At 29.4% G+C, this 50,205-nt stretch carries 57 protein-coding genes, 2 tRNA genes and 1 other annotated feature; of the genes, 8 read left to right on the forward strand and 51 right to left on the reverse strand.

Translation table 11 applies throughout. The annotated features are described in order from the left end of the window. The 39 genes from C4R78_RS09585 to aroC all read right to left on the reverse strand — a co-directional run. The coding region (locus C4R78_RS09585; RefSeq protein WP_146057657.1) for a transposase family protein at positions 1-198 on the reverse strand (198 nt) is incomplete at its 3' end. Positions 199-359: 161 nt separating this feature from the next. Continuing rightward, positions 360-746 carry a RidA family protein gene (locus C4R78_RS06160; protein WP_103896209.1) on the reverse strand — a complete coding sequence of 129 codons (387 nt, stop codon included), beginning with the start codon at positions 744-746 and terminating at the stop codon, positions 360-362. Positions 747-777: 31 nt separating this feature from the next. Continuing rightward, positions 778-3,243, reverse strand: coding sequence for a leucine--tRNA ligase (leuS, locus tag C4R78_RS06165; protein ID WP_103896210.1), 2,466 nt, complete (start codon positions 3,241-3,243; stop codon positions 778-780). A 45-nt stretch (positions 3,244-3,288) separates the two neighbouring features. After that, positions 3,289-3,461: a binding site (T-box leader), on the reverse strand. A gap of 55 nt (positions 3,462-3,516) precedes the next feature. Next, positions 3,517-3,858: a ribosome silencing factor gene (gene rsfS / locus C4R78_RS06170; RefSeq protein WP_103896211.1), complete on the reverse strand. Its 342-nt coding sequence runs from the start codon at positions 3,856-3,858 to the stop codon at positions 3,517-3,519. A 56-nt stretch (positions 3,859-3,914) separates the two neighbouring features. Beyond that, complete coding sequence (locus tag C4R78_RS06175; protein WP_103896212.1) at positions 3,915-5,054, reverse strand: LCP family protein; 1,140 nt, start codon at positions 5,052-5,054, stop codon at positions 3,915-3,917. Beyond that, positions 5,051-5,620 carry a bis(5'-nucleosyl)-tetraphosphatase (symmetrical) YqeK gene (gene yqeK / locus C4R78_RS06180; protein ID WP_103896213.1) on the reverse strand — a complete coding sequence of 190 codons (570 nt, stop codon included), beginning with the start codon at positions 5,618-5,620 and terminating at the stop codon, positions 5,051-5,053. Before yqeK ends, C4R78_RS06175 begins: the two co-directional genes overlap by 4 nt. 1 nt (position 5,621) lies before the next feature. Beyond that, positions 5,622-6,224, reverse strand: a complete 603-nt coding sequence (gene nadD / locus C4R78_RS06185; protein ID WP_103896214.1) for a nicotinate-nucleotide adenylyltransferase — start codon at positions 6,222-6,224, stop codon at positions 5,622-5,624. 76 nt (positions 6,225-6,300) lie between these two features. Beyond that, the gene (gene yhbY / locus C4R78_RS06190) at positions 6,301-6,594 is read right to left on the reverse strand and encodes a ribosome assembly RNA-binding protein YhbY (protein WP_103896215.1); all 294 of its coding nucleotides are present in this window, start codon (positions 6,592-6,594) and stop codon (positions 6,301-6,303) included. Positions 6,595-6,604: 10 nt separating this feature from the next. Further along, the gene (obgE, locus tag C4R78_RS06195; protein ID WP_103896216.1) at positions 6,605-7,873 is read right to left on the reverse strand and encodes a GTPase ObgE; all 1,269 of its coding nucleotides are present in this window, start codon (positions 7,871-7,873) and stop codon (positions 6,605-6,607) included. Positions 7,874-7,881: 8 nt separating this feature from the next. After that, a complete protein-coding gene (locus tag C4R78_RS06200; RefSeq protein WP_103896217.1) occupies positions 7,882-8,442 on the reverse strand; it encodes a Spo0B domain-containing protein in 561 nt (186 codons plus the stop codon). Positions 8,443-8,504: 62 nt separating this feature from the next. Continuing rightward, a complete protein-coding gene (gene rpmA, locus C4R78_RS06205; RefSeq protein ID WP_103896218.1) occupies positions 8,505-8,765 on the reverse strand; it encodes a 50S ribosomal protein L27 in 261 nt (86 codons plus the stop codon). Between the two features lie 34 nt (positions 8,766-8,799). Then, complete coding sequence (gene rplU / locus C4R78_RS06210) at positions 8,800-9,111, reverse strand: 50S ribosomal protein L21 (RefSeq protein WP_103896219.1); 312 nt, start codon at positions 9,109-9,111, stop codon at positions 8,800-8,802. Between the two features lie 123 nt (positions 9,112-9,234). Then, a complete protein-coding gene (locus C4R78_RS06215; protein WP_159945847.1) occupies positions 9,235-10,542 on the reverse strand; it encodes a ribonuclease E/G in 1,308 nt (435 codons plus the stop codon). A gap of 2 nt (positions 10,543-10,544) precedes the next feature. Next, entirely contained in the window at positions 10,545-11,234 is a 690-nt protein-coding gene (locus tag C4R78_RS06220; protein ID WP_103896221.1) for a TIGR03936 family radical SAM-associated protein, read from the reverse strand. Further along, positions 11,200-13,068 carry a TIGR03960 family B12-binding radical SAM protein gene (locus C4R78_RS06225; RefSeq protein ID WP_103896222.1) on the reverse strand — a complete coding sequence of 623 codons (1,869 nt, stop codon included), beginning with the start codon at positions 13,066-13,068 and terminating at the stop codon, positions 11,200-11,202. Before C4R78_RS06225 ends, C4R78_RS06220 begins: the two co-directional genes overlap by 35 nt. 100 nt (positions 13,069-13,168) lie before the next feature. After that, complete coding sequence (locus C4R78_RS06230) at positions 13,169-13,798, reverse strand: murein hydrolase activator EnvC family protein (protein WP_103896223.1); 630 nt, start codon at positions 13,796-13,798, stop codon at positions 13,169-13,171. 86 nt (positions 13,799-13,884) lie between these two features. Further along, on the reverse strand, positions 13,885-15,003 hold the full coding sequence (gene rodA, locus C4R78_RS06235; RefSeq protein ID WP_103896224.1) for a rod shape-determining protein RodA: 1,119 nt from the start codon (positions 15,001-15,003) through the stop codon (positions 13,885-13,887). 89 nt (positions 15,004-15,092) lie between these two features. Further along, complete coding sequence (minE, locus tag C4R78_RS06240) at positions 15,093-15,365, reverse strand: cell division topological specificity factor MinE (RefSeq protein ID WP_103896225.1); 273 nt, start codon at positions 15,363-15,365, stop codon at positions 15,093-15,095. A gap of 11 nt (positions 15,366-15,376) precedes the next feature. After that, positions 15,377-16,171 carry a septum site-determining protein MinD gene (gene minD / locus C4R78_RS06245; RefSeq protein WP_103896226.1) on the reverse strand — a complete coding sequence of 265 codons (795 nt, stop codon included), beginning with the start codon at positions 16,169-16,171 and terminating at the stop codon, positions 15,377-15,379. Positions 16,172-16,186: 15 nt separating this feature from the next. Continuing rightward, the gene (minC, locus tag C4R78_RS06250) at positions 16,187-16,801 is read right to left on the reverse strand and encodes a septum site-determining protein MinC (protein ID WP_103896227.1); all 615 of its coding nucleotides are present in this window, start codon (positions 16,799-16,801) and stop codon (positions 16,187-16,189) included. A 165-nt stretch (positions 16,802-16,966) separates the two neighbouring features. Next, positions 16,967-19,375 carry a penicillin-binding transpeptidase domain-containing protein gene (locus C4R78_RS06255; RefSeq protein ID WP_146057673.1) on the reverse strand — a complete coding sequence of 803 codons (2,409 nt, stop codon included), beginning with the start codon at positions 19,373-19,375 and terminating at the stop codon, positions 16,967-16,969. An 11-nt stretch (positions 19,376-19,386) separates the two neighbouring features. Continuing rightward, entirely contained in the window at positions 19,387-19,887 is a 501-nt protein-coding gene (gene mreD / locus C4R78_RS06260; RefSeq protein WP_103896229.1) for a rod shape-determining protein MreD, read from the reverse strand. Positions 19,888-19,901: 14 nt separating this feature from the next. Further along, complete coding sequence (gene mreC, locus C4R78_RS06265; RefSeq protein ID WP_103896230.1) at positions 19,902-20,735, reverse strand: rod shape-determining protein MreC; 834 nt, start codon at positions 20,733-20,735, stop codon at positions 19,902-19,904. A gap of 14 nt (positions 20,736-20,749) precedes the next feature. Next, positions 20,750-21,781: a rod shape-determining protein gene (locus tag C4R78_RS06270; protein WP_103896231.1), complete on the reverse strand. Its 1,032-nt coding sequence runs from the start codon at positions 21,779-21,781 to the stop codon at positions 20,750-20,752. 16 nt (positions 21,782-21,797) lie between these two features. Then, a complete protein-coding gene (gene radC / locus C4R78_RS06275; protein ID WP_173689749.1) occupies positions 21,798-22,484 on the reverse strand; it encodes a RadC family protein in 687 nt (228 codons plus the stop codon). Further along, positions 22,471-23,064, reverse strand: coding sequence for a Maf family protein (locus C4R78_RS06280; protein WP_103896232.1), 594 nt, complete (start codon positions 23,062-23,064; stop codon positions 22,471-22,473). Before C4R78_RS06280 ends, radC begins: the two co-directional genes overlap by 14 nt. Before the next feature lie 8 nt (positions 23,065-23,072). Continuing rightward, positions 23,073-23,288 carry a DUF4321 domain-containing protein gene (locus tag C4R78_RS06285; protein WP_242971208.1) on the reverse strand — a complete coding sequence of 72 codons (216 nt, stop codon included), beginning with the start codon at positions 23,286-23,288 and terminating at the stop codon, positions 23,073-23,075. A gap of 149 nt (positions 23,289-23,437) precedes the next feature. After that, complete coding sequence (locus tag C4R78_RS06290) at positions 23,438-24,055, reverse strand: SPOR domain-containing protein (protein WP_103896234.1); 618 nt, start codon at positions 24,053-24,055, stop codon at positions 23,438-23,440. 39 nt (positions 24,056-24,094) lie between these two features. Beyond that, positions 24,095-24,568, reverse strand: a complete 474-nt coding sequence (locus C4R78_RS06295; protein WP_103896235.1) for a C40 family peptidase — start codon at positions 24,566-24,568, stop codon at positions 24,095-24,097. A gap of 22 nt (positions 24,569-24,590) precedes the next feature. Further along, positions 24,591-25,232 (reverse strand): lactate utilization protein, encoded by a 642-nt coding sequence (locus tag C4R78_RS06300; protein ID WP_103896236.1) that lies wholly within the window; start codon positions 25,230-25,232, stop codon positions 24,591-24,593. Next, entirely contained in the window at positions 25,233-25,745 is a 513-nt protein-coding gene (locus tag C4R78_RS06305) for a GNAT family N-acetyltransferase (RefSeq protein WP_103896237.1), read from the reverse strand. A 141-nt stretch (positions 25,746-25,886) separates the two neighbouring features. Further along, a tRNA-Leu gene (locus C4R78_RS06310) sits at positions 25,887-25,970 on the reverse strand. Between the two features lie 46 nt (positions 25,971-26,016). Further along, positions 26,017-26,550, reverse strand: coding sequence for a lytic transglycosylase domain-containing protein (locus C4R78_RS06315; protein ID WP_103896238.1), 534 nt, complete (start codon positions 26,548-26,550; stop codon positions 26,017-26,019). Further along, positions 26,543-27,154 carry a dephospho-CoA kinase gene (gene coaE, locus C4R78_RS06320; protein WP_103896263.1) on the reverse strand — a complete coding sequence of 204 codons (612 nt, stop codon included), beginning with the start codon at positions 27,152-27,154 and terminating at the stop codon, positions 26,543-26,545. Before coaE ends, C4R78_RS06315 begins: the two co-directional genes overlap by 8 nt. Before the next feature lie 8 nt (positions 27,155-27,162). Further along, complete coding sequence (polA, locus tag C4R78_RS06325) at positions 27,163-29,718, reverse strand: DNA polymerase I (protein WP_103896239.1); 2,556 nt, start codon at positions 29,716-29,718, stop codon at positions 27,163-27,165. A 71-nt stretch (positions 29,719-29,789) separates the two neighbouring features. Beyond that, complete coding sequence (locus tag C4R78_RS06330; RefSeq protein WP_103896240.1) at positions 29,790-30,566, reverse strand: hypothetical protein; 777 nt, start codon at positions 30,564-30,566, stop codon at positions 29,790-29,792. 5 nt (positions 30,567-30,571) lie between these two features. After that, the gene (locus tag C4R78_RS09715; protein WP_103896264.1) at positions 30,572-30,832 is read right to left on the reverse strand and encodes a sigma-70 family RNA polymerase sigma factor; all 261 of its coding nucleotides are present in this window, start codon (positions 30,830-30,832) and stop codon (positions 30,572-30,574) included. An 8-nt stretch (positions 30,833-30,840) separates the two neighbouring features. Continuing rightward, positions 30,841-31,116: an RNA polymerase sigma factor gene (locus tag C4R78_RS09675; protein WP_103896241.1), complete on the reverse strand. Its 276-nt coding sequence runs from the start codon at positions 31,114-31,116 to the stop codon at positions 30,841-30,843. Continuing rightward, positions 31,085-32,269, reverse strand: a complete 1,185-nt coding sequence (aroC, locus tag C4R78_RS06345; protein WP_103896242.1) for a chorismate synthase — start codon at positions 32,267-32,269, stop codon at positions 31,085-31,087. Before aroC ends, C4R78_RS09675 begins: the two co-directional genes overlap by 32 nt. Before the next feature lie 150 nt (positions 32,270-32,419). Here aroC and C4R78_RS06350 point away from each other — a divergent pair, with 150 nt between their 5' ends. The 3 genes from C4R78_RS06350 (at position 32,420) to C4R78_RS06360 (ending at position 33,664) form a co-directional block, all read left to right on the forward strand. Further along, positions 32,420-32,737 carry a hypothetical protein gene (locus C4R78_RS06350; RefSeq protein ID WP_103896243.1) on the forward strand — a complete coding sequence of 106 codons (318 nt, stop codon included), beginning with the start codon at positions 32,420-32,422 and terminating at the stop codon, positions 32,735-32,737. A gap of 45 nt (positions 32,738-32,782) precedes the next feature. After that, a tRNA-Leu gene (locus C4R78_RS06355) sits at positions 32,783-32,869 on the forward strand. A gap of 90 nt (positions 32,870-32,959) precedes the next feature. After that, positions 32,960-33,664 (forward strand): hypothetical protein, encoded by a 705-nt coding sequence (locus C4R78_RS06360; RefSeq protein ID WP_103896244.1) that lies wholly within the window; start codon positions 32,960-32,962, stop codon positions 33,662-33,664. Between the two features lie 38 nt (positions 33,665-33,702). Here C4R78_RS06360 and C4R78_RS06365 read toward each other — a convergent pair whose 3' ends face one another. Genes C4R78_RS06365 through thpR form a run of 4 tightly spaced genes read right to left on the reverse strand, consistent with a single transcriptional unit; the run spans position 33,703 to position 36,546 of the window. Continuing rightward, positions 33,703-35,115: an aminopeptidase gene (locus tag C4R78_RS06365; protein ID WP_103896245.1), complete on the reverse strand. Its 1,413-nt coding sequence runs from the start codon at positions 35,113-35,115 to the stop codon at positions 33,703-33,705. A 47-nt stretch (positions 35,116-35,162) separates the two neighbouring features. Further along, positions 35,163-35,726: a 5-formyltetrahydrofolate cyclo-ligase gene (locus C4R78_RS06370; RefSeq protein ID WP_103896246.1), complete on the reverse strand. Its 564-nt coding sequence runs from the start codon at positions 35,724-35,726 to the stop codon at positions 35,163-35,165. A gap of 11 nt (positions 35,727-35,737) precedes the next feature. Then, positions 35,738-35,980 (reverse strand): DUF896 domain-containing protein, encoded by a 243-nt coding sequence (locus C4R78_RS06375; protein WP_103896247.1) that lies wholly within the window; start codon positions 35,978-35,980, stop codon positions 35,738-35,740. 17 nt (positions 35,981-35,997) lie between these two features. Continuing rightward, positions 35,998-36,546, reverse strand: coding sequence for an RNA 2',3'-cyclic phosphodiesterase (thpR, locus tag C4R78_RS06380; protein ID WP_159945849.1), 549 nt, complete (start codon positions 36,544-36,546; stop codon positions 35,998-36,000). Between the two features lie 100 nt (positions 36,547-36,646). Here thpR and mtnP point away from each other — a divergent pair, with 100 nt between their 5' ends. The 3 genes from mtnP to C4R78_RS06395 are packed head-to-tail and all read left to right on the forward strand — an operon-like array spanning position 36,647 to position 39,138. Further along, positions 36,647-37,435, forward strand: a complete 789-nt coding sequence (gene mtnP / locus C4R78_RS06385; RefSeq protein ID WP_103896249.1) for an S-methyl-5'-thioadenosine phosphorylase — start codon at positions 36,647-36,649, stop codon at positions 37,433-37,435. A gap of 13 nt (positions 37,436-37,448) precedes the next feature. Then, on the forward strand, positions 37,449-38,477 hold the full coding sequence (mtnA, locus tag C4R78_RS06390; protein WP_103896250.1) for an S-methyl-5-thioribose-1-phosphate isomerase: 1,029 nt from the start codon (positions 37,449-37,451) through the stop codon (positions 38,475-38,477). 4 nt (positions 38,478-38,481) lie between these two features. Continuing rightward, positions 38,482-39,138 carry a class II aldolase/adducin family protein gene (locus C4R78_RS06395; RefSeq protein WP_103896251.1) on the forward strand — a complete coding sequence of 219 codons (657 nt, stop codon included), beginning with the start codon at positions 38,482-38,484 and terminating at the stop codon, positions 39,136-39,138. A 21-nt stretch (positions 39,139-39,159) separates the two neighbouring features. On the opposite strand, the gene glpX is transcribed toward C4R78_RS06395, so the two are convergent. From glpX to rnhA, 5 genes are all read right to left on the reverse strand, one after another. Continuing rightward, positions 39,160-40,140: a class II fructose-bisphosphatase gene (gene glpX / locus C4R78_RS06400; protein WP_103896252.1), complete on the reverse strand. Its 981-nt coding sequence runs from the start codon at positions 40,138-40,140 to the stop codon at positions 39,160-39,162. A 144-nt stretch (positions 40,141-40,284) separates the two neighbouring features. Continuing rightward, a complete protein-coding gene (locus C4R78_RS06405; RefSeq protein WP_103896253.1) occupies positions 40,285-40,662 on the reverse strand; it encodes a phage holin family protein in 378 nt (125 codons plus the stop codon). A gap of 115 nt (positions 40,663-40,777) precedes the next feature. Further along, complete coding sequence (locus C4R78_RS06410) at positions 40,778-41,203, reverse strand: YaaR family protein (RefSeq protein ID WP_103896254.1); 426 nt, start codon at positions 41,201-41,203, stop codon at positions 40,778-40,780. Positions 41,204-41,314: 111 nt separating this feature from the next. Beyond that, positions 41,315-42,892: a phosphoenolpyruvate carboxykinase (ATP) gene (pckA, locus tag C4R78_RS06415; RefSeq protein ID WP_103896255.1), complete on the reverse strand. Its 1,578-nt coding sequence runs from the start codon at positions 42,890-42,892 to the stop codon at positions 41,315-41,317. A 100-nt stretch (positions 42,893-42,992) separates the two neighbouring features. After that, complete coding sequence (gene rnhA / locus C4R78_RS06420) at positions 42,993-43,448, reverse strand: ribonuclease HI (RefSeq protein ID WP_103896256.1); 456 nt, start codon at positions 43,446-43,448, stop codon at positions 42,993-42,995. Between the two features lie 114 nt (positions 43,449-43,562). On the opposite strand from rnhA, the gene C4R78_RS06425 reads away from it, so the two are divergent. Next, positions 43,563-45,308 carry an ATP-dependent metallopeptidase FtsH/Yme1/Tma family protein gene (locus C4R78_RS06425; protein WP_103896257.1) on the forward strand — a complete coding sequence of 582 codons (1,746 nt, stop codon included), beginning with the start codon at positions 43,563-43,565 and terminating at the stop codon, positions 45,306-45,308. Between the two features lie 17 nt (positions 45,309-45,325). Here the strand turns inward: C4R78_RS06425 and C4R78_RS06430 are convergent, their stop codons facing one another. Further along, entirely contained in the window at positions 45,326-46,270 is a 945-nt protein-coding gene (locus C4R78_RS06430) for an RsmB/NOP family class I SAM-dependent RNA methyltransferase (protein WP_103896258.1), read from the reverse strand. 96 nt (positions 46,271-46,366) lie between these two features. Here C4R78_RS06430 and C4R78_RS06435 point away from each other — a divergent pair, with 96 nt between their 5' ends. Beyond that, a complete protein-coding gene (locus C4R78_RS06435; RefSeq protein ID WP_103896259.1) occupies positions 46,367-47,818 on the forward strand; it encodes a nicotinate phosphoribosyltransferase in 1,452 nt (483 codons plus the stop codon). A 27-nt stretch (positions 47,819-47,845) separates the two neighbouring features. Here C4R78_RS06435 and C4R78_RS06440 read toward each other — a convergent pair whose 3' ends face one another. Together C4R78_RS06440 and C4R78_RS06445 are read right to left on the reverse strand one after the other, a co-directional pair. Continuing rightward, a complete protein-coding gene (locus C4R78_RS06440) occupies positions 47,846-48,754 on the reverse strand; it encodes a DUF362 domain-containing protein (protein WP_341456812.1) in 909 nt (302 codons plus the stop codon). 4 nt (positions 48,755-48,758) lie between these two features. Then, complete coding sequence (locus tag C4R78_RS06445; protein ID WP_103896261.1) at positions 48,759-50,024, reverse strand: hypothetical protein; 1,266 nt, start codon at positions 50,022-50,024, stop codon at positions 48,759-48,761. Positions 50,025-50,205: the final 181 nt, after the last annotated feature.

The following is a 50,205-nucleotide window of genomic DNA, read 5'->3' on the forward strand; positions in this document are numbered from 1 at the left end:
GTTCTGAATAGGAACGTCTTTAATTTTTTGGGTTCTGTAGTCATGGACTTTAGAAGTAGTAGAGCCACAAGAAGGGCAAACATGAGATTTTTTTTTAGTTTCAACATGAAATTCAACGAAATCATCACCATTTACAATATTTTTTACGAAAACATCTTTTAAATTAAGCAAATTATTGATAAAATTATTCCTAAGCACTTTATCAGATGCCTCCTTTCAAAATATTTTGTGGGTTAATTATATTTTAGCAAAGCTGGCATCTGAATAAAGTGCTTTTTTGTATTTAAAGAAAAAATGTTGAGGTTTATTTACCACCCCAACATTTATTATAGAACCAAAAATAAAGGGCCTTTGGCCCTTTATTTTTTTACTATTGCTATAGCTTCAATTTCAATTAATGCATCCTTTGGAAGTCTTGCAATTTGAACTGCTGATCTTGCTGGCATATTTTCTTTGAAGTATTCAGAATAAACCTCATTTACACTTGCAAAATCATTTAAATCCTTTAAGAAAGCTGTAGTCTTTACAACATTTTCAAGACTTGAACCTGCAGCTTCTAGTATAGCTTTAATGTTTTCTAAACATTGTCTTGTTGCTGCCTTTATATCATCACTTATCAATTCTCCAGTTTTTGGATTAAGAGGAATTTGACCTGATGTAAATATAAAATCTCCTACTTTTATTGCTTGAGAATATGGACCTATAGCTGCAGGTGCATTGTTTGTTGATATTACAATCTTTTCCATTAAAACCCCTCCTTTGTATGTATTGACATTATTATTTTATAACAATGTTAACCAATTTTCCAGGGACTATAATTTCTTTTACAATTTCTTTACCTTCTATTAAGGCCTTTATTTTTGGTTCATTTTTAGCCATATCAAGTATTTCTTCCTTTGAAGCATTAACCGGAACAACTAACTTGCCTCTTAACTTTCCATTTATCTGAACTACAATTTCAATTTCTTCAACCTGTAATGCCTTTTCATCATAATCCGGCCATTTTTGTTCATGGATACTTCCTTGTTTGCCCATTTTTTCCCACAACTCTTCTGTTATATGAGGAACAAAAGGTGCTAAAACAAGTAACATCTTTTCAATTGCTTCAGAAAGAACATCATAATTTGGATTTTCTAAATCTTTATATTGATACATAGCATTGACAAGTTCCATAATAGAGCTTATTGCTGTATTAAAATTAAATCTTTGTGATATATCCTCAGTAACTTTTTTAACTGTATAATGAGTTATTCTCCTCATTTCCTTATCTTGTTTTGATAAGTTATTTACATTCACTTTATTTGAATTTTTACACTTAGGTGCAAGTTCATCAACTAATCTCCAAACTCTATTTAAAAATCTAAAACATCCCTCAACCCCTTGATCGCTCCATTCAAGATCTCTTTCTGGTGGAGCCGCAAATAATATAAATAACCTTGCAGTATCTGCACCATAATTTTGTATTATTTCTTCTGGACTTACTATGTTTCCCTTTGACTTTGACATCTTTGCTCCATCTTTTAAAACCATACCTTGAGTTAATAAATTTGTAAACGGTTCATCAACTGGAGAAATCTTAAAATCATATAAAGCTTTTGCAAAAAATCTTGAGTATAAAAGATGCAATATAGCATGTTCAACTCCACCAACATATTGATCTACTGCCATCCAATATTTAGCCTTTTCAAAATTAAATGGTTCCTTATCATTATGAGGATCAGTATATCTTAAATAATACCACGATGAACATACAAATGTATCCATAGTATCTGTTTCTCTAATTGCTTTTCCGCCACATTTTGGACAAGTAGTGTTTATAAAGCTTTCTGAAGTTTTTAAGGGTGATTCTCCTTTTCCTGTAAACACAACATCTTCAGGTAACATAACTGGAAGATCTTCTTCTTTAACTGGAACTTCACCGCATTTTTCACAATAAACAATAGGAATTGGAGCTCCCCAATATCTTTGCCTTGAAATTAACCAATCTCTTAATCTGTAGTTTACTTTTCTCCTTCCTATATTGTTTTCTTCAAGATAATTTATTATATCTTCATAAGCTTCTTTATTGCTCTTACCATTAAATTTTCCTGAATTTATCATTATGCCTTCTTCTGTAAAGGCCCTTTCTAGTTTTATATTTTCATCACCATTTGGAGATATAACTATTTTAATTGGTAAATTATATTTTTTAGCAAATTCAAAATCCCTTTCATCATGAGCAGGAACAGCCATAACTGCACCTGTACCATAATCTAAAAGAACATAATTAGCAATCCAAATTGGAACCCTTTCATTGTTCACAGGATTTATAGCATAGGCTCCTGTAAACACTCCTTCTTTTTCTGTCTCATTAGAAGTTCTTGCAATTTCATTTAGATACTGCATTTTATCTACAAATTCTAATACGTCTTTTTCATATTCTGTTCCCTTTACAAGTTCTTTAACAAGAGGATGTTCCGGAGCTAAAACAATATATGTAACACCAAATATAGTATCTGGTCTTGTTGTAAAAATAGATATTTTTTCATCTCTTCCTTCTATTTTAAAGTCAATTTGAGCTCCTTCACTTTTTCCAATCCAATTTTCCTGCATCACCTTTACTTTTTCAGGCCATCCCTTTAACCTTTCTATATCCTTTAAAAGCCTTTCTGCATAATCAGTTATTTTAAAATACCACTGTTCTAGATTTTTCTTTCCAACCATCGTGCCACAACGTTCGCATTTTCCATTTACAACCTGCTCATTAGCAAGAACCGTTTGACAGGATGGACACCAATTTACAAAAGATTTTTTCTTATAAGCTAATCCATTTTTATACATTTGTAAAAACATCCATTGAGTCCATTTATAATAATCTGGCATACATGTTTTTACTTCTCTATCCCAATCATAACTTATTCCAAGGGCCTTTAATTGTTTTTCCATCTCTTCCATATTATTTACTGTCCATTCCTTTGGAGGAATACCATGCTTAATAGCTGCATTTTCCGCTGGTAATCCAAAAGCATCAAATCCTATCGGATGCAAAACATTATATCCCTGCATTCTTTTAAACCTTGCAATAACATCACCTATAGAATAATTTCTAACATGTCCCATATGTAATTTCCCTGATGGATAAGGGAACATAACTAACATATAGTATTTTTGTTTATCTGAAAAGTCCTCACCATGAAAATTATTTTTTTCTTCCCAAATTTTTTGCCATTTCTTTTCAATTTCTAAAAAATCATAAAATGCCACATTTTTCACCTCCTAAGATTTATAATAAAAGGTTCCTCATCCCTTTTTAGGGACGGGGAACCCCGCGGTACCACCCTAATTGGCCAAAGGCCCTCTCATTTTAGATAAAGGTCTCCCTGCATATTACAAAAAGGCGAGTTCAATAAGCCGTGCTTACTGGTTTGCACCACCCACCAGCTCTCTGAAAGCCGTGCTTATCTACTACTCCTTTTCATATGCTAGCTATATGCAGTTTTGTATTATATTATAAAACATAATTTTACCTTTGTAAAGTCACACATTTACTGCTATTGCATCTGCCCATAACCTTTCTATATCATAAAATTCCCTATCTTCATTGTGAAATACATGAACTATAACATCGCCATAATCTAAAAGTATCCATCTTGCAGTATGGTAGCCTTCTTTATGTCTTACTTTTATTCCTTTTTCAGCCATTCTATCTTCTATTTCATCGGCAATAGCTTTAACTTGAATTGTAGAAGAACCGCTACATATGACAAAATAATCTGTTATAGGACTTAAATTAGAAACATTAAGAATTCTAACATCCTTTGCCTTTTTATCTAAAGCAGCATTAGAAATAAAATACGCCAAACTTTGTGTGCTCTTCAAATTATACCCTCCTCATTTCCTCTTAGTATATTTTATGAAACAATTTTAAGAAGTTATCATTTAATTGCATCCTTGCCAAGTATTATTATAATTTCATCTTTAACATCTTTCAAATAATTTATTTTACCAATTTTTAAATTTTGTTTAATTTTTTTTGCTATTTCAATATTCGATGTGTTTATTTGTGTTTCATAAAGTAAAGAAGAATAATTTCCAACTTCTATGTCAAGCCCTAAGTCTTCAAGTTTTTCTTTATATTTTCTTGCTAAACCATTAACCTTTGTTGAATTTAAAATTACAATTCTTGTTTTTATATCGTCATCTTTGAATTTTGAAATAATTTCTCTATTTTTTTCCTCATCATAAATAAAGTATGAAATTCCTGAAATATACTTAGGTTCACCCTTTAAAGTATAATTTTCTATAGAATTTAAATCAACCTTTAATCCCTTATAAGCATAATAGGTCATTAAATCATATGGAATATTAGTTTTGGTATATTTTAAAAGAGTATTAATAAGCATAGGAACTCTTATCATACCTTGTGGTGTTTTCAATTTTGCAAATATTAATTTTAAAAATTCTTGTTGAGTTGAAATCCTACCTAAATCTCCCATAGGATAGCCTGTCCCATCGTTATTCTTTCTCCATCTTATAAATTTTTCAGCCAAATCCCCATTTAGATGAACCTTCTCACCTTTTTTAAAATTAATTTCAATATCATGGGATTTATAATGCATATCTCTTGGAACTATGACATCTACCCCACCTACAGCATCAACAGCTTTTTTAAAACCTTCATAATCAATTTCAATATAATAATCTATATTAACACCAAGAAGGCCCCTTATAACCTCAATTGTAAGATATGTTCCGCCTATGGAATGGGCAGCATTTATTTTTTCATATTCTCCATTTATTTTTACTCTAGTATCCCTTGGGATAGATAATAAAAAAACTTTGTTAATTTTAGGATTATAATTTACAAGCATAATAGTATCCGAACGTTTATGATTATTCTTATCATTCCCTGCGTCAACCCCTAAAACCAAAACATTTACTGGCTTATTAAACTTATCATTCTTGCCATAGGTTTTATTGGTAAAATAATAGCCATATCCAAAAACCAAACCTAAAAAAATTAAGAAAAAAGTTGAAAAAAATACCAAAAGTTTTCTTAATCCTTTTTTTTTCATGTGTTTTCACCTTCCAAAATAATCCAATTTCTGAATTCAATTGTTAAAGGATGAATTAAATTGTTTTTCTCAATTACGTAAGTTAATGTACTATTACATGATAAAAGTAACGCTTTTTTAAAATTTTCAAAAGCTTCTTTTCTAATTTTATCAACACCTTCAAAATTTCTATCTTCTGATATAAAATCTGCAAGGTAAATGATACTTTCAAAAATAGACATCCCTTTTCTTCCAGTTGTATGATAATATATTGCATTAAATATATCTTCATCCTTTATTTCAAACTCATATTTACAAATATATGCTCCCACAGGACCATGCAATAAAAAAGGACATCTTTTTTGAATTTCATCAACCATTATACCATAGTAGTTGGCTTTTTTTAACAATTCATCATCGGAAAAATTTTTAGCACAATCGTGGGCTATAGCAGCTATCTTTATCTTTTCAATATCTAAATCAAATTTATTTGCAAGGGCTACTGCAGCTTTAACAACATTTTTAGAGTGAATAAACCTTTTTTCATCAAGCATTTTTCTTACTTTTTCTTCTACAAGCTGATACATACTATCCTTCTCCTTTATAAATTTTATTTTTTTGTATAAAATCAATAACCTTATCAGGAAGTAAATACCTTATGCTTTTTCCTAACCTAATTCTTTTTCTTATTTCTGAAGAGGATATTTCTATATTAGGTATTCTTAAAAATTTAACCTCACCCTTATATTTTGTGGCCTTTTCTAAAATTATTTTCTTTACATTTTCTAAGTTTTCGTCCCTGTTTACAACTATAAATTCGGCCATTTTAAATACATCATAAACATTTTTCCAACTGTCTATCTCTAAAAAAGCATCTAAACCTATTATAAATTTAAACTTGTTTACAGAATAAATTTTTTGTAACTCAATTAATGTATCATACGTATAGGAGTAATTATCTTTTTTAACTTCTATGTCAATTACTTCAAAGAAAGGATTATCTTCAATTGCTAATTTAACCATTTCATATCTTAATCGTGCAGCAGCTATATCTTCTCTTTTATGTGGTGGTATTCCGCAGGGAATAAATATTATTTTTTCTAATTTAAAATTATCTAATACTTCATTAGCAACTATTAAATGGCCATAATGAATAGGATTAAAAGTTCCACCAAAAATTCCTACATTCATCTACTTCACCACTCCAAATTTTAAACTACACTTTATTATATCACAAAAAATCCCTTAAGGAATTATCCTCAAGGGATTAGCTTGGAAGGTTTATTTGAGGTTTTTTATTGTTTCTTCTATAAATTACAAACCTATGGCCTATAACCTGAACAGGTTCTGCTGAAAGTTTTTTACATACATATTGGCATGTGTCGTAAGGATCCAATAAACTATTTTTTAAAACTGTTATTTTAATAAGTTCTCTTGCTGTTAATGCCTCATCTATTTGTTTTAATAATGCTTCATCAACTCCATTTTTGCCTATTTGAATAATCGAATCAATGTTATTTGCAAGACTTCTTAAATAACTTCTTTGTTTTCCTGTAAGCATATATCCACCTCTATTCAATAAATTCAAATTCAAAATCATTCATTCTTACTATGTCACCATCTTTTATTCCCATCTGTTTTAATTCTTCTATTATTCCTTTTCTTTCTAAAACTTTATGGAAATATTTAAGAGATTCAGAATCATAAATATTTACGCTAAGAAGTAATCTATCAACAAAAGAACCTGTTATTTCAAAAGCTCCATCATCTGCCCTTTTGATAGTATAAGTGAACTTCTTTTCCTCAGGAATATAAAATTCTCCAATAGGCTCTTCATCAGGTGGAAGAGCTTCTAAAACTTGTGCAACATATTGCATAAGTTCCTTTAAACCTTGATTTGTGGCTGCTGAAATTTTAAATACTTTTATGTTATGCTTACTCATCTCTTCAACAAGCCTTTTATAATTTTCTTCCGCTCCTGGTATATCCATCTTATTTGCAGCTACTATCTGAGGTTTTTTAGCAAGCTTTTCGTTATATAACTTAAGCTCTTCATTTATTTGATAAAAGTCTTGAATGGGATCTCTTCCTTCAATCCCTGATGCATCAATTACATGTATTAAAACCCTTGTTCTTTCAATATGTCTTAAAAAATCAATTCCAAGCCCTGCTCCTTCATGGGCTCCTTCTATAATTCCTGGAATATCTGCCAAAACAAAACTTTTTACTCCTGGCAAGTCCACAACACCTAAATTAGGAGTAAGAGTAGTAAAGTGATAGTTCGCAATCTTAGGTTTTGCACCTGTCACCATTGATAAAATAGTAGATTTTCCTACATTAGGAAATCCAACAAGACCAACATCAGCTAATAATTTAAGTTCAAGTATTATCCATCTTTCTTCACCAGGCATACCAGGTTCTGCAAATTTAGGAGCTTGCCTTGTTGGAGTTGCAAATTTTGAATTACCTCTTCCTCCTCTTCCACCCTTTGCTACAACAACAGAATCGTTTTCATCCTTTAAATCAGCAATAATTTTGTTTGTTTCTGCATCTTTGATAACTGTTCCAGGTGGAACTTTAATTATAAGATCTTCACCGTCTTTACCAAATTTATTGTTGCTTCCTCCATTTTCCCCTGACATTGCAACATATTTTTTCTTATATCTAAAATCTAACAAAGTTCTAAGACCTTTATCTACAACGAAAATTACATCTCCACCTTTTCCACCGTCTCCACCATCAGGTCCTCCAAAAGGAACATATTTTTCTCTTCTAAAGGATATGGCTCCGTGTCCACCGTCTCCTGCCTTTACATATATTTTTGCTACATCAACAAACATACCATCACCTACTTTTGTTCAATGCTTAATTCCAACAAGAAACAATTCCCAAGTTTGTATAATTTTAGTATTGTCCCTTCCATTTTATATATCACTTCATAGGTTGTAGATTTAATTTCATCTTTAAGCTTTGTATTATAAAAAGATAAAACATACATATTTTCATCCAATCCAACTTCTATATATAATTTTTTACCTTCACCATTATTTCTTAAATTGTTAATCAGATATTGTTTTATTTTTTCAAACAAAGTAAATATCTTTTTATTATTTTTTGTAAACACGTCGCTTGGTATGTAATCAATGCTAGTAATTATTTCATAATCTACTCCTATCTTTTCAATCTCCATTATTATATATTGCATAAATAAGGATAACCAAGGATTTTCTAGATTATATATCAAACTTAACCCAGACATATTTTTATTTATTTCTTTTATGTATTCTATAGCCTTATCTGGCTTATTTATTTGAAGATAAGCATATATAACTTGTAATGAATTCATCACATTGTGTCTTAACAATCTTAATTGGTTTACAGTAAAATTAATTAATTTTTCTTCATCCATAAAATCCACCTCTAATTGATTATATCAAAAATGCACCCTAAAGGGTGCATTTTTAAACTAAATTATTGAGCAACTGGATATACACTAACCTTCTTTCTATCTCTTCCTAATCTTTCGTATCTTACTATTCCATTAACTAAAGCAAAAAGAGTATCGTCTTTTCCTCTACCAACATTTAAACCTGGATGTATCTTAGTTCCTCTTTGTCTTACAAGTATATTTCCAGCTAGAACATATTGTCCATCGTGTCTTTTAATCCCCAGTCTTTTGGATTCGCTATCTCTACCGTTCTTGGAACTTCCGACACCTTTTTTATGAGCCATAATTACACCTCCTTTATAAGGCTTCTATTTCAAATTACGCTTCGATTTTTTCAATCTTAATTTGAGTATATGGTTGACGGTGACCGTGCTTTCTTCTGTAATCCTTCTTTTTCTTAAACTTGAATACGATTATCTTCTTTGCCTTACCATGCTTTACTACTCTTGCAGTAACCTTTGCACCTTCTACATAAGGTGTTCCAACTATTAACTTTCCATCCTTTGATACTGCAAGAACTTCTTTAATTTCTACTGTTGAATCTACATCTGCATTTAACTTTTCTACAAATAACACGTCACCTTCTTGAACCCTATACTGCTTTCCACCTGTCATTATTAGTGCGTACATCCTTTACACCTCCTCAGTCAAGACTCGCCGCAATCTAGGCAGGTCAACCCTTTTAGCCCGTTGCGAGCGGTTTACAAAGCAATTCTAACACATAAGGCCTAGTTTGTCAATGGACAATCTAATTTAAACTTCATAATTCAAAATGTTGTTATTAACTTTAAAATTGAGTTCTAATCCCATATTTTCCTTTATTTTTTCTTTAAATTTAATCCTCTCTGCCAATTCAAAAGTTTTACATGAAACTTTAGCTTCTAAACTTTTTCTATTAAACCTTTCCTTTTGCACAAGACACTTATTCTCTATTATTTTTAAAATATAACTTGGATTTAGCAGTTCTTTGTAATAATCATCAAATATTAAGTCCTTTAGTTTTCTACCCTTTTTAGCCCTTGAAAGTTCAAGCACCCCTAATCTTGTCCAGCCATATATTTTGCTTATGTTTTCATCTTTGCTTGCAATTTCTTTTATGTATTGTAACAGCTCTTCCCTTTGATTTTTTTTAATATCTATAAAATCAATAAAAATTATTCCACTGGAATTTCTAAGTTTTAATAATTGAAATATTTTATCTGCTGCTAATTTGTTTATATCTAAAAACGTTTGGATATTTTTTCCATTGATGTCACCAGAATTTACATCAATTATTGTAAAAGCTTCAACCTCATCAATTACTATATTTGCATCATAAAAGTAATGTTTTCTTTTCATAACATCAAATATATACTTATCAATTAACGTAGCAGATTCTAAATCTATCTTTATTTTTGATTGATCAATAAATTTTGCTACAATATCTCTAACACTGCTTTTTGTAACTATTACTTCCTCTATGGTATTAATATTTTTTAAAATTACCTCTTTTATAAAATCCCTTTCATTTAACAAAAGAAAAGGTGCTTTTATATAATTTGCTCTTTCTTTGATAAAATTCCACTTTTTGGTTAAATCATTATACTCTTCAATTAGCATATTAAAATCTTCAGGCATAGAAGATATAATAATCCCCAAATCCTTTTTAACTATTTCTTTTAGCAGCGAATAAACACTTTCATATAAATTTTTATCTAAACCGTCATTTTTTATTTCATTTAAACCAACAATTAATTTCAAATTTTTCCCAGGAAATATCACTTTGCTTGTAGCCTTAGGCCCTTTATTCCCTTCAGAATCTCTCTTTATCTGTATTATAAGCTCATCACCTTTTTGTACATTAGGAATTTCTTTTAATTCTATAAAAGCATTCCTTTCTTCCCCTATATTCAAAAAAGCAACGCCTAAATTATTGTTAATATTTTCAACTCGTGCTTTGTATATATTTCCTGATAAGTTTTTTTGAATTATATCATCTACATATATATCTATAATTTTACCATTTTCAAAAACTAGACATCTATTTTGAGTTATACCCGTATCTATTATAAGCCTTTTCAAGCCTAACACCCCAAATTATTCTTATAAAACTTGTCTAGTTCTATTAATTTATCTTTTCTAACATACATGTCTATTCTTGTTATATTTTCTTCTTTTATATCCACTCCATAATTTCTTAAAGTATTTAACAATAGTTCTGGATTTAAGCTTCCTTTATTGCTATTTTGTAAAACAACCTCCATTTTTATACCTTTATCATCCCTTAATTTAATATCATAAATCATAGGCTTTATATTGACTTCTTTTTCTCCTGTTTTTGTTCTTTTTAAAACAAATAAATTATCCTGCTTTTTAATTTTATCCACTGCATTTTTTAAAGATTCTAAGTCACATTTTAAACTAATCTCGTATCTTGCAGCCTCCACTATGCTCATTGATGATGGCATTTTAGAATTTACTTTTATACAATCTAATATTTTCATTCCTAAAGGAAGATTTTTATTTAAACTATACTTTATAAAATCTTCATCTAACTCTTTATCAAACTCTACATCAGCATATTCTCCCAAACTTGCAATTCCAACTGATAAAGGTGATGTTATTGAAATAGAAGGATGAGGATTAAAACCTTTAGAATAAGTTATAGGAAGATTTGCTCTTTTCATTGCTCTATATAAAGTCCTCATAGTATCTAAATGGGATAAAAATTTTATCAAATCAGTTTTTTGAAACTTTATTAAATATCGCACCATTAAAACAAGCACCACCTTCAAGATATTTTGTTATTCCACATGCTGTACATCCAAGCCTGCAATCCCTCGTTAAAGCTCCTTCCTTTGCTTTATTATACTCCTTTATTAAATAATCTTTGCTAACTCCTGCATCTATAAAATCCCACGGAAGTATTTCATCCAACTCTCTTTTTCTATAAGCATAAAACTTAGGATCTATTCCACACTCTTTAAAAGCTTCCATCCATTTATCAAATTTAAAATGTTCTTGCCAGCCATCAAACTTACATCCTTTTTCCCAAGCTTTTATTAAAACAGGAGTTAATCTTCTATCTCCCCTTGAAAACACTGCCTCTAAAAAGCTTATGTATGACTCATGGTAGTTATAATTTATATACTTACTCTTTATCTTTGATTTTAAAAACTTTTGCTTTTCTTTTAAAACCTCAATTGTATCTTGTGATTCCCATTGAAATGGAGTAAAAGGTTTTGGAACAAAAGATGAAGTACTTATAGTAACACTAAGTCCCTTAGCCCTATCTTGTTTTGGAATATTAAAATACGCATCAACAACAGATTGAGCTAGTTTTGCAATGCCTTCTACATCCTCCATCGTTTCAAAGGGAAGTCCTATCATAAAATAAAGTTTTATAGTAGTCCAACCAGATTTAAAGGCTGCAGTAACAGATTTTATTAAATCTTCTTCGGTAACTCCTTTATTTATTATATCCCTCATCCTTTGTGAACCTGCTTCAGGTGCAAAAGTAAGTCCTGTTTTTCTAACCTTTTGAATTTCATTTATTAGGTCCACAGAAAATGAATCTATCCTTAAAGAAGGTAGTGATAATCCTACTTTTTCTTTTTCAAAGCGTGATATTAAGCTCATAACTAAATTTTGAATATCAGAATAATCACATATGCTTAATGATGTTAAGGAAATTTCATCGTATCCTGTATTATTAACAAGCTTTTCTGCCATTTCTATTAATTTATTTGTAGTTCTTTCCCTTACAGGTCTGTAAATCATTCCTGCTTGACAAAATCTACATCCTCTTGTGCATCCTCTAAAGGTTTCAAGCATTATTCTATCGTGAACTATTTCAGTTAATGGAACAATAAAGGCATCTGGATAATAGGATTTATTAAGATCTTTGATTATCCTTTTTTTAACAACCTCTGGATAACCTTGTTTCTTAGGCCTTCTTTGTTTTATAGTGCCATCTTCTTTGTATTCGACTTCATAAAATTGAGGAACATATACACCTTGAATTTTTGAAATGCTTTCTAAAAACTCTATTCTTGTCTTTTTACTATCCTTCCATTTTACATACAAATCAATTATTTCCATTAAAACCTCTTCAGCTTCTCCTATTACAAAAAAATCTGCTATATCTGCAAGAGGTTCTGGATTAAATGCACAAGGCCCTCCAAAAACTATAAAAGGTCCATCGTGTCTATCCTTCGATAAAAAAGGTATTCCAGCTAAATCTAGTATATTTAATACGTTAGTATAGCTCATCTCATACTGAAGTGTAAAACCTACAAAGTCAAACTCTTTAATAGGATCCTTAGTTTCAAGAGCGAACAAAGGTATATTATTTTTCCTCATCTCTTCTTCCATATCTATCCAAGGAGCAAAAACTCTTTCACAATAAGTATCTTCTCTTTCATTTAAAAGATGATACAATATTTTAATTCCAAGATGGGACATACCAACTTCGTATATATCAGGGAAACACATAGCAAATCTAACTTTAACATCCTTAGGATTTTTTATGCAAGCATTTATTTCATTTCCTATATAGCGGGCAGGTTTTTGAACTTTTTTTAGTATATGTTCAGGTATTACAACCATCTATATTCCTCCTTAATGTAAGTTAACATATAATAACATATCATATAATAACAAAGTAACAAAAAATAAGCAACAAAAATATAACCGCCTCAAAAGGCGGTTAGTTGAGTTTTATGTATTTTAAAGGGTCTACACAAATCCCATTTAGTTGCAGTTCAAAGTACAGCCCATATTTCTTTTGTTTTGGTATATAACCATTAACGCCAACTATTTCACCTTTTTTTACTGTTTCTCCTTCTGTAAACCTTACTTCATCTAAATATCCAAGTATACTTTTATAACCATTCTTATGATCTATAGTTACTAAAAGTCCATATTTATCATTAGCCTCTACTTTTTCTATTACACCATCATAAATAGCTTTAACTTCTTTTGCATTCTCCGTTTCGTATATTATCCCTTTAGAAGTGGTATTATCCTCAGTATTATCTCCAAACTTAACAACTATTTTCCCATCCACTGGAGCTTGATCAATGACAAATTCATTTTTATTTAATATTTTAAAAGCAGGCATATTAATAGAATGTACCCTATTTAATGCAACTGATTTTAAATTTTCGGTATAATCCTTATAAAAAACATATTTAATATATTGATTTAATTTTGAAGCTGTGTCTGTTTTTACTATTTTTAACATTATAAAAACAATAAGAATTATTAAAACAATAGATAAATTATTTATCATTCTGCTTAAAAAGTCACTGGTTTTTCTTCTATTTCTTATGTTCATATAATTATAATTTTGATAATACAAAATTTATCACCTCCCCTTAACATGATATGCTTTTAAAAAAGCATATATGCTAAGGGGAAAAACTAAAAGGTTATCTTTTGTCTTCTCATCCCTACATTTACTATTAAACCTATTGATATCATATTAGTTAAAAGTGAACTTCCTCCATAACTCATAAAAGGTAAAGGTATCCCCGTTATAGGCATAAGACCTATATCCATTCCTACATTTTGTAAAATTTGAAAAACAAACATAGACAATATTCCTATAACTAAAAACATTCCAAATCTATCTTTTGAAGTCCTTGCAATATTTATTCCTTTTAATATGATATTTAAGTATGCAAGAAATAAAAGTATAACTCCTATAAAGCCAAATTTTTCTGCAAATACGCAAAATATAAAATCTGTATGTGCTTCAGGTATAAATTTCCCATCAGTAAGTCCACTATTAAATAATCCTACTCCGAAAAACTTACCCGACCCCACAGCAATTTTAGCAAGATAAGCATTATAACCTGCACCTAGTTTATCCATTTCAGGTCTTAAAAATACTAATATTCTATTCTTTTGATATTCCTTTAAAATATTAAGCTTCCAAATAGCTATAAAAGAAGTTATACCTGCAATTAATGACCAATAAATAAATCTTAAATCAAGCCCAGCAACAAAAATCATTCCTAATATAGTCATTGCAAAAATTAAATTTGTTCCTGTATCAGGCTGTAATTGAATTAAAGCCATAGGTATCAAGCTTATCAAAGCTATCTTTGATAAATTTTTAAATGTGTTAATATTATCAATATCATCCAATACTTTAGCTAAAGTTATTATAGTTGCAATTTTAGCAAATTCCGATGGCTGTATGCCTAAAGGACCAACCCCTAACCATGCTTTTGCATTGTTTCTCACACTTCCAAACAATAATACTGCAATTAATAAAATTATGGATATAATGTAAAGTATTTTATAATAACCTCCAATTATATTGTAATCTATCAAAATGACACCAATAAAAACAGCTGAAGATATTATAAACCATATAAACTGAAAAGCAATCCTTTGCCAATTCCCTTCACTAAAAGCCAAAGTTGCCGCACCAATAGATATTAATCCTGAAAGAGTTATAAATAATACGCTAAGTATTATTGAATAGTCTATATTTTTTAATATTTTCCTTTCAAAAGTTAACTTCGATAACATAACCACACTCCTTACTTTTTTAGTTCTACTTTATTATAGTAAAAATAAAAGCCCTTTACAAGGCAAATGTACCTTAAAGGGCTTTATCTTTACTTTGCAGTTTCCTTCATTTTTTTAATAGGTATATTTGCAATTAAAGCAGGAGTATTGATTCCTTCTTCACCTGCTTTTGTTAATTTAATCTCTAATCCTCTCTCATCTATCTCTGCATAATCTGAAATAACTCTTATTATATCACTTTTAAGCATTTCTAAAAAAGTTGGGGAAACATTAGCTCTATCATGTATCAATATCAACTTCAATCTTTCTTTTGCTACATCCTTTGATGGAGGTTGTTTGCTGAAAAACTTGAAAAAGTCCATATTATCCCTCCTTATCTTCTAAAAAGCTTTTTAATCATGGAGAAAAATCCTGATTCTTGATTATCTAATTCCATAAATGGAACTTCTTCTCCTAAAAGTCTTCTTGCTATATTTTTATATGCTTGTCCTGCTTTTGAGGTTGGATCTGTTACAGCAGGTTCACCTCTGTTTGTAGAAATAACTATTTTTTCATCATCTGGAACAATTCCTAAAAGTTTTATAGCTAATATATCTGTCATATCATCTATGTTTAACATTTCGCCTTTTTTGGTCATTTCAAACTTAATTCTATTTATAATAAGTTGATGATCTTCTAATCCTTTTGCTTCTAACTTTCCTATTATTCTATCAGCATCTCTAACCGCTGAAACTTCTGGAGTTGTTACAACTATAGCTTTATCTGCCCCCGCAACTGCATTTTCAAATCCATGCTCAATACCAGCGGGACAGTCAATAATTACAAAATCAAAATCCTTCTTTAAATTTTCAACAAGCTCTTGCATCTGTTCTGGCTTTACTGCAGTTTTATCTTTAGTTTGAGCAGTTGGAAGTAAGAAAAGATTATCTAATCTCTTATCCTTTATTAAGGCTTGTTTTAGTTTGCAAGTTCCTTCAATAACATCTACTAAATTATAAACTATTCTATTTTCTAATCCTAAATGTAAATCTAAATTTCTAAGTCCTGTATCAGCGTCCACTACAACTACCTTTTTACCTAACATGGCTAATGCTGTTCCAAGATTTGCTGTTGTCGTTGTTTTTCCAACGCCACCCTTACCTGATGTTACTACAATAGATATGCTCATCTGTATCCCTCCATATTATAATAGTTTATTAGGTAAATACGGTTCTATTGAAATATATTTTCCTTTAATTTTTGCAACCTCTGGTATCTTGGGTTTATCAGATTTATCATCAGGTGATCTTGATATAATATCTGCAATCCTTATCTGTTCTGGCTGCAAATCATAAGCTGCTATAAAGGCTTTAGTATTTCCATTTGCTCCTGCATGAAGTATACCCCTTACAACTCCAAGAACTATGATATTTCCAGTTGCTATTACCTCTGCACCAGAGTTTACATCTCCAACTATTACTATGTTCCCATCATAATATATCCTTTGACCCGATCTTATGGTCTTTTTTAAAATTTTTGTCATTCCTTCATTTAAATCAATTAACCTTTTGTTTGAATTTACCTTTTTTTCTTCTAATATGAGGTTTGCATTAAATTGTTTCTTTAACTCTTCTTTTAAATCAAGCAAAAATTCCTCAGGGAATTCAAAGTCACTTTTAATATACATATTACACCCATAAAAAAAGTCTTTTCCTTGACTTAACTTGTTAAAAATATCTTGTTTTATCTCATCAGGTTCTTTTCCTAAAACATAAATGACAATCCCATTTCTGTTGCCCTTAAATACTACAGAACCCATCACTATCCTCCACTTTCTATAGTTATAATTCTTCAAAAAATTTTTAATTCCTTCATTTAGCTTAGCTGATTTTTTCGTTTTATTATTATTTTATCATACAAAACAAACTAAAAAAATACATAACCAATATAAAAAGCTGTCGCTTTTTGCTTAAACGACAGCTTTTTAATGGTCAAAAGTAGAACTTTTTTGAATCTCTGTAGATTTATTAAGCCCAAAATACTGTTCATAAATTGCTTTTGCAACCGGTGCTGCATAACTTCCATGTCCTGCATTGTAGATAACTATTGCAACAGCTATTTGTGGATTGTCATAAGGTGCAAACCCTACATACCATCCATAGGCTGCACGTCCTTTACTCTTTAAATACTTATCAACAGAAGCACTACCCGTTTTCCCGCCTGTTTGTATTGGAAAATTTCTAAAAGTAGAGGATGCCGTTCCTCCCTCCTCTGTAACCTTTTTCATTCCTTCTTTAATAGCATCTATATATTTAGAATCAATGTCTATTTTTTGAATAAGTTCGGGTTTATTTTCATATTTTAAGGTTCCATCTGGATTTAAAACTTTTTTTACTAAATGAAGTTTATACCTATAACCTCCATTAACAAGGGTCGATATATAACTTACCATTTGCAAAGGAGTTAAATCAGTATATCCTTGACCTATAGCAGCGTTTAATATTTGATACAACTTGTTAGCATCTGTGTGCAAATACTCCATTTCATATTTAATATACTTTTTAGCATTTTCATTTAAAATTCCTATAGAATCTAATAAATTTTCATCATATTGCCCAGATATTAACATATTTCTTAGTGCTTTATATCCTGCAGTATCTTTGTTAATATAAATGCCATACTTTCTCTTTAAATTTTCCCTAATATTTAACAAAGTAACATCAACGTTGCTTTTTACAATTTTTTGAGGATTTGCAACTTCTCCTGGACTTTCTTCGATTTCTATTCCTGTATTAGGAGATTCTCCTGTTTTAGGATCTGATACAAGACCAAATTTATTAGCCCATTCATAAAATTTTTCTTTTCCTAAACGTTTAGCAACTTCAAAGAAAAAGTAGTTGCATGATACTTGAATAGCTTTTGCTACATCCACAGGTCCATGGGTTCTATGCTTCTCATTCCATATCCAACAAGCACCATTAAATCCCGGTAAACCGTCATATACCCCTTTATCATAAATTATAGTATCTGGTGTTATAACACCTTCTTCAAGCCCCATAAGTGCAACTAACGGTTTAAAAGTTGAGCCAGGAGATACAGCACCTTTTGTTGCATAATTATAAGTAGGAAGTGGAGTTATACCATATACTCCATTTTGTGGCCATAAATAATCTATAAGTTCTTTTGGAGGAGAACCTTTTTCTGCAAACCAATTAGGATCAAAACCCGGCCTACTAGCTAAAGCTAATATCTCACCTGTTTTTACATCAACTACAACTGCAGCGCCTATAGTAGCATTTGGGTATGGCGCATCTGTTTTTATCTTCCCTGTTCTTATATTTTTCATTGTCTCATCAAGGGCCTTTTCTGTAACCTTTTGAAGATCTAAATCAATAGTGGTTACAACAGTATCACCAGGAACAGAATCTAAACGAGCTGTTTCTCGTATAATTCTTCCAAATTTATCAACATCAACTTCTATTCCCCCTGGTTCACCTCTTAATGATATGTTTAATTCTTTGTTATTTTCTAAGACCTTTTCTAGCCCCTGCTTTCCTACCAATTCTCTGCTTAAATCATAACCTAAGCTAGAATAATAATCTTTCTCTTCTTCACCAATTTTGCCTATATAACCTAAAAATGCAGAACCTACCTCACCATTTGGATATTTTCTTAATGGTGCAACCTCTGTTAGTATTCCTGGCAATTGATTTCTGTAATATTCTATTGCAAGGGCAGTTTTTTTAGCTACATTTTTGGCTATATAAATTGCTCTATACTGAGAAAACTTGGATTCTTGTAGCATATGCCTAAAAGCCATCAATCTTAAAGCTTCTTCTAAAGTCATATTATACTTAAAATTTAAGTTGTTTTTATCATAGGAAGTTAAAATATCAAACTTTTTCCCAAGCTCAATAAATGTCTGTCTTGCATCTAAATTTTCATTAAGGGAATATAATTCTTTAAATTTTTTTTCCCTTTTTTTGTTTATCTCATAATCGTTGGAACCAAAATCAAAATAAAAAGAACCGCTATTATAAACAATAGGGAAAGTTGGCGTATTAATTTTAGCTTCATCCCCATTTTTTATTATAAGCCTTATGGTTTCTAATAATACTTTATTTATCTCATCATTATCTAATTTTGATTTCACGTTATTATAAGTAACATTAAAACTTTGCACATTTGTTGCAAGCTTTTGACCATTTCTATCCAATATTTCTCCTCTTGGTGCTATCTCATTAATAAATTTTCTTCCCTTTTCTTCTGCCAAAGTTCTATAATATTCTCCATTTATCACTTGAAGGTAAAATATTCTTGAAATCAATGTAATAAATATTATATAAACAATTACTTTAAAAACAGCAACCCTCGTTGCTTCCTTTTTATCCATAAAATCACCTTCTAAAATTTCCACTCTTTTTGTAAATAACTATAAATAATCCCCTTTAAAAGGTTATATAAAAATTTTGACACAAGCATATTTAATGTTACTTCAATAATAAAATCTTGTTTTAAAACACTTAAAAAATCAATACTTATAGAAGCTATATAATAACTACTAAAGTATATAAAATATTTAAAAAGTGTAAATGTAAAAGTTAAAAACAATAAAATAACTGTCTTTTCTTTATATATCTTTTTTTGAATTAAGGCTAATAAATATGCTGTAATAACATAAACAATAGAATTAACACCAAATATATAAGGTAAAAAGCTATCAAACACTATTCCTGTAAAAAATGCCACCAAAAAAGATTCTGCTTCATCTAAAAGAAGAGAGGAACAAATTATAAACACTAAAACTAGATCAAAATTTATATTTTGAATAAGGCTTGACAAAAAAGCTTGCTGTAAAATCACAGAAAAAATACCCAAAACTACAAACACAAAAACCCTTTTCACATTACATTACTCCCCTATTTGATAATAACCATAACTTTTTCTAACTTATTAAAATCCACTGCAGGTCTTATATAAGCAAGTTTTGTTAAATTAGGTTTTTCATCTTCAATGTAAGTAATTTTTCCAATTAAAATATCGTTTTGAACTAAGCTTGAATCCTCAGTGATTATGTTTGTTGTAACCACTAAATCCCCTTCCTTAGCCTTAGTATCAAAAGGAAGAAGAGTTATTTTACACTGCTTATCTTTATTTATAGTTTTTACCCCACTAACAAGCCCTACTTCTTCTGTTGAAGAAACTTTAGCAGGAATATTAGCCATCTCATCAAGTAGAGTCATAACCTTAGAACTATTCTGATTAACTTCAATTATTTGCCCTACAAAACCATTTCCTGCTATAACATATTGCCCCTTTTTTACTCCATCTTTAGCTCCAACATCTATTAAAATGACATCAAACCAATCTCTACCTACCTTGGCTATAACATTAGCTCCTATAAGCTTTAAATTAGCGTTAGAATTTTTAAAGTTTAACAAACTATTTAACTCTTGATTTTCTCTTTTAACTTTATCATAATCTACCAGTTTTAGCCTTAATTCTTCAACTTCTTTTTTTAACATATCGTTTTCTTTTTTCAAGTTTGCAATTGAAGATACAAAATAAAAAACATTACTTATTCTTTGCCCTGCTTTATAAAGATTTTTTTGTATAGGTTGCAAAGTAATGCTTATAATATTTTGAAACAGGCCAGTGTTTCCTTTATGGCCTGCTGTAATACCAATAAATATAGTAAATGCAAGACAAAGAACAAGCACTATAGTAAGTAGCTTGTTCTTTATAAAATCCATATTAATCCCTCTTTCTATCTAGACTTTGAAAAGCCAAAGCCCCTTGATGAAAGCCTATCTATATATTCTAACGCTTTTCCTGCTCCGATAGCAACACAATCTAAAGGATTTTCTGCAATATGGACAGGAATATGCGTTTCATTATTTATCAACTTATCTAATCCTCTTAATAAGGCTCCTCCTCCTGTTAGCATAATACCCTTATCCATAATATCTGCAGCAAGTTCTGGTGGAGTTTTTTCAAGAGTATATTTTATAGCATCAACTATTGCAGTTACTGGCTCTTTAATAGCTTCCCTAATCTCAGATGAAGTAATTTGTATAACTTTAGGAAGTCCTGAAACTAAATCTCTACCCTTTATATCCATTGTTCTTTCTTCATCATCTGGATAAGCTGAACCTATTTGTATTTTTATTTGTTCTGCAGTTCTTTCTCCTATCATTAGATTATATTCTTTTTTAACATAGTTAACTATAGCCTGGTCAAGTTCATCTCCTGCTATTCTTAAAGATTTGCTTGTTACTATTCCATCTAATGAAATTACCGCAACTTCTGTTGTTCCACCACCTATGTCAACAACCATACTTCCTGTCGGCTCATTCACAGGAAGTCCTGCTCCTATAGCTGCCGCCATAGGCTCTTCTAAAAGATGAACTTCCCTTGCTCCTGCTTGCTTAGTCGCTTCTTCTATTGCTCTTTTTTCAACTTCAGTTACTCCTGAAGGATAGCAAACAACTATTCTAGGTCTTACAAAGGCTCCCCCATTTGTAACTTTTTGAATAAACCTTTTTAACATAGTTTGAGTTATATCAAAATCTGCAATTACTCCATCCTTTAAAGGTCTTATTGCCACTATATTTCCTGGAGTTCTTCCTATCATTTCTTTTGCTTCATCTCCAACTGCTAATACTTGCTTTGTATTATCATTCTTTATAGCAACAACGGATGGTTCCCTAAGAATTATCCCTTTTCCTTTAACATATATTAATGTATTAGCTGTTCCTAAGTCTATACCCATATCCTTTGAGAATCCAAATAATGCCATATACTTATCTCCTTTCTTAAATCAGATTTTTTTCTTTTAAACTTATATAACAACCATCTCCTATAATTATATGATCTAAAAGATCTATGCCAATAATTTTTCCAGCTTCATATAATCTTTTAGTAACATCAATATCTTCTTGGCTTGGACTTGGATCGCCTGATGGATGATTGTGACAAATTATTATGGAAAAACTACTTCTTTTTATAGCCTCACAAAAAACTTCCCTTGGATGAACAATTGAAGAATTTAAATTACCTATTGATATATCTTTAATATCCATAACTACATTTTTTGTATTAAGCATTATAACTCTAAAATGTTCTTTTTTTAAATATCTCATATCCTCTCCTAAAAGTTCAAAAACATCCTTAGGAGAAGTGATCTTAACTTTATTATGATTTCTTAACCCTTTTAACCTCTTTCCCAATTCAATAGCAGCCTTTATTTGGGCAGCTTTAGCAACTCCTATTCCTTTAATCTTGCTTAAGTCTTCAAAAGAGCAGCTACACAAAAAATCTAATCCTTTATGATTTATTATGCTATGAGCTAGATCAATTGCACTTAAATTTTTTGTTCCTGTTCTTATTAAAATAGCTAAAAGCTCTGCATTAGATAAAACTTCAGGACCATACTTAATAAGCCTTTCACGTGGTCTTTCATAAGGGGGTATATCCTTAATTTTGAAATTACTCAAAATCAACACTCCCTCTTAAAAGATTAACCCCCACTTCCCTCAACATTAAATTCAACTTATATATAGGAAGTCCAACAACGTTATAGAAACATCCATCTATTTTCTTAACAAATAAACCACCTATACCTTGAATGCCATAAGCTCCTGCTTTATCAAAAGGTTCTTTTGTCTTTATATAATCATTAATCTCGAAATCTGTCAACTCTTTAAAAACAACTTTTGTAATCTCATAATCACAAATCAAAAAATTTCTAAAAACATCATAAACACAAATACCTGTTATAACCTCATGAGTGCTACCACTTAATTCTTTTAACATATAATAAGCATCCTTTTCATCCTTTGGCTTTCCAAAAATTTTTTGTCCTTTTGCAACAATTGTATCTGCAGAAATTATAATAGATTTTCTATCTACTCTATTTGAAACTTCTAAGGCCTTACCTCTTGCCAGTTCGATTGAGAGAACTAAAGGATTGTTAATGTTTAAATTCTCCTCAAAATTTGACGGAATAACCTCAAAATTAATATTAAATTTTCTTAGTATTTCTATTCTTCTTGGTGAAGAAGAAGCTAATATGATTTTCATAATATCACCTACATTTTTTTGTAAATAAAAAATGCTATAATCATTCCTAACATAGTTAACATGTTAATTTTAAAAGTCATTCCAAAAGTTAAAGCAAAAAACTTTAAATCTAAATACATAGGTTTTAAGCCTATTACATAATCTTTTTGCAAAAATGCAAGAACTTTTATAGCTTTTCCTAAAAGTTCCCCAAGTAAAGTTCCTGCTAACCCAAAAACTAACATAAGAATTATTAAGTAACTAATCCCCCTGTAATTATACTTCCCCATAATTACTACTCCTTTAATAAATTTTTAACATTTTATTAAATTTTAAACTATAAAAAACTAACTAAACCTCGTAAATAGTATATCATTTCAAAAAAATGTGCAAGTTAATCTTGCACATTTTTAAATTTTTTAATGTAAAATATCTCATTAGCCAGATTTTTTAAACAGCTATTTATATCTTTATTTCTATAATTTTTTATAAAGTTTTCACATTCAACATTAAATTCCTTAATTTTACAGTAATTAATTGATAAATTTTCAAAACTTCTTTGATTTTTTAAAATCATTAACTGCTCATCAACAATTTTACAAAGTTGTATAGCATTCTTTTCGGTAAACTCAACAACTTTTATTATGTATGATATATTACTTTTTTTCAAGTAATCTTCATATTTTTTTATAATATTTTTATCATTATCTATCCATATCAAAACTCTATATGCATTATCGCTATGTATTACCGTAGCATAAAACTTTTTACTATTAAGCATCTTAGCATAATTTTCTGCATTGTTTTTATTTTTAAAATAACCTGCCTGAACAAAGTAATATACATATTTATTTTTTTTACTAATATCATTTTTATAAATCAATGCCGAAGACTTTATATTTAACAAAGAGTAAGTAAATAAAAATATCATACTAATAATAATAGATAATGCTATTAAAAATTTATTCATCATAGGTTTCTTTTTATCAAACTGTATTCTAACATATCTCATAATGCTCCCCCCCCACACAAAAATAGATAGAGCTGTGCTCTATCTAAATACTCTTACTGCCCCAACATATCTTTTCAAATAATATGAATCATTTAAGCTAGTTATTGTAACATAACCTTTTCCAGATGATGCGTGAATAAATTTACCGTTGCCTATGTAAATACCCACATGCGAAATCCCTTTTCTATTTGTGTTAAAAAACACCAAATCACCTGGGAGAAGCTGAGATTTTGAAACTCTAACTCCTATTTTATACTGCTCCTTTGAACTATGTGGAATATTATATCCAAAACATCTATAAACATAAGATGTAAAACCTGAACAATCGAATCCAAAAGGAGTTTGGCCACTATATCTATACCTTGTGCCTAAAAATCTTGTTGCATAGCTTACCAGCTGAGGTCCTCTAGATAAAGCAACTTTGTTTCTTTGATCTAAACTATTAGCTTTAGTGTGAACTTGTAAAACCACTAAAAAAAACATTGCAAATAAAATTATTTTAAATCTTTTCATGCTGCTACTCCTTTCTTAAGGTTTAAAATCCCAACTCTTTTTTCACTAATATTACAATTCCTCTTCCTTTTACATTTTGTCGGTATGTAACTAAATAATGATTGCATATTCTCTCATCAGAATTACAATCTAAACATTTTGCAACTTCTACGCAAGGTGTTTTTCTTAACAATCTTTTTGAATTAATAGGTGCTGTATAATTTCTTACCCTTTCATATGCCTCATCAAGATCCTTTACTATCTTATTATAACCCGCTATTACAATAACCTTTTTAGGACCAAAAATCATTGCTGCAACTCTATTGCCATTGCCATCTAAGTTAACAAGATATCCTTGTTCTGTAATAGCATTAGAGCTTGTAATATAATAATCTGCAAAAAAGGATTTTCTATGTAATTCTAAAATTTCTTCCTTAGTTAACCCCTCTTTATATCTATCTAAAAGCTCTATATCTAAATTTCTTAAATGGTCAATTATTCCACCATCCAAAAGGGTCATAGAACCTCCAAAGGATACAGTAGATTTTTTATCAATTAAATTTGACAACAAACTTTTTACTTCATCTAAATCATCAACGATATAAACCTCATAATTGTTTTTCTCAAGAGCTTGTTTTACTCTTTCTAGTCTTTTTTGTAAATACCAATTAACATTTTGATTCATTTATTTCACTCCTTTCATTAAAATATTAACAGGTTTATCATTTAATTTAAAATACTCAGAGGTTCTTTCAATTATATACCCATTTTTAATCCAAAACTTTATACTCTTCTCGTTATCAATAGAAACAATAGCATAATATTTTAATACATTATATTGAAACTTTAAGTAGTCTTCTACAAGTTTTAAAATGTAACTTCCTAATCCTAATCTCCTAAAAGATTTTTTTAAAATATAAGTTAAAAACCATACCTCCAAAACACCCTTATTTTCTAATCTTCCTTTTAATATACCTAACATTTCATCCTCTTTATAAATACCACAGAAAAATTCTAAAGGATCAACTAGACTTTCCATATACTTTTCTTTAATAAATTCTAAGTTTATCTTTTTATCATAACCGATACTTAAAAGATTATCAGAATCTTCATTGATAAAATTTAATACATCTACAAGGTCACTAAGAGAGATATTTTTTACTTTAAAATCATTGCTTGCAATATTAATAAGTAACAATGTATCACCTACTTAAAAATTTTACTTATTTATTTAATTCAACAAACATTCAAAAAATCCTTTTAGAAATTTTACTACAAAAAAAACAAAAAATTCGGATAAATCCCAGCAAAATAAAAAAAGGACCTTTAAAAGGTCCTTTGGTGCGGAGAGCGGGACTTGAACCCGCACGGGATACCCACACGCCCCTCAAACGTGCGCGTCTGCCAATTCCGCCATCTCCGCTCGACACCAATAATAATATCAAAATAATATTATTTTGTCAATATTTTTATATAAACTTTTTTTCATAAAGCCATTTGTATTTGTAATAATAACACTTGACTTTTTTTATATAAAGCTTTGTTTCTTTATATGGAAGTTCATTAGGTGAAACATTGTTTTTAATCCACCTTCTAACATTTCCTTCCCCTGCATTATAAGCAGCTAATGAAAAATCAATATCATAATTAAAATCCCTATATAACTTAGATAAATAAAATACGCCAAATTTTATATTTATTTCTGGATCATATAAAAACTCTCTACTAAAATACCTTTCATTTAACAACTTAGCAATATATTCTCCAGTTTTTGGAGTTATTTGCATCAAACCTATAGCTCCTTTTCTAGATTGGGCACATTCATCAAAATTACTTTCTGCCTTTATTAAGGCAAAAACTAAGTATGGATCTATATTATACTCTTTAGAATATTTAAAAACATATTCTTTATATTTTATTGGATAAAATAATTTCATTATATTTTTAAAATTAAAAATAAAAAACAAAACTACAAGTAAAATCAACAAATTTTTTTTATACATTTATCTCCTCCATACCTAGAATGCTATTTAAAACACGATCTACCTGTTTTTTTGTAAAATCTATATCTTTGCTATTATCTATTAAATAGTCTGCATATTTTTTCTTTTGTTCAAAACTCATTTGGGAATTTATTATGTTTATAGCCTCTTCTCTTGATAAATTGTCCCTTTTCATTAGTCTTGATATTTGTATTTCTATATCGCAATATACTAATATTACCTTATCAACAAATTTATGAAAATTAGCTTCTATAAGCAAGGCAGCATCCAATACACAAATTTTTTCCCCCTTGCTTTTTAAATCTTCAATCTTGATTAATATTTTTTTTAATATTTCAGGATGTGTTATTTCATTTAAAACTTTAAGTTTATTATAATCATTAAATACTATATTTCTTAATTTTTTTCTATCAATTTCTCCATTTTCACTTAATATTTCTTCCCCAAAAAATTCAACTATTTTTTTATACGCTACTTCACCTGGCTTTACAATCTCCCTAGATATTCTATCAGCATCTATAACAACAATTCCTTTTTCAGCAATGATTTTTGAAACAGTAGACTTACCCGTTGCAATTCCTCCAGTTAAACCAACAACCAACAAATTATCACCTACTTTGCAAGATACCAATTTTCACCATAATTAATATCAACAACAAGAGGAACTAACAATTTTATTGCATTTTCCATTTCTGTTTTTACTATCATTTTTACTATTTCAAGTTCATCTTTATAAACTTCTAATACAAGTTCATCATGAACCTGTAAAATTATTTTTGATTTTAAGTTTTGTTCTTTTAGCTTATTATATACTTTAATCATAGCCACTTTTATAACATCAGCTGCCGACCCTTGAACTGGAGTATTCATAGCTAATCTTTCGCCAAGCATTTTTAAAGTTCTATTAGAAGATCTTATTTCTGGAATATATCTTATTCTGTTTAAAATAGTTTTTACATATCCTTTTTCTTTTGCAAACTGTATAGTCTTTTCCAAATATTCTTTTACACCCTTATAACGTTCAAAATACTTGTCAATATATTCTTTAGCCTCTTTTTTTGATATCTTTAAATCCTTTGCCAATCCATAATCTGACAAACCATAAACAATTCCAAAATTAACCGTCTTTGCTCTACTTCTTTGAAGGGGAGTAACTTCTTCAATTGGAACTTTGAAAATCTCTGAAGCCGTTCTTGCATGAATATCCTGTCCTTTTAAAAAGGCATCAATTAAATTTTCATCTTTAGATAAATGAGCTAGTATCCTTAACTCTATTTGAGAATAGTCAGCAGTCAATATCAAACAATTTTCATTAGATGGCACAAAAGCCTTTCGTATTTGCCTTCCTTGTTCTAATTTTATAGGTATATTTTGTAAATTTGGTTCAGTACTTGATATTCTACCTGTTGCAGTGACAGTTTGATTAAAATTTGAATGTATTTTCCCATCATTAGATATAGCATCCTTTAAACCATCTATATATGTTGTTTTTAATTTTGTAAGCTGTCTATATTGTATTACCTTTTCTACTATTACATGATAAGAAGATAACTCTTCAAGAACCTCTGCATCAGTTGAATACCCCGTTTTTGTTTTCTTTACAACCGGAAGTTTAAGCTTTTCAAATAAAATAGTACCAAGCTGTTTAGGAGAGTTAATATTAAATTCTTCACCTGCTAAATCATATATTTCACTTGTTAATCTATCTATTTCCTCACTTAATTGAAAACCTATGCTATGCAAAGTTTCTTTATCAACCTTAAATCCAGCAATTTCCATATCCGATAAAACTTCTACAAGAGGCAGCTCAACTTTAAAGTATAAAGATATAAGATCTAACTCCTCCATTTCCTTAAGCATTTTTTCTTTTATAACATCTAAATGATTAATAAAATAACATGCTTGTTTAATAACATCATCAAAACTAAGCTGCTGACCTAAATACTTATTAATCAAATTCATCATAGAATAGTTATTAAGAGATGGATTCAAAACATAGGCAGCTATTTCTGCATCGAAATTAACATTTTTAAGTTGTATATCTCTTTCTTTTAAATAATTATACACAATCTTTGATGAATATGTATTTTTTTCTATTTCATTATTTGAAAAAATATCATAGAATTCTTTTATCAAATTTTCAGGTATGAAAATACCATTTTCAATTGTCATTCCTAATATACTCTTTTTATCTTGAACAAAACAAAAATTAAACTTGCTATTTAATGCTATACTTTCCTTTATTTTATTTATATCTTCTATTGCATCAATTTTTTTTAAATTAATATCCTTTTCCTTATCTTCATAAGAAACCTTTGAAAGAAGGCTATTAAACTCCAGTTTAATAAAAATATCTCTTACTTTATTCTTATCACAATTTTTTATTTTAACATCATCTAAATTAATATCCACAGGAACCTCTAAATTAATCGTAGCTAACTGCCTACTAAGGTATGCTATTTCTTTATTTTCTCTTAAAAGTTCTCTAATTCTTATAGGATTTATGCTTTCTAAGTTACTATAAATATTATCTAAATCTTTATATTGTCTTAATAACTTTAAAGCAGTTTTTTCCCCTATTCCTGGCACACCTGGTATATTATCTGATGAATCTCCCATTAGAGCTTTAAGATCAATTATCTGAATAGGATTTATACCAAATTTATCTCTTATGTAATTTAAATCATACTTTTCTATTTCTGTAACACCTTTTTTAGTTAATAATACATTTACATTATCATTAACTAATTGCAAAGTATCTCTATCTCCAGTTACTATAAAAATTTTAAGGTCACTTCCTGCGTATTTTTTAGATATTGTTCCAATTATATCATCTGCTTCATATCCTTCAACTTCTAAAATTCCAATATTAAAAGCCCTTAACAATTCCTTTACAGGTTCAAATTGCTGTGCTAGCTCATCCGGCATCTTTTTTCTTCCCGCTTTATAATCGCTATATTTTTCATGTCTAAAATTTTTCCTACTTTTATCAAACGCAGCAATTATATAATCAGGAGATATTTCTTCAAAAATCTTAAAAAGCATTAAAGTAAAACCATAAACTGCATTTGTAGGCTGACCATAAGAAGTGTTCATAGGAGGCAATGCATAAAAAGCCCTATTGAGTAAGCTATTAGAATCTATAATTACCATTTTCTTCATTGTCATTCTCTCCTCAAATAAAAATTTAATTGACATATTAATAATATAAAAAAACTTGCCAACATGGCAAGTTTAAATTACTCTATTATTAGTTTTATAGTTATAGCGTTATCTTTTTGAACATCCGACATTTTTTTAATAAGTAAACCTTCTTCAGATATAATTTTATTTAATTCTTCAAATTTTTCTATGCTTATTGCATACAAATCTTGAGCTATTTTTTGAGAGTTGTTATTTATAAAATCAATAACCTTTGTATTATTGCTTTTGCAAATAACTTCATATTGATATAAAATTACAGCTTGAGATAAGGATGATGGAATATTATTCATATTTGTTTTTGAACTAAACTTATCAGAAGCAACCAAAGACGTCACTTGGTTTTTAATCGCATTACTATTATTATCTGCTTCATTTTTTAAGTTATTATTAATACTTCGCTGAACTTTTTTATTTGAAACTTCTTTTTTACTTAAAGAAGTTTTATTTAAACTTTTTGCACTCTGTTTTTCGACACTTACTTTTTTATCAGTATTCTTAACTTCCACTTTAGTATTTTTCTCTACATTTTTAACTTGAATTTTAAATGGCTTTGAAACAATCCTTGCTTCATTTTTATTTACAACTTTATTTAAATAAGCCCCTGCACCTATAGTAAATATAAATACAGCAGCTGCTGCATATAAATATCTTTTTAAAGAAAACCTTCTTGCATATTCTATATTGGGTTTTAAACTACTCATTATATTATCATGCATACTCTTAGGAGGTTCAACTAGCAAACTATTTAAAAGTCCTCCTTCAAAATCCAAATCATCTTTGAATAAATTGTCTATATATTTTTTCTCTTTCAATATAATTACCCCCTTTTTATCCCACATTTTATAAGCTCATTTTTTAATGCTTCGCGGGCTCTATTTAATCTAGACTTAACAGTTCCTAACTCTATTCCTAATATATTAGCAATCTCTTGATATGTAAGACCATGTATGTCTCTTAAAACTATTATAATCCTAAAATCTTCATTCAGTTTTAAAAGGCAACTTTTTATGATGCTTTTTAATTCCTTAGTTTCTAGTTCATCTTCAGTATTATTTATAGTTTCTCTTTCAACAGCAATAAATTCATCTAAAGATAAATCATTTTTCCTTTTTTTATATAATCAAGACAAGTATTATAAGTTATTTTATGTATCCATGTAGCTAGTTTGCTATTACCTTTAAAGTTAGCTAAAGCCTTATATATCTTAAATGCTACTTCTTGAGTTACATCCATAGCATCATGTTCATTTTTTAAAATATAATAAGCTAAGTTATATATCTTTTTTTCATACTTACTAAATAAAATTTCGAAAGCTTTTACATCGTTTTCCTTACTTTGTTGAATTAGCAAAACTTCTTCCATAATTTTTTCCCCCACCAACCCTTAAATTATAATGATTATAAGAATTTATTACATCTGCTAAACTATCCCCGGAAAACTTATTTAAAAATTCTTTTAAAATTTCATAAGCTAAAACACTTTCAACAACAACAGCTAAAGAGGGAACAGCACAAACATCTGAACGCTCATATCTGCTTTTAATTTTATTTCCATATATATCCACAGTCTCAAATTCTTTCTTTATAGAAGGAATAGGTTTCATATATGCTCTAACAACTATGGGCATTCCTGTTGTTATTCCACCTTCAATTCCTCCTGAATTATTAGAAGCTCTTTTAAAAATTCCATCTTCAAAAATTATTTTGTCATTAAACTGACTTCCTTTAGTTTCTGATCCTTTAATCCCTTCTCCTATTTCTACTGCTTTAACTCCTTGAATAGACATTACACTTCCTGAAATCAAATAATCCATTCTTCTATCATAAAACGAATAACTTCCTAACCCCTGAGGAACATTGAAAGCTATAACCTCTACTGCCCCCCCTAAAGTATCTCCTTCTTCCCTTGCCTTATCAATTAAATCCATCATTTCCTTTTCAACTTTTTTATCTAAACATCTCAGAGGTGAATTTTCTATAATATTTACAATTTCATCAGAATATTCCTCAACTTTTGTTGTATCTACTATATTTCCAATCTTAACCGTCCTGCTAATAAATTTGACGTTAAAAACTTTTAAAAGTTCCATACAAATAGCACCAACTGCAACTCTTATTGCCGTTTCCCTTGCACTAGCTCTTTCAATTACATTTCTAATATCATCTAAATCATACTTTAAAACACCATTAAGATCTGCATGACCAGGTCGTGGAACTGTAACTTTTTCTTTATATTCCTTTAGATAATCCATTATTTCTTTCCAATTTTCATAATCTTTATTATGTATTGCTATACATATAGGTGCTCCAGTAGTTTTTCCTCCTCTTATACCTGAAATTACTTCTATTTTGTCGCTTTCTATTTTCATTCTTGCTCCTCGTCCATATCCCTTTTGTCTTCTTGATAAAAATTTGTTTACACTTTCAAAATCTATTTCAACATTTGAAGGGAATCCTTCTATTATAGCTACAAGCATTTTTCCATGAGATTCTCCAGCATCTAAAAATCTCAACATTATTTCACCTCATTTCGACAACATTTTACAATATTTTTATATCTATACCATCATAAGAATATTTTACCACAAAGCATTAAAAAATAATATTGTTTATAAACTAAAATGCTGTTATAATATTTTTGACACTAAAAATGAAAGGGGATTTAGATGTTTTTAAAGCAACTTGGTATTGTTTTAGCAATAGTTTTTATATCATTAATACTTTTTAATTTAATTCGCCCTTATATCTTAAAATCAAAAATAAAAAAAATACATATTGTAATGCTTTTATTTATATTTGCTATAGTTCCACCTTTATTTAAAGTATTCTACGAATCTATTATATTTCAGTATACACAAATGATTCTGGTATCCTTAGCGACCCTAGCCTTTGTAGATATGCTGACTATTGAAAAAATGGCTAAAAAGAAACAAGTAATTGGTCGCCCTAAGCCAAAACCAAGAAGAGCAAAAAACAATAAATAGTATATTGACGGAAATAAAATTCCATGTTAATATAATATTGTCCTTGCCGAAGTGGTGGAACTGGCAGACGCGCCGGACTCAAAATCCGGTGGGGTAAAACCCGTGCGGGTTCGACTCCCGCCTTCGGCACCAAGGTGGCTAAATGCCACCTTTTTATTTTGTCTTTTATATACATATAAACCTCCAAATTGTATAATATATATAAGAAGTGGAGGTGTTTATATGGAAAAGGAACTTGTTATATATGATGATAGAGAATCTATTTCTGAAAAACTTATAGAAAGGGAAATAGAACAATTTAAATTAATACAAAATTTTATTAAAAGCCAAATGAAAGAGGGAGAAGATTACGGAAAAATACCAGGAAGCCCAAAACCAAGTTTATTCAAACCAGGAGCCGAAAAACTTTGTAACCTTTATGGTTTTACTATAAGCGTAGATATACTTGAAAAAGTAGAAAATTGGAAGGAAGGATTTTTTTATTATCTTTGTAAATGTTCACTAAGAAGCAAAAAAACAGGTGAAATAATTTCAGAAGGATTAGGCTCTTGTAACAGCAAAGAAACAAAATTTGCAAAACAAAATCCTTATACAATCGTAAATACAATACTAAAAATGGCTAAAAAAAGAGCATTAATAGATGCTACCCTTTCAGCCACAAGAACATCTGGAATATTCACTCAAGATATTGAAGATATGGAAGAGCTCTTGGTAACTGATGAGAACACAGAAACAAAAGAAGATAAAATCGATTATGCCACACCAAATCAAAAAAATTATATAATGAAACTTGCCAAAGATAAAAATCTAAGTGAAGAACAACTAAAACAACTCACTCAAAAACTTATAGGAAAAAACGAAAGCAAAGATTGGACTAAAGATGATGCTTCAAAAATAATTCAGGAGCTTAAAAATTATCAAAAATAACATCGCATAAAAGATTAAAAGGCAGGAAATCCTGCCTTTTATGCATATTGGAAGAATACTTTATAAGCTTTATAAGTTTCATATATGTCTGCTTTGCTTGCTATTTCCCAAGGAGCATGCATGCTTAATAGTGCTACACCACAGTCAACAACTTCCATTCCATATTCAGCAAGTATATATGCAATAGTTCCACCGCCACCTTGATCAACTTTTCCAAGTTCTCCTGTTTGCCAAGTTATATTATGTTTATTAAATAAATCTCTTAAAAATCCTACAAACTCAGCATTAGCATCGTTGCAGGAATATTTTCCCCTTGAACCAGTATATTTTGTAATTACAACTCCTTTACCCATATAAGCACTATTTTTCTTTTCAAGAACACTTGGATATATTGGGTCAAAAGCTGCAGTAACATCAGCTGAAAGCATCTTTGAATTTGAAAGCGCTCTTCTTAACTTCAATTCGCTATATTCTCCTTTTAATTCCATTACTTCTGCAACTACATTTTCAAAAAATCTAGAATGCATACCAGTTGCACCATTGCTTCCTGTTTCTTCTTTATCAGCAAATATTGCAACACAAGTTCTTTGAGGATTTTCTATTTCTAATATAGCTTCTAATGATGTGTATGCACATACCTTATCATCATGACCATATGCCATAACCATACTTCTGTCTAGACCTACATCCCTTGCCTTTCCTGCAGGAACTATCTCAAATTCAGCTGTTACAAAATCTTCTTCATCAATTCCATAACGCTCATTTAAAATTCTTAAAATATTTAACTTTATTCTTGATTTTGCTTCTTTATCTTCTATTGGCTGGCTTCCAAATAATACATTTAAATCTTCACCTTCTATTCCCTTAGCAAGCTTCTTTTCCATTTGATCAGCTGATAAATGTATTAAAAGATCTGTTATGTAAAGAACAGGATCGTTTTCATCTTCCCCTATAACTATATTAATTTTTTCCCCACCTTTTTTAACTACAACTCCATGAAGCGCTAATGGAATAGTAACCCATTGATATTTCTTTATTCCTCCATAATAATGTGTTTCTAGAAGGGCAAAACCTTCATCTTCATATAAAGCATTTGGTTTTAAATCTATTCTTGGAGAATCTATATGGGAACCTATTATATTCATACCCTTTTCCATAGGTTCATTTCCTATAACAAATAAAACCACTGATTTATCCCTGTTAACAGCATATATTTTATCTCCAGCAACAAGCTTTTTATTAACGTTTATAGCTTCATATAAATCTATAAATCCTTTTTCTTTTGCCATTCTTACTATTTCTGTTACAGCTTCCCTTTCTGTTTTTGCTTTATTCATAAATTCTTTATACCTTTCTGCAAAATCCATCATTTGTTTGTAATCTTCTTGGGTTATTTTATCCCATATAAAATCATATTTTTTTGTTAGGTTTTCTAAAACATTCTTTGACATAATATTTCCTCCTTTTTAAAAATTTTAAAATATTCAACATTATTTTATCACTTAAAATCCTTAACTTCAATTATCTGTTCTTCAGTTATGATACAGTTCATTATAACATCATGCTCTTGTTGAAAAACATCATCTAAAAGTTGAAATGAATAACAAATACCTATTTTTAATCCTTTATAATCACATAAAAATCTATCGTAGTAACCTGCTCCATAACCTAATCTAAAGCCGTCCTTTGAAAAAGCCACTCCAGGAACTATAACTATATCAATATCATTCTTATCTATAACTTCAAAAGTTTTAGGTTCTAATATACCATATTCTCCTACAATAAGATCTTCAAAAGAATTAATTTTACAAGGTAAAATCTCTTTAACATCTTTCAAAACTTTAGGTAAAATAACTTTTTTACCTTTATTAAAACAAATTTCTATCAAACTTAAAGTTGAAACTTCATTTTTTATAGGATAATAAAGCATAATATTATTTAGCTTATTTAAGTCAACAACTTTAAGTAAATTATCTATTACTTTTAAACTTCTTTTTTCTACTTCTTCCTTCGAAAGCATTAACCTTTTTTGCAACATACTTTTTCTTAAATCACTTTTCATTAATATCACCCTTAATGTTTATGATTGCAGTGAGAATGCCCACAACAGCCCCCTTTTTCCTTTTTAAGTTTTTCATATTCTTCTGGAGTTACAATTTTAATGCTGTCAAGCTGTGCCTTAAGGCTTTGCTTTATAGCATCCACATATAATCTCCTTAAATAAGCCTGCTCTTTTTTTTCTTCTTCTGTAAGCGTTCCTTCCACCTGCTTTTTATAAAGTTCATTTATTCTAGCTATTTGTTCTTTAGTTATCATAATAACCATCCTTTCATTTATTTTAAATATAAAATTTTTAATGGAGTATATATTCTTTTCCCTTCAATTTCTTCACTTTTCATTATTATAATTTTATCAAAAACAATATTGTCTATCTTTATACCTTTAACTTTTTCTTTTAATTCATCAAAGGATATATTTAAATCCACATCCTGAGCTATTGTAACATGAGGAATAAATTTGTTATCTTTTTTAAATCCAAACTTATTTGTAATTAAAAACACTTTCTCAGCTATATTTTTTATTTTTTCCAATTCCCCATGGACTTTTAAATATATTGTCCTTATATTATTACCACTTACAAAAGCATCAATTCCTTGTAAAAAAACTTTCACCTTTGAAAAACTTTTTGCAGCTTTTAAAAGCTGATCGTATATTTCATTAACTGTTGACAAATCTGTTTCTCCTAAAAACTGTAAAGTCAGATGAAAGTTATTATAATATTTAAACCTTCCTTTATTTGAATTATCTTTGATTATTCTTTGAATATTAGCGATTTGTTGCTTAGTTTTTAAATCAAAATCAAAAGTAATAAAAGTCCTCAACTTATCACCACCAATCAAGTTTAAAATTATAACAATAAATGCTATAATTATATACTAAAGAAAAAAAACATTTATGTAAATATTAAAGGAGTGAAATATTTTGAAACGTATCGCTATAATAGGCGGAACTGGAGTTTATTCTCCAGATATCTTTAAAAATTCAAAAGAAATAGAAGTAAGCACACCTTACGGTAATGTAACCTTATTAGAAAGTCAACATTCTGAAGCCATTGTTTATTTTCTTGAAAGACATGGTAAAAATCACAAATTGCCACCCCATAAAGTTAACTACCTTGCAAATATATATGCTCTTAAACTACTAAATGTTGAAAGAGTTCTTGCAACTGCAGCTGTAGGCTCTTTATCTGAAAAGCTATCTCCTGGAACTTTTATAATTTTAGATCAATTTATCGATTTTACTAAAAATAGGCCATCAACATTCTTTGATGGAAGCAACGGGGTAGTACATATTGATATGACTGAACCATATTGCCCTGAACTTAGAAATATACTAATACAGTCCTGTAAATCATTAAAAATTAATTTTAACGAAAAAGGAACATATGTGTGCACAGAAGGCCCAAGATTTGAAACTCCAGCAGAAATAAAAATGTTTAAAATACTAGGTGCTGATGTTGTTGGCATGACTAATTTCCCTGAAGTTGTTCTTGCTAGAGAAGCCAACTTATGCTATGCTACTGTTGCAATGGTAACTAATTATGCTGCTGGTATATCAAAATCAATTTTAACCCATAAAGAAGTTATGGATAATATGGCATCAATGACAGAAAACATTAAAAAATTATTTTTAACAGCCATTGAAGGTATTCCTTATGCTAGAAATTGCAATTGTAAAAATGCTACTTTAGAACTTGGAAGTTTAAAGTAAAGGGGAAGTATATATGAATTCTATAATCTGGTCTAAATTTAAATTAAGTTTACTAGATCAAAGACTTTTACCTTTAGAAGTTAAATACATAGAATGCACTTCATATCTTCAAGTAGCAGAAGCTATAAAAAATATGGTAGTAAGAGGTGCCCCTGCTATTGGTATTGCAGCAGCGTATGGTGTAGTTCTTGGCGCTAGAGAAGTTTTTTCTAATAATGCTACTGAATATGAAAAAAATATGCAAAAAGTATTCGAAACTCTTGCATCTACTCGTCCAACTGCAGTTAACCTATTTTGGGCATTAAATAGAATGAAAGATAAGTTTTATTCTTCATTAAAATCTGATTTAAACAAAGTAATTGAAACCTTAGAAAAGGAAGCTAACTCAATTTATTTAGAAGACCTTGAATTAAATAAAAAAATAGGAGAATATGGCGCCTCTTTGCTTCCAAACAAGTGTACAGTTTTAACCCATTGTAATGCAGGTGCTCTAGCAACTGCAGGATGGGGAACAGCTCTTGGGGTTATAAGAAGTGCAAAACAAATGGGAAAAGATATTAAAGTTTTTGCAGATGAAACAAGACCTCTTTTACAAGGCGCAAGATTAACTACTTTTGAACTTTTAAACGATGGCATAGATGTGACATTAATTTCAGATAACATGGCAGGATACGTTATGAAGCTTGGACTTATAGATGCGGTTATAGTTGGGGCTGATAGAATTGCTGCTAATGGAGATACAGCAAATAAAATAGGAACTTATGCTCTTTCTGTTTTAGCAAAGGCTCATAAAATTCCTTTTTATGTAGCAGCACCATATTCTACGTTTGATTTGAATATAAAAAACGGAGATGAAATACCAATAGAAGAAAGAAATCATGATGAGGTAAGAAAAATTTTTGATGTTAAAATAGCTCCTGAAAATGTAAAAGTATTTAATCCTTCCTTTGATATAACTCCTCATGAAAATATCACTGCCATAATAACAGACAGGGGAATAATCTATCCTCCCTATGAAGAAAACATCAAAATTATGAGGTGAGATAATGGATATACAAAACCTTAAAAAAGAAATAATATACTACGGTCAAGAAATAAAAAAAATAGGATTAGTAGTAGGAACATGGGGAAATATAAGCGCTCGTTTTGAAGATAAAGTATTAATAACCCCAAGCGGAATACCATATGAGAAGCTCTCAGAGGAAGATATAGTAATTTGTGACTTAAATTGTAATATAATAGATGGTAAACATGCCCCATCTACTGAGCTTATTGCACATGTAGAAATATACAAACACAGAAGGGATGTAAATGCAATAATACACACCCATAGCATATATGCATCGGCTATTGCAGTTACAAGAAAAAACATACCGGCAATAATAGAAGATATGGCTATGATAATTGGTGGCGAAGTTCCATGTGCCAAGTATGCCTTCCCAGGAACAAAAGAACTGGCAGAAAATATAATTGAGGTGTTAGAAAACAAAAATGCTGTTCTTCTTGCAAACCATGGTGCAATATCCCTAGGCAGAAATTTAAAGGAAGCCTTTAATGTTTGTCAAATATTAGAAAAGTCTGCTAAAATATATATTTTAGCAACTCAAATAGGAATGCCAAAACCCCTTGCAATAGAAGAAGTAGAAAAAATGAGAGAAATTTATTTAAATAAATATAGTAAAAATGAAATTATTAAAAATTAGGCTGTCCACGTAAAGGACAGCCTAAAATTCTTCTTTATAATTAATTAAACTTTTTTCTAATTTATGAACCGCATCTACAAACCTTATAACTTTCGTTTTTAATCTCATTACAACTGAATGTGTATAAGCAGTATCTCCTTTATATGTTACTCCTTTTAAAAGATCGCTATCAGTAACAGCAGTAGCTGCAAAATATACATCATCGCCTTTTATAAGATCATCTGTAGTTAAAACACAATCGACATCATCAATTCCTGCTCTTTTGCACATTAATATTTGCTTTTCATTCTGAGGCAATAGTTTAGCTTGTATCTCTCCACCCAAACATTTTAAAGCTGCAGCAGCCAATACACCTTCTGGAGCTCCACCTATTCCATATAATACATCAACTCCAGTATCTTCAAAAGCTGTAGCTAAAGCTGCGGCAATATCACCTTCTCCAAATATTTTTACTCTAACTCCAATTTCCCTTAGTTTCTTTATAAATTCTTCATGTCTTGGTCTATCTTGTATCATTACAGTTAACTCTTTTAAATCCTTATTCAAAGCTTCTGCTACGTTTTTAAGATTAGTTTCAAGGTCCCCATTTAAATCAATAGCACCCTTTGCTTTTGGGCCAACTGCAATCTTTTTCATGTAAATTTGAGGAGCTCTAAAAATATTTCCTTTTTGTGAAATAGCAACAGCACTTATAGCATTAGGTCTTCCCTTAGCTACAAGTATATTTCCATCAATAGGATCAATAGCTATATCATACTCAACCTGTCCATCCTTCCATTGACCAACTTTTTCACCAATATATAATATAGGAGACTTATTTATTTCTCCTTCTCCAATAATTACTCTACCTTTTATAGGTAATAATTCAAAAGCATGCCTTACACCATTAACAGCTGCTATATCTACTTGCTCAATACTACCTTTCCCTAAAAGCTTAGAACAAGCAAGCGCTGCAGCCTCCGTTACCCTAACAATCCCCATAGCAATGTCAAACTTTTCCATAATATACCCCCATATTATTTTTTCTGGATATATTATAGCATATAATTTAATTTATTGAAATATAATATACATCATTTGACATAAAAAATATCACATTAAACAAAAAATCCATAAAGGAAAAACCTTTATGGATTTTTTAAGCTTTTAAGACATTTGTGAAAAAACATCTGTAGGAACTATCATATCTAATATACCAATAACTAAAGCTGCTAAAATAGCACCCCATGCAGTTACTGCAACTCCTGCTACTATAAATTGAGTTAAATAAATTATGGCTGCTGAAATTAAAAATCCCACTATACCTCTTCCAAAAGGTGAAGCATCAAGTTTGAAAACTAATCCTATTATATAATCTAAAAGTGAAATCGCAATCGCAGCTAAAATAGCCGTTCCAAAACCAGCTACTCTAAACCCTGGAACTAAAAAGCTTGCAATTACAAGTATAACAGCATTTACTAAAAACTTTACTATAAGCCCAATCAAACTAACATCCTTTTTTTCTTTTTCTTTATTTTCTTGCATATTTCCACCTCCATTATTATTTTAAGCAAAAAAAATAAAAAATATACAAAAAGTGCCTTCAAGATAACTTGAAGGCACTTTTGACAGTCCCAAGATGAAATGTAAAGACGTAAAATCATCTATAAACATCTATTAAAAGTCCTTTTATTTCCTCTATCCTATCAGCTAAATTCATTATTTCTTTTTGAGATTCTAAAAGCTCTCTAGTCAACTCATCTACTTTTTTATTTATAACCTCAATCTTTATGTGCAAACCATAGTTAAATGGACCAGGTTCCTTTTTTAAAATATATATATTTTTTACAACAAAAGATAGATATTCTTGAATTTTAGCTTTATATTTTCTTGCATCTTCCAAGCTTCTTGTTGAAATAAGTCTTTTTCCTAAATAATCTATCTCCTTTAATAAATTTTGCAGCTGCTCCTCGGTTTGTTCTTTATTTGCAAGATCTAATGCCAGCGAAAAATCTTTTTCTACCTTTGACTTTTCCATAGGCACTATATTTTTAGAGTTTCCAACTTCTATTTTTCTTATTCTCATAAGGCAGCACTCCCTGTTTAATATATATTTTTATTGTAAACCCTAAACAAAAAATATTCAATATAAGGCCCTAAGAAGTAAAATACTTCTTAGGGCCTTTCTAGCTTTATATTACAAAACACTTGGAGCCGCCTCTATTATTTCATTTGATAAATCTCTAAACTTTTTAATATTTTCATAGAATCTAATAGCTAATTCTTTAGCATATCTATTATATTCATCCTTTGAATGCCAAGTATTTATAGGATTTAATATTTCTGATGGAACATTAGGACATTCCTTTGGAACTAAAACTTTAAAAATAGGATGCTCAACATATTTTACTTTTTCTAGATCTCCATTTATAGCCGCTCTAACCATGGCTCTTGTATAATTTAAGTCCATTCTTTTTCCAACCCCGTATGGTCCTCCGCTCCAACCTGTATTTACTAAATAAACATTAACATTATGTTTTGTTATCTTTTCACCAAGCATCTTTGCATAAACTGATGGATTCATCGGCATAAAAGGCTCTCCAAAACAACATGAAAAAGTAGCTTGAGGCTCAACAATTCCTCTTTCTGTTCCTGCTAATTTGCTTGTATATCCTGATATAAAATGAAACATAGCCTGTTCCTTTGTTAATTTTGAAATAGGAGGTAACACTCCAAAAGCATCTGCTGTTAAAAAGAGTATTGTCTTTGGATGACCTGCAACTCCATCTAAAACAGCATTTGGAATATATTCAATAGGATATGCGGCCCTTGTATTTTCAGTATATCTATTATCCGAATAATCTGGAATACCATTTTCATCTACAACTACATTTTCTAATAAAGAACCAAATTTTATTGCTTCATAAATTTGAGGTTCTTTTTCTTTTGAAAGATTAATACATTTTGCATAACATCCACCTTCAAAGTTAAAAATGCCATCATCTGACCATCCATGCTCATCATCACCTATAAGTCTTCTTTCTGGATCTGCTGATAATGTTGTTTTTCCTGTGCCTGAAAGTCCAAAAAATAAAGCTACATCATCATCTTTTCCCATATTAGCTGAGCAGTGCATAGGAAGAACATTGGATTGTGGAAGCAAGAAATTCATAGCAGTAAACATAGATTTTTTCATTTCTCCACAATAGTGGGTTCCACCAATTATTATAATCTTTTTAACTAAATCTAGTATTATAAAAACTTCAGAATTTGTTTTGTCAAGCTCTGGAATAGCATTAAAATTAGGCGCACTTATTACAGTAAATTGAGGAATAAAATTTTCAAGTTCTTTTTGTGTTGGACGAATAAATAATTGTCTTACAAACAAATTATGCGCTGGAAGTTCATTTATAAACCTAACAGAATGTGTATACCTTCTATCAGCCCCAATAAATCCATCAAATACATATATATCTTTTTTTTGTAAGTAAGCTGTTAATCTTGCATAAATTCTTTCAAAAGTTTCTGGACTTATAGGTTTATTAACTTTACCCCAATTTATCATTCCGTGTATTTCAGGATAATCAACTATAAATCTATCCTGAGGAGATCTTCCTGTATATTTTCCAGTGTTTATATTTAAAGCACCTGTATCCGTAATAACTCCTTCTCCTCTTTTTATAGCATGCTCAACAAGCTTTGCTGCAGGTAAATTATGATATACATTTCCTAAATTAACTAAATTCATCCTTTTTAAATGTTCATACAATGACATTTACTATTCCCCCTTAAATATATTAACGCTTATTATTATTTTACACATTTGCATTATAAATTGCAACAATGAGATTTTTGTAAATTAAAAATTGCATTTATCACTCTTTTTCTATTTCATCCATAGCTTCATTTGCAAGTTTATCACATAGATTGTTTAATTCATCATCAGCATGTCCTTTAACTTTTATAAACTCTATCTCGTGTATTTTTGAAAGCTCAATTAGTTTTTCCCAAAGTTCTTTATTCTTAACAGGCTCTTTGCTGGACGTTTTCCATTCATTCTTTTGCCATTTTTCAACCCAGCCATTATTAAAAGCATTAACAAGATACGCCGAATCACTATAAAGCTTTACTTTGCAAGGTTCTTTTAACATAGACAATGCGTCAATTGCTGCAGTTAATTCCATAACATTATTAGTTGTCCTTTTAAATCCTTTTTTTATAGTTTTTACCTTATCTTTGTAAATAAGCACAGCACCATATCCTCCTACAGCTTCCTCTTTACCATTACCCCTACACCCACCATCTGTGTAAATAATTACTTCCTTTTTCACTAATATCACCCCTGTTATTACATAAATTTACATGGAAATATATATGTAATAAATTTTACATAAAATCAATTAAAATGTAAAATATTATGTAAACTATATTAATGAGGTGGTTAAATGAACAAGATAAAGAAAATAAACCTGATAATAATTCCTACATTTTTAATATTTATTATTTTAACTATTAGCATTTACTTTTACAAGCAAAATCAAAACAAAAAAAACATAATAAATTATTCAAAATTCATAAACATGGTAGAACAAAATAAAATAGATACCGTATATTTAAGCGACTTTGAATATATAAAAGTTATTTCAAAAGATGGTAAAATATTTTACACTGAAAATCCAAGAATTAATAATTTCAAAGAAAAATTATTACTTCAAAATGTAAGGGTTAAAGAAAATGATGGAAATTTGTTAAACAGCATAGCTAGTATTCTCGCCTTTGGAATTTTATCGGCTTTAATATTAGGACTAGCTTCAAAAAAAGTAAAAAGTCAGTCAACAATCTCATCTTTATCGAATATAGAATATATATCCAAAAGCTCTAACAAAATAACATTTAAAGATATAGCAGGAAATGAAGAAGCAAAAGAAAGCATGTTAGAACTAGTAGACTTTATTAAAAATCCTGAAAAATTTTCAAAATTTAATGCAAGACTCCCTAGAGGAGTTATATTATATGGTCCTCCAGGAACTGGAAAAACGCTTCTGGCAAAAGCTCTTGCTAATGAAGCAAACGTTCCTTTTTTTGCTGTAAACGGTTCTGATTTTGTTCAAGTATACGTTGGAGTAGGAGCTGCAAGAATAAGAGACTTGTTTAAAAAAGCGCGAGAAAAAGGCAAAGCAGTAATATTTATAGATGAAATAGACGCAATAGGAAAAAAAAGAAGTTTAAAAGCTGATAGTGGATCAGATGAAAGAGACCAAACATTAAATGCATTGCTTTCAGAAATGTCAGGATTCAAAGATAGTGAAGGAATTATTGTAATTGCTGCAACAAACAGATTAGATGTTCTTGATGATGCCCTATTAAGACCTGGAAGATTTGACAGACACATCGAGATAAATTTACCAGATATTAAAGCTAGATATGAAATATTAAAACTTTATGCAAAAAATAAACCCATATCTTCTGAAGTAGATCTATATAAAATTGCACAAATGACACCATACTTTTCAGGTGCAAAACTTGAAAATCTTATAAATGAAGCTTCTATCATAGCTGCTAAAGAAGAAAGCGAGTATATAAACTATGACCATTTTGAAAAAGCTTTTAATATAGTGGTAGCTGGTTTTGAAAAAAAAGATAGAAGCCATATAACCAAAACAGATAAAAAAATAACCGCATATCACGAAGCTGGACATGCCCTTGTAACAAAACTAATAGCTCCAGAAATTTCAATAAAAAAAGTAACAATAATCCCTAGCACTAAAGGAGCAGGAGGATATACTTTAAATATACCTCCAGATAAAATGTTTAAAACTAAAAAGGACCTATTGAATCAGGTAAAAATTGCCATGGCAGGTAGGGTGGCAGAAGAGTTGATTTTTGGAAAAGAAAATATAACAACAGGGGCATACTCTGACATTAAACAAGTTACAAGTATATTATTAAACATGATAAAAGAATATGGAATGATTGAAAACACAGGATTTTTAAATTATAGCATTGTAGAAGAAAATAATTTAATAAATAATGAAAAAATAATAAATGTATTAAAAGATATTACAGATGAATTGTACAACGAAGTATATAATCTTATTCAAAACAACATAAATAGACTTAACCTGTTAGCTGAATATCTAATTGAAAACGAAACAATATATGAAGACGAACTAAATAAATTAATCAATTAAAAAGATTAGGGAATTCCCTAATCTTTTTTTTGTATTTTACAAACAAAAAAACCTTCATAAATTTGATTAGGTATTACCCTTATGCATTTTTTTAATTCCTCATTTAATCCCTTTGTTAAACCATTTAAAAAGTTGCTATCAAATTTTTCAATAGATAATATCTTAATGTTAAAATTATCTAAAGCCCAATTTATAACTTCTTCATTTTCCTTTTTATTTAACGTGCAGGTTGAATATACCATTATACCATTAGGTTTTAATGCTTTATATCCACTCTCAAATAATTTTTTTTGAAGTCTTGATAATTTTTCAACTTCTTTTAAACTCCATCCCCTATATGTTTTAGGTTCACTAACATTTATTATTCCTTCTCCGCTACACGGAACATCCAACAATACTCTATCAAAATATTCAGGATATTCTTCACCTATTTTTTCTCCTTTTCCTATTCTAACCTCTGCTATTTTAACCCCTTGCAAGTTTAGATTATATTTTAACCTCTCTGCCCTTATTTTATCCACTTCGTTTGCAAGTATAAAGCCTTTATTGTTCATCATGGCTGCCATTTGAGTAGTTTTACTTCCAGGAGCTGCAGCTATGTCTAAAACTTTATCACCCTCTTTAGGCTCTAAAATAAGAGGAGGAATCATACTTGATAAATTTTGTAGGTATATGTATCCTTCTTTGTATATGCTAAACTTTTCTATATCCCTTTCATCCGCGTTTTTTATAATAAGAGCATCCCTATACCACTTTACCCTATCAAATTTAATATTGTTTTCTTTTAAAAAATTAATTAAACTTAAAATATCATACTTTAAAGTATTTACTCTTAAGGTAGTCAATTTTTCATAAGCCATTCCATAAAATATTTTATCAACTATACCTGGCTCAAAATTTTCATATAAGCTATCTTGAAGTTCTTGTGGTAATCTCTTTCTTACTTCTTTTATTGATACCATGCTATTCCCCTTTCAGCTTATTTTATAATTTGCTATAATATAATAATAATATAGTCAATGTATAATTTTTTCAAGTGCCTTGAAAGGAGTATCAGAATGATCAATTGGAAAGACGACAGAAATTTAACACTATTAGTAGATTTTTATGAACTTACCATGGCAAATGGATATTTAAAAAATGGCCTTGGAAATAAAATAGCATATTTTGATATGTTTTTTAGAAACGTTCCTGATGGTGGAGGTTTTAGCATAATAGCTGGGTTAGAACAACTTATTGATTATTTAAATAATCTTAAATTTACAGAAGAAGATATTAAATTTTTAGAAAGCAAAAAAATTTTTAGCATGGAATTTTTAGATTATCTTAAAAATTTCAAATTTGAGTGTGATGTTTGGGCAATCCCTGAAGGAACACCTGTATTCCCAAATGAACCTTTAATTATAGTAAGAGGACCTATAATACAAGCACAGTTTATAGAAACTATGGTTTTACTAACAATAAACCATCAATCTCTTATAGCTACAAAAGCAAATAGAATAGTTAGAGCTGCGCAGGGACGTCCAGTTCTTGAATTTGGCTCAAGAAGAGCACAAGGTTATGATGGAGCAATACTAGGAGCTAGAGCTGCTTATATTGGTGGTTGTGCAGCAACAGCCAATACTATTGCCGAAAAAATGTTTGGAATACCTGCAGTTGGAACTATGGCCCATAGTTGGGTTCAAATGTTTGACAATGAACTAGAAGCCTTTAGAGCATGGGCAAGGACATATCCTGATAATTGTCTGCTTCTTGTTGATACTTATAATGTATTAAAATCCGGAATACCAAATGCTATCAAAGTTTTTAAAGAAGAACTTTTACCTAGAGGATATAGGCCAAAAGGAATTAGAATAGACAGTGGTGATATAAAATATCTATCTGAAAAAGCAAGACAAATGCTAGATGAAGCTGGTTTTAGCGATTGTAAAATAATAGCCTCAAATTCCCTTGATGAATATATAATAAGAGATGTTTTAGCTCAAGGAGCAAAAATAGATAGCTTTGGAGTTGGCGAAAGATTAATAACTGCTAAATCTGAGCCAGTCTTTGGAGGAGTTTATAAATTAGTTGCCGTAGAAGAAAACGGACGAATAATTCCAAAAATAAAAATAAGCGAAAACCCTGAAAAAATTACTAACCCGGGATTTAAACAAGTTTATAGATTATATGACAAAAATACAAATAAAGCCATAGCAGACTTGATAACTTTTGCAAATGAAGAAATTGACGAGTCAAAGCCCCTTAAAATATTTGATCCTATATTTACTTGGAAATCAAAAATTCTTGAAAACTACACAGCAAGAAAACTACTCGTAAAAATTTTTGATAAAGGTAAATGCATATACAAAAGTCCTTCTGTTCATGAAATAAGAAATTACTGCTTAAAAGAAATAGAAACCCTTTGGGAAGAAGTTTTAAGATTTGAAAATCCTCATAAATATTATGTTGATTTATCTTTAAAACTTTGGAAAACCAAACAAAAACTCTTAAGAAAATATTCATATTAATTTTAAAAGGCTGCACTATGCAGCCTTTTACTCATCTATTGCAAATTCTTTACCATATGCAAGTAAAGAAAACTGTTTTTCCGCATCAATAAGTTTTATCCCTTTTATATCAATATCCTCTATATTACTAACCCCTATTTTATCTTTACTCAATCTAAACAGATAATTTATAGCTTGAGGTCTAAAACCTAAAAGCCTAGCGCATATAGTATCAACTGCAACTGCATCAAATCCAACAACTATAAATCCACTATGAACAGCTTTTCCTTTCGATGGCCCTGTTCCTATCATAGCAGGATTTAAACTTACAATAGACAAATCTATTGGAACTTCTTTAGCAAAAGCATAAATAAATCCATGAAGGTCTTCATGAATTCCTAAATTTTTCTTAGGATATCCATGAATTGACGCTGGCGGCCAACTTAAAGCCACGTTTTTAATAGAAGCCGACATAGTAGCTTCTTCATGAATTTTTAGTTGAGTAAATGAAATCAAAAAATCTGTTTCATAAATCAATCTATTTATTTTAGTAGTTTTTACTATATCATGTTGCAAAGATAAATCTACAAATTCTCCAACATTTAAATCACAAAACTCAACTCCTTCGCTACTTATAACGCTATCATAACCATAGGCTTTTAAAACATCAAAGGTATTTGCTCCTCCAGAACCTGCTGCAACAATTATTCTTTTAGGATTTTGACCTTTAATTATTCTAATTAGCTCCCTTAAAGTTTGAGGTCCAACTATAACTCCCTGCTGAGGAGAATTTAAATTAACTAGGTTCGCAGTTATAGTAACAGTATGATTATTATTTATTAATCCATTAAAAGGCAAAAGACTAATAGCTTCTCTTAAAGCTGCACTCTCATCTTGATTTTTTACAATAGCAACCATATTACTTTCTAACATCTTTTTTCTTATCAAGTTAATCATCTCCCTACATATATTCAGCTAACTTGGTTTCATATATTTTTTCTTCTTCTTTTCTTTTTAGATATTTACAACATAAAATTAAGTGATATATAACTCTTTTTATATATTTACTTTTCTTATTTGATACATCATACGCATACTTTAAAACTTCGTAAGCTTGTAAAAAATTTTTTTGAAGCATAAAATTTTGAGCTAATAAATCCAAAACCACAATGTTTTTACCAAAAATTATAAGAAAATCTTTAATTGCAATTTCGGCTTCTTTATAGTTTCTGTTCTTTATGTAAGCATTTATATTCTGTAGATTTTCCTTTAAACTAGTATTAAAATAATTTGCTACTACCTTAAAAATACTTTTACCTAAATTAGTCAAGGAATATATAACAAAACCTCTATTCTTATCTTCATCGATTAGTCCCAGGCCAATAAAAAATAATCTAAAAATTATATTATTTAATTCACCTTTCAATGCTATACTCAATCTTTCTTCATCACTAAGATTAATAAAACTATCAAATTTATTAGTTTTTAAAGTAATTTTTATAAAATCATTTTTACTAAATATTGAAAACAAAGTATACACAAAATCTCTAAATTTATTAAAAACATTATAAAAAATAATTGCATATCTTTCTTCTGGCTCAAGCCTTGATATCATTCTACCTAGTTTAGTAGCATTAATAAATGAATTTTTTGCCTCTAAAAATTCAAAATCAATCAATATATCTTTTAAAAAATCAACAAATTTAACATCAACATTATTTAGCGGCACATCATTTAACAAGCTGTCTATCAATTTCATAGTATCAAAATCCAGCACATAGACATTATCCAGTATCTTTATTATTCGTTTAATAAAATCATCATTTAAATAGTTCTTTATAACTTCTTTTACCTCATTTTTTTTGCCTTTTAACATATCATATTTTTCAAGATAATAGTTAGAATTAGAAAACATTCTTCTGTAATAAGCTATTTTCCCACCCTTTATAAACTTTTTTTCTTTTAAAAATTCCGTAAGATCCATCATAGCATTTAAAATAAGGGGTATCCCTTCTCTTCCTCCAAACTCATCATCAATTAAAGAAATTTTATCAGTAAATTCATCAAAAACAAAATTATCAAAGGTATCCAAAGTTTTATCAAAAAAACACAAGGCATTATCTACGAAAGAATTTACTACTTTTAAATTAAACTCTATTCTATCTCTATCAAAACCATTTTGTATCATATATTCTTTAAATAATTCTATTTTTTGTTTATCCTGCATTAAATCACCACCTTAAAAGCTTTTATTTAAATTATTTCCTCTTTTTAAATTTTTAAACAAAAAAGCCCTAAAGTTAAAACTTTAGGGCTTCAGACCGTCGACAAACCCCACTTTTCAAAAAACGAAAAGTGGGGTTTGAGTATTTTTACAAGCATTTTTGATAAATATTTTATAAATACAA

Source organism: Caloramator fervidus, from assembly GCF_900108045.1.
In the GTDB taxonomy this organism is placed as follows: Bacteria; Bacillota; Clostridia; order Clostridiales; family Caloramatoraceae; genus Caloramator; species Caloramator fervidus.

What these genes read in the sequence shown, in the direction of transcription:
- C4R78_RS06430 (WP_103896258.1), bottom strand. Translation starts at nt 46,270, where the DNA reads ATGGTATCAATAAAAGAAGTAAGAAAGAGATTACCACAAGAACTTCAA.
- C4R78_RS06395 (WP_103896251.1), top strand. Translation starts at nt 38,482, where the DNA reads ATGGATATACAAAACCTTAAAAAAGAAATAATATACTACGGTCAAGAA.
- C4R78_RS06440 (WP_341456812.1), bottom strand. Translation starts at nt 48,754, where the DNA reads ATGATTAACTTGATAAGAAAAAAGATGTTAGAAAGTAATATGGTTGCT.
- polA (WP_103896239.1), bottom strand. Translation starts at nt 29,718, where the DNA reads ATGACAATGAAGAAAATGGTAATTATAGATTCTAATAGCTTACTCAAT.
- C4R78_RS06160 (WP_103896209.1), bottom strand. Translation starts at nt 746, where the DNA reads ATGGAAAAGATTGTAATATCAACAAACAATGCACCTGCAGCTATAGGT.
- rpmA (WP_103896218.1), bottom strand. Translation starts at nt 8,765, where the DNA reads ATGGCTCATAAAAAAGGTGTCGGAAGTTCCAAGAACGGTAGAGATAGC.
- C4R78_RS06365 (WP_103896245.1), bottom strand. Translation starts at nt 35,115, where the DNA reads ATGTCAAAGAATGTTTTAGAAAACCTAACAAAAAAATATGATTTTATA.
- C4R78_RS06410 (WP_103896254.1), bottom strand. Translation starts at nt 41,203, where the DNA reads ATGAGAATAAGAAAAATAGAAGTTGGAAACTCTAAAAATATAGTGCCT.
- C4R78_RS06445 (WP_103896261.1), bottom strand. Translation starts at nt 50,024, where the DNA reads ATGCAGGATAAACAAAAAATAGAATTATTTAAAGAATATATGATACAA.
- C4R78_RS06230 (WP_103896223.1), bottom strand. Translation starts at nt 13,798, where the DNA reads ATGAACATAAGAAATAGAAGAAAAACCAGTGACTTTTTAAGCAGAATG.
- mtnA (WP_103896250.1), top strand. Translation starts at nt 37,449, where the DNA reads ATGAATTCTATAATCTGGTCTAAATTTAAATTAAGTTTACTAGATCAA.
- C4R78_RS06405 (WP_103896253.1), bottom strand. Translation starts at nt 40,662, where the DNA reads ATGCAAGAAAATAAAGAAAAAGAAAAAAAGGATGTTAGTTTGATTGGG.
- C4R78_RS06270 (WP_103896231.1), bottom strand. Translation starts at nt 21,781, where the DNA reads ATGGCATTATTTGGATTCTCAAAGGATATGGGTATAGACTTAGGAACA.
- glpX (WP_103896252.1), bottom strand. Translation starts at nt 40,140, where the DNA reads ATGGAAAAGTTTGACATTGCTATGGGGATTGTTAGGGTAACGGAGGCT.
- C4R78_RS06225 (WP_103896222.1), bottom strand. Translation starts at nt 13,068, where the DNA reads ATGGTTGTAATACCTGAACATATACTAAAAAAAGTTCAAAAACCTGCC.
- C4R78_RS06295 (WP_103896235.1), bottom strand. Translation starts at nt 24,568, where the DNA reads ATGAAAAGATTTAAAATAATTTTATTTGCAATGTTTTTTTTAGTGGTT.
- yqeK (WP_103896213.1), bottom strand. Translation starts at nt 5,620, where the DNA reads ATGTATCAGCTTGTAGAAGAAAAAGTAAGAAAAATGCTTGATGAAAAA.
- C4R78_RS06350 (WP_103896243.1), top strand. Translation starts at nt 32,420, where the DNA reads ATGTTTTTAAAGCAACTTGGTATTGTTTTAGCAATAGTTTTTATATCA.
- C4R78_RS06175 (WP_103896212.1), bottom strand. Translation starts at nt 5,054, where the DNA reads ATGAAAAAAAAAGGATTAAGAAAACTTTTGGTATTTTTTTCAACTTTT.
- rplU (WP_103896219.1), bottom strand. Translation starts at nt 9,111, where the DNA reads ATGTACGCACTAATAATGACAGGTGGAAAGCAGTATAGGGTTCAAGAA.
- rodA (WP_103896224.1), bottom strand. Translation starts at nt 15,003, where the DNA reads ATGTTATCGAAGTTAACTTTTGAAAGGAAAATATTAAAAAATATAGAC.
- C4R78_RS06285 (WP_242971208.1), bottom strand. Translation starts at nt 23,288, where the DNA reads ATGTTAGTTTTTGGGTTAGCAGGAACTTTACTTGGGGAACTTTTAGGA.
- C4R78_RS06280 (WP_103896232.1), bottom strand. Translation starts at nt 23,064, where the DNA reads ATGAAAATCATATTAGCTTCTTCTTCACCAAGAAGAATAGAAATACTA.
- C4R78_RS06360 (WP_103896244.1), top strand. Translation starts at nt 32,960, where the DNA reads ATGGAAAAGGAACTTGTTATATATGATGATAGAGAATCTATTTCTGAA.
- minD (WP_103896226.1), bottom strand. Translation starts at nt 16,171, where the DNA reads ATGAGCATATCTATTGTAGTAACATCAGGTAAGGGTGGCGTTGGAAAA.
- minC (WP_103896227.1), bottom strand. Translation starts at nt 16,801, where the DNA reads ATGGGTTCTGTAGTATTTAAGGGCAACAGAAATGGGATTGTCATTTAT.
- minE (WP_103896225.1), bottom strand. Translation starts at nt 15,365, where the DNA reads ATGGACTTTTTCAAGTTTTTCAGCAAACAACCTCCATCAAAGGATGTA.
- obgE (WP_103896216.1), bottom strand. Translation starts at nt 7,873, where the DNA reads ATGTTTGTTGATGTAGCAAAAATATATGTAAAGGCAGGAGACGGTGGA.
- aroC (WP_103896242.1), bottom strand. Translation starts at nt 32,269, where the DNA reads ATGTTGAGATTTTTAGATGCTGGAGAATCTCATGGAAAAATGCTTGTA.
- C4R78_RS06315 (WP_103896238.1), bottom strand. Translation starts at nt 26,550, where the DNA reads ATGTATAAAAAAAATTTGTTGATTTTACTTGTAGTTTTGTTTTTTATT.
- C4R78_RS06435 (WP_103896259.1), top strand. Translation starts at nt 46,367, where the DNA reads ATGATCAATTGGAAAGACGACAGAAATTTAACACTATTAGTAGATTTT.
- C4R78_RS06200 (WP_103896217.1), bottom strand. Translation starts at nt 8,442, where the DNA reads ATGGATGAAGAAAAATTAATTAATTTTACTGTAAACCAATTAAGATTG.
- mreC (WP_103896230.1), bottom strand. Translation starts at nt 20,735, where the DNA reads ATGGATTTTATAAAGAACAAGCTACTTACTATAGTGCTTGTTCTTTGT.
- C4R78_RS06425 (WP_103896257.1), top strand. Translation starts at nt 43,563, where the DNA reads ATGAACAAGATAAAGAAAATAAACCTGATAATAATTCCTACATTTTTA.
- nadD (WP_103896214.1), bottom strand. Translation starts at nt 6,224, where the DNA reads ATGAATGTAGGAATTTTTGGTGGAACTTTTAATCCTATTCATTATGGC.
- pckA (WP_103896255.1), bottom strand. Translation starts at nt 42,892, where the DNA reads ATGTCATTGTATGAACATTTAAAAAGGATGAATTTAGTTAATTTAGGA.
- C4R78_RS06370 (WP_103896246.1), bottom strand. Translation starts at nt 35,726, where the DNA reads ATGAAAAGTGATTTAAGAAAAAGTATGTTGCAAAAAAGGTTAATGCTT.
- C4R78_RS06255 (WP_146057673.1), bottom strand. Translation starts at nt 19,375, where the DNA reads ATGGATAAAAAGGAAGCAACGAGGGTTGCTGTTTTTAAAGTAATTGTT.
- C4R78_RS06300 (WP_103896236.1), bottom strand. Translation starts at nt 25,232, where the DNA reads ATGAATCAAAATGTTAATTGGTATTTACAAAAAAGACTAGAAAGAGTA.
- C4R78_RS06375 (WP_103896247.1), bottom strand. Translation starts at nt 35,980, where the DNA reads ATGATAACTAAAGAACAAATAGCTAGAATAAATGAACTTTATAAAAAG.
- yhbY (WP_103896215.1), bottom strand. Translation starts at nt 6,594, where the DNA reads ATGCTTACAGGAAAACAAAGAAGTTATTTAAGAAGTCTTGCAAATAAC.
- C4R78_RS06290 (WP_103896234.1), bottom strand. Translation starts at nt 24,055, where the DNA reads ATGAGATATGTTAGAATACAGTTTGATAAAAAGAAACCTATGATGAAT.
- C4R78_RS09675 (WP_103896241.1), bottom strand. Translation starts at nt 31,116, where the DNA reads ATGGAAGAAGTTTTGCTAATTCAACAAAGTAAGGAAAACGATGTAAAA.
- C4R78_RS06220 (WP_103896221.1), bottom strand. Translation starts at nt 11,234, where the DNA reads ATGGTGCGATATTTAATAAAGTTTCAAAAAACTGATTTGATAAAATTT.